Raw genomic sequence first — 57671 nt, forward strand, 5'->3', positions numbered from 1 at the left:
GTCAGTACATCCTCACCGTGAAGTGCAACCAGCCCAGCCTGCGCACATGGAAACACCGTCCTGGAAAGACTTTCCGTCTCCGTCGACCTCGCATGATTACGGTTATCGACGCCGTGGTACCCGTATTCCGAAAACCACCGAAGTCCATGTCGGCATCGGATTCCCCTGGCGCAGAAAAAATGCCGCGCATCAGCCGCACCGTGACGTCGCGGTACTGCGGCAGAGATAGCAGACCCGCGAAACCGTCACCAGCCCGACCATCGCCAGCGCTACACCCCAACAGGTCACCGCATAGGCGCGGACCCGATCGATCGAGAACACGATCCACCGATCCGCGGATTCGCCTACGACGAAGACCGCAGCCGAATCCGCAGCGACAGCATACTCCCGGACAGGAGAAACCATTCTGCCACAATGGAATTGCATGAGTAGAACGCCCGAGCCACTGCCTACCCGTGATCAAGCCATGGTCGGGGATCGTCGTGAAAAAAATGAACAAAAAGTAACTTCGTAGACAATATCTTGCGGGATCATGTCTACTGTTCTCCGCCGGAAAAGTGTTGAAGAAACAACTCCGATTACGAAAGCGAAACATTACCGCACGGGCCGCCTCCCGTAGCTTTCTTCGGCCGAGACACCGGAAAACGACCGACGCAGTCGTGGCGGACTTCGTGCGCGTCGCGAGCACCTACCGTGCACCTGAAGTATTCAAGAATTGAACAAGTATAGAAGGATCTGACCATGAAGCGTGGCATCAGCGTTGCTATCGGTATGATATCCGCGATATCCACCGTTTTCCTCACAGCGATTCCGGCGCATGCGGCCGCCCCCAAAATCACCAAGCTCGACGACGTGCTCAGAGATCAATACGGTAACTACACCTATGCAGAGTACGGTAAAGCGACGTACACCCATTCCGCTGTGGCGCTAGCGGGAAAACCCAAAATCACTTTGGGTAAACAGTGGTTCGCGGGCACGTCGACCCTACGGAACACCAGCAACCAGCCACAGACCCTGACCAGCCAAAGCTTCTCCAAGACCGTGGCCAACACGGCGACAACGTCGGTCACGAAAGGGCTAGAGATCTGGACCAAGCTATTGGCCACGCTGAATCTCGGTACGACACTGCAGTTAGGCGCCGAACTGAATACGACCTGGAGCTTCAGTGAGACGCGCAGCACCTCGACGTCCAAGTCGGCGACCTACACGGCTCCCGGACAGACCGTCACGGTTCCCCCGCACTCCACAGCCACCGTCACCGTCATGCTGCAGCAATCAGTAGCCAGCGGAAACGTCGACCTGATCACCGATATCGGCGGCTCCTTCCTCCCATGGTTCTGCACGCCACGCAACTGCGCAAACAGCGGTGACCAACCGATCTATCGGATGGTCAAATACGCGCAAGACAGCGGACAGACCCGATCCTTCACGAAGACCCCCCCACTGCGAGAAGGATTCTCGCTGAACAACGCCAATCAGACGCTGCGCTTCAAGGGACTCGGAACCTACAGCGCCACCTACGGAGCGAACTTCAAGGTCCACGTATCGATCAAACCAGACGCTCCCACCGCACCTGCACCCACGACCTTGAACCGAACCTTCAAAGCATTCTGACCTACGCGCACAAATCCACCGAGGGGCCCTCTCCTGATCGTTATCGGGAGAGGGCCCCTCGGGTCAGAAGCGCAAGCTCACCAGGAGCTCTTGTGCACACCGGGCAGCTCGCCTCGGTGTGCCATCTCGCGCAGACAGACGCGGCAGAGGCCGAACTTGCGGTACACCGCGTGCGGGCGGCCGCACCGCTGGCAGCGGGTGTAGGCGCGCACAGCGAACTTCGGCTTGGCGTTGGCCTTGTTGACCAGTGCTTTCTTTGCCATGTGCTCAGTTCTCCTTGAACGGGAAGCCGAGGTGCTTGAGCAGGGCACGGCCTTCTTCGTTATTGGTCGCGGTGGTCACCACGGTGATATCCATACCACGCGGGCGGTCGATCTTGTCCACGTCGATCTCGTGGAACATCGATTGCTCGCTCAGACCGAAGGTGTAGTTGCCATTGCCGTCGAACTGCTTCGGCGACAAGCCACGGAAGTCGCGTATACGCGGCAGGGCGATGGAGACCAGGCGGTCGAGGAACTCCCACATCCGGTCGCCGCGCAGGGTGACCTTCGCGCCGATCGGCATGCCCTCACGCAGTTTGAACTGCGCGATGGACTTGGTCGCCTTGCGGATCTGCGGCTTCTGACCGGTGATCAGGGCCAGGTCCTCGACCGCGCCGTTGATCAGCTTGGCGTCGCGAGCCGCGTCGCCGACACCCATGTTGACGACGACCTTCACCACGCCAGGGATCTGCATCACATTGGCGTAGTCGAATTCCTTGTTCAGCGCGTCCTTGATCTCTTCGCGGTAGCGCTGCTTCAGCCGGGGCTGCACGGGCGCGGAGCCTGCGGCAGTTTCGGTCGTAGTCATAATCAGATGTCCTTCCCGTTTTTCCGGGATATCCGGACCCGCTTGCCGCTTTCCTCGTCGGTCCGGTAGCCGATCCGGGTCGGCTTGCCATCGGAGTCGACGACCATCACGTTCGAGACGTGGATGGGGGCTTCCTGGGTCACGATGCCGCCCGAGGAGGCGCCGCGCTGGTTAGCGGAGTTCGCGACGTGCTTCTTGATCCGGTTCACGCCCTCGACGAGGACTCGGTTCTCCTTGGGGTAGGCCTGGATGACCTTGCCCTTGGCGCCCTTGTCCTTGCCCGAGACCACGAGCACGGTGTCACCCTTGTGCACCTTCATGTCAGAGCACCTCCGGGGCCAACGAGACGATCTTCATGAACCGCTTGTCGCGCAGCTCGCGGCCGACCGGGCCGAAGATGCGGGTGCCGCGCGGATCGTTGTCGGGCTTGATGAGCACGGCCGCGTTCTCGTCGAAGCGGATGTAGGAACCATCCGGCCTACGGCGCTCCTTGGTGGTGCGCACGACAACGGCCTTTACCACGTCACCCCGCTTGACGTTGCCGCCGGGGATGGCGTCCTTCACGGTGGCGACGATGACGTCGCCGATACCGGCATAGCGACGCGACGAACCGCCGAGAACGCGGATGCAGAGAATCTCCTTCGCACCCGTGTTGTCGGCGACACGCAGTCGCGACTCCTGCTGAATCACTTCAGCGTCCTCCTTGACCTGGACGTTTAGCACGCCGGATTACCGACCCGACGGGCATGGTCGGTTGCCCTCCGGACGCGCGCCTGCCGGCGTTCTCCTCGGTTCGAGCATGTAACACGGAACCGACCGCTGGGGGTTCGCCGCCGGATCGCGGACACGGCTCCCGCGGGCAACCGGTCCAGTGTAGGGGAATCCGCAGGTCGTTCCCAAATCGGACGGGCGGTCGGAAAGCGGGCGTGGCCGTCTGGAAGCACACTGGGCCGACGCCGGTAGCCTCATGCTCGACAAGGCCGCCTCCAGCACGTGTGCGGCGACTCCGTGACAGGGAGAGGACTCTCGCGTGACATCAACCGGTCGCCCAGCCCAGCTGGACCGTCGTGCCTTCTTGATCGCGCTCGGGGCGGTCCCGACCGCTGCCGCACTGGTCGCTTGTTCGGATAGCTCCCAGCCGGTGAGCAGGACGCTCACCGGCGTCGATATGAGCGGTGCGGACGAGGCGATCCGGCCGCAGGACGATCTGTACCGGCACGTCAACGGAAAGTGGCTGCGGGAGTATCAGTTGCCACCGGACAAGGCCGCCTTCAGCTCGTTCAGCGAGGCCTCCGAACGCACTCAACAACAGTTGCGCGAGATCATCGAAAGCATTCGTGATCCCAAGCCCGGTTCAGAGGCACAGCAGATCAGGGATCTGTACGACGCCAGAGTCGACTGGGATGAGATCGAACGGCTCGGGATGACGCCGCTAGCGGGACTGTTCGCCGAGATCGATGCCGCCGGGGACAAACCGAAGCTGGCCGAAGTGATGGGCGCGCTGCCGATCAGCGGCCTGATCGGGCTCCGTATCAGCATCGATCGAAAAAACTCCGACGCCTACATTCCCTCAATCAGGCAGTCCGGGCTCGGCCTCCCTGAGCAGTACTACCGGAAACCGGAACACGCCGAGGTGCTCGCGCAATACCGGGTTTTCCTCGAACGCATCGCCGCGGGAGCCGGGTTCCCCGATCCAGCCGGGATGGCGCAGCGCGTGTTCGACCTGGAAAAACGGATCGCGGCCGGACACTGGGACGAAGTGCGCAATCGCGACACCGACGCGACATACAACCGGTACAGCTGGGCCGAGATGACCGCGCTGGCACCGAAATTCGATTGGGATCGGTGGCTTTCCGGAATAACCGACCGCCCACGCGAACTGTTCGAGACAGTGGTGGTCAACCAACCGCCCTACCTCACCACAGCCGGTCGGCTGTGGACCGAAGTGGACCTCGACACCTGGCGCGACTATCTCAGATTGTCCTTACTGCGACATTTCGCACGTTACTTACCGAGGGCGATCAACGATGCGAACTTCGATTTCATTGGCAGGATTCTCAACGGGCAGACCGAGCGTCCGGCGCGGTGGAAGTACGGGGTCGGGATCGTCAACGAAAACCTCGGCGAACAGCTTGGGAAGATTTATGTGGCCGAGCACTTTCCGCCGGAGGCCAAAGATCGAGCCAAGGAGATGCTCACCGAGGTCGTCGCGGCCTATCGGGAGAACTTCGCCGACTCGACCTGGATGTCGCCGAAGACGCGTGCCGCTTCTATCGCGAAACTCGAGAAGATCGACGCCAAGATCGGCTATCCGGACAAGTGGGTCGATTACTCCACCCTGCGGATCACCAAGGGCAAGCTGATCGAATCTCTGCTCGCTATCTATGATTTCGAGTCCGAACGCGCATTGGCGCGGCTCGGCACACCGGTGGACAAGTCCGAGTGGAGCATGTCGCCGCAGACGGTGAATGCCTACTATTCGCCGACCACCAACCAGATCGTCTTTCCGGCCGCCTACCTCCAACCTCCGTTTTTCGACAAGGACGCGCTGCCTGCCGTCAATTTCGGCGCGGTCGGATCGACTATGGGACATGAGATCGGCCACGGTTTCGATGACCAAGGCTCCAAATACGACGGCGACGGCAACCTCCGTGACTGGTGGACTCCGGAAGATCGGGCCGCGTTCGAGGCCAAAGCCGAGGAGCTGATCAACCAGTACAATGTGCTGGTTCCCGAAGGCTTGAAGCCGGACCAGCACGTCAACGGGAAACTCACTGTCGGAGAGAATCTCGCCGACCTGCGCGGGCTGCAGATCACGCTCGCGGCCTTCCGCATGTCCGAAAAGCAGCGCGGCATCGACAACCCCGACTATCGCACCGTGTTCCTGTCCTGGGCGCGTATCTGGCGCTCGAAGCAGACCAAGGAGCGCACCATCCGCTTACTCGCCGAGGATACGCACTCCCCCGCCGAATTCCGCAGCAACCAGGTAGTACGCAACCTGGACGAATTCTATGTGGCCTTCGGCGTACAGAAAGGCGACAAACTCTTCATGCCCGCCGAACAACGCGTTACGTTCTGATTGCCGAGCGCAGTGAAATGGCGGCTCGGCCGAGTGCCGCTGCCGCCATTTCACTGCGCTCGTTCGATCGCATACCGAATGGGTGCGGTGAAATGGTGCGGATGGTGGTAGACGTCGGCGGCAGTAGCGTAGTAGATGGTCCAGCCTTCGGTGCTCAGCCAGTTGTGTCGCGGATTGTCACGCATGGCGGCATCCTGTCCGGAGTGCCATGCGATGCTGTCGTATTCCAGGCCGATCCGCCACCGCCGCCATCCGAGATCGATACGGCGCAGTCCGTCTCGAGTCCATACTTCGAGTTGCGGCTCTGGCGGCGGCAGGCCTGCATCGATGCAACGCAGTCTGGCGCGCGACTCCATAGGCGACTCGGCCCTGTCGTCTGCCAGCGCGATCAGCTCGGCGGCTCGGCGCCGATCGCGGCGGCGGGTGTGCTTGTCGATTTCGTCAACGAGGGCCGTAAGCGAGACCCCGCTTCGTAGCGCAGAGTCCAAGGTTGCCAGCGCATCCATGCGGGGCAGCGTGCGGGCGAGATCCGTGGCGGTGCGGACGGCATTCGTGGCCCATGTCCCGCGAACCAGCTCCAACTCCGCCGGATCGACTCGATCGCGGTGCACAACGAGCCGGTTGGCGCGTGAGGTCTGGATACCGAGAACATCGGTCGGCCGATTCGCGAGGACCGCGAATCCGTGCAGCTCGGCAGCGGTGTTGTAAGCGGCGGCCAGTGACACCAACCCCATGGACAACCGTGCGGCCTCGACTCGGAGTTCGGGTGCAGGTGACGTACTCGCCTCGCGGTAAACCCCTTGGAAGACCCGCACCCACTGCCCCCGGTCGATCCGAGCGCGCAGCTCGGCTCGGGTGTACTCGCACAACACCTGCCGCGCGGTGAACACGCCGAACTGTTCATCTCGCAACTGCGCCAAACCAAGTCGCATGCACCCAGCCTGCTTCGCCACCCGCTCTCTCCCACCGCACCCACCCGCCCCCTGTGGATACTCGGCCGGGTGTGAATTTCTCGGCGAGCGTAGTGAAAAGGCGGTTCCGTCAGCCGAGCGAACCACCATTCGACTCCGGTCGCCAAGACGACCGGTAGGACGCGAAGAGTGCGGCCACTACTTAACGGAGCAAGATAGATAGGTTAGCCTTGGCTGATTAAGCTGGAACGTGGTTTGAAGAAGCCGGCTCGAGGGGTTTTCTCGCGAAGGAGTGGTGAACGATGAGGTCTGTCCAGGCGGCTCGCAGCTGGGCGCGCATCGCAGTGGCCCTGCTGGCCGGCACCGTAATGCTTGCCGTCACCGCATGTGGGTCGCCGAGTGGCGAGCAGGAATCCGTTGGCGAATCGATCACTATCAAGCACGCCAGAGGTGAGACGACCATCACCGGGGTCCCGGAAAAGATCGTCATCCTCGGCAATCAATGGCTCGACACCAGCCTCGCCCTCGGCGTGACGCCTGCCGCCTACGTCGACAATGTCGCCGTGCTGTCCAAGGGCGCACCACCATGGCAGCCCCCGATCGACGCGTCTGCCACGCCGATCAGCACCACGGGCAATCTCACCGAGCAAGTCGCCGCGCTGGAACCCGATCTGATCCTGGCCGACTCCTTCATCGCCGACCAGAAGAACTACGACGATTTCTCCAAGATTGCCCCGACTCTGCCCGGACTGACCAAGGAGATCGTCACGCCATGGCAGGACCTGGTGACCACATTAGGCCGGATCCTGCACAAGCAGGATGAGGCGAAAACGATTGTCGCAAGCGTGAACGACAAGATCACGGACATCGCCGCGGCGAATCCAGGCTTGCAAGGCAAAACATTCGCCAGCACCTGGCTGGCCGGTATGACCCAATTGATGGTGCTGACCGACCCCAACGACGGGTCGGCCAAGTTGTTCGCGCAGCTGGGGCTCGGCATCCCGCAGAACCTGCTCGATCTGCCCGCCATCCAAGGTCGTGCCGCGCTCTCCCCAGAGCGGGTGGACGAACTGACGGCCGACGTGCTGCTCGCCGGCTACTCCGGAAATATGGACGAGAAGTACCGGCAGTTACCCGGCTACGCAAAACTGCCCGCGGTCGAGAAGGACGCAGTCGTCTTTCTGACCACCCAGGAGATCACTGCCGTCAACCAGCCGACGGTGTTGTCGATCCCGTACGTCCTGGACAAGCTATCGCCCGCGCTGACAAACGCCGCGAAGTAACACCACCGCACGAGGAGTTTCCCGGTTGTCCGCCCTCACCTATCCCGACCAGACCCGCTTCGCCCTGCGCGACGGCGTCACCTGCGTCACTGTGCCGACCGGAGCGGTACTGCTCAATCCACCGCACAACCAGAAACTGACCGGCCTCGGCACCGCCCAGGTGCAGGCGCTGAAGACGCTGAACCAGGGACCGTGCACACTCGGCGAACTCGCGAATCCGTCCGGCGGCCACGAGGTCGGTGAGCTGGTCGAACAGCTGGCCGAAGAGGGGTGGCTTTCGGTCACTGTCCGCAACGGCGGACGCGACCTCTACAGCATCCGGCCATTCGGACAGCCTGCATCGCGACCGAGTACGCCGCTACCCTGGTCGGCCACGTTGTCGAAATTCGCTGTGCTGCATCGTGACGCGAACAGTTTTGTACTCGAACACCCACTGGCGTGGTGCGACCTGCGCATCCACGATCCTCGGCTGCTCGCGCTGCTCGACGGGGTCGGCGCGGCGGACGTCGACCTGCCGATCGCGGTCAAATCTCAGTTCGCCGATGATCTGCGATGGTGTGGTTTCCTGGTCGCGGATGCAGACGCCGAGGATCGGGAATTCACCACGAGCAGCTGGAGCGCACCGGATCTGTGGTTCCACCGTCGCAGCACGCTGGGAGAGCGCACCATCACCTGGGAGCATTTCGGCCCGACCAAGTGGGCGAAGGGCCGGTTCCCACAACCGAAGGCCCGCAAGGCGAACTACCCCGGCGAAGCGATCGCGCTGCCCGTCCCGGATCTGGTGGCCAAGCGGTCCGACGACCCGCCCTTGACGGCCGTGCTGGAGGACCGTGTATCGACCAGAGCCTTCGACGAAACCGCGCCCCTCACCCTCGACCAGCTGGCCGAATTGCTGTATCGCACTGCCAGAACCCGCAGCACGCGGCTGGTGGGGGAGGACGAAGAGCTGCTCTCCCGGCCCTACCCGTCCGGTGGCAGCCTGTATGAACTCGAGCTCTACCCGGTGGTGCGCTCGGTCACGGGTCTAGCACCTGGCATGTACCACTACGACTCGTTCGACCATGTGCTGCGGTTCGTCGCCGCGGCGGACACGCCAGCGGTCACTCGGCTGGTGAAGCCGACATCGGCTACGCTCGCCGCAGGCGCCGAGCCCCAAGTGCTGCTGGTCATCGCAGCTCGCGCGGGCCGGATGATGTGGACCTACGAGCAGATCGCGTATGCCGCCATCCTCAAGCAGGTCGGTGTCCTCACTCAAACGATCTACCTGGCGGCGACCGCTATGGGCCTGGGCGCTTGTGCGCAGGGTTTCGGAGACACTGCGGCGTTCGCTACCGCGGCAGGTGTCGACGAGCTGGAGGAATGCAGTGTTGGGAGCATCATCATCGGCTCCCGCGAAGCGTACTGAACTGAATGCTGTGACGTGTCCGCTGCCGGGAACCACACCGGCGGCGGATACGACAGGCTGGGTATCCCTTTCGCACTACCGATCCAGCCACGCGAGGGGAGGTAGGCACAGTCGCCAGAAATCGCCGCACAGGATCTATGACCGGTACCGTCCTACACTCGAGATGCTCATGTTCCTCCATGAGGTCATTGAGCCCGTTGGGAGAGCGTGTCTCCGGTACCATGAAGGTCAATGCCGAACATGTCGCGCCCGGCAGTCATCGGAGCTCAGTCACGGGTTCTGTTCACTGTCAGACTGACTGGATGAGTATCGGTGGTCGGCCCTTGGCACCGGCTTCGCTACGCGGCCCGGCAATGGGGGATGCGTTCGGGTCATGTTTCGACGATGTGATGAACCATGGTGCGTTGCAGGCACGCACCCTGCTGCCATGGTCCTGATTGTGGAGCGCCGCCCATCCGAATGGGGACAACGGCGCCTGTTGTGATGTCCGCCTCGCGTCAGGTCTGGGCCAAGACCTCCGCATCGGTCATCGCGGCCACTTCGCGGTAGAGCCGGGCGATTGTAGGCAGTCGGTCCGCCCCGGCGCGCTGGGCATCACGATCCCGCAGGCGCTCGGCCAGACCGGCTACGGTACGGGTGGCGAACAGGTCGGCGACCAGTGCGTGGTCGACGTGCAGCCACTCGCGCATCCGGGCGATCACGGTGGTGGCGAGCACGGAATCGCCGCCGCGGCCGAAGAAATCGTCGTGTACGCCGATCTCGTCGAGGCCGAGAACATCGGCGATGATGTCGGCCAGGACGGCTTCCACGTCATCGCGCGGGGCGGTGTCCTCGACCTCGGTCGCCTGTGGTTCGAGCAGCGCGACCACCGCGCGACGGTCCGATTTACCGTTGGCGGTCAACGGCATCTGCTCGAAGAATTCGATGCGGGTGGGAATCATATAGCTGGGCAGCAGGTTCGAGAGCGCGGCGGTAATATCGCCGATCTCGCTCGCCGCACCCGCGATGGCGGCGACCAGTTTCGGCGCACCCGCGCCGACAACCGCGGCGACGGCATGGTGGACCCCGGCCACCGTACGCAAGGCGCTCTCCACCTCGCCGAGCTCCACTCGATAGCCGCGGATCTGCACCTGATGATCGACGCGGCCGAGGAATTCGATGGTGCCGTCGGGCCAATACCTGGCCATATCGCCGGTCTTGTACCAGCGGATGCCCTCGTGTTCGACGAAACGCTGCGCGGTCCGGTCCGGATCATTGCGGTAGCCCGCGGCGACATTCGCACCGCCGACCCAGAATTCACCGGGTACCCAGTCCGGACAGTCCCGGCCCTCCGCACCGACTACACGGCACCGGACATTGCGCAGCGGAACGCCGAACGGCACCGTCGCCCAGTGCGCGGGGGGCTCGCCCACCACCTCGCAGATGGTGTTGTGGATGGCGGTCTCGGTCGCACCGCCGAGCCCGGCGAACCGACACCCCGGCACCTGAGCGGCCAGCCTGCGGGCCAGGTCGGCGCCGACCCAGTCACCGCCGAGGGTGACCGCACGCAGCGAGTAGCCCAACTGGTCACCGCCGATCTCCAGGATCATGTCCAGCATGCTCGGCACACAGTTGAGGATCGATACTCGATGCGTGCGTAGTAGTTCCACCCAGGTGGTGGCCTCGGCGCGTTGTCGAGAATCAACTGCGACGAGTGAGCCGCCCACCGAGAACATGCCGAAGATGTCGTAGACCGAGGCGTCGAATTCCAAGGCCGACAAAGCCAGCACGCGGTCGGCGCTGCCGACCGAGAACCACTCGTTCACCGCGTCGATGGTGTTCATCGCGGCGCGGTGCGGGACGTCGACTCCCTTGGGCACGCCGGTCGATCCGGACGTGAAGATCACGTAGGCGATATCGCCCGTATCCGGGAGGACCGGTACCGCCAGCGGATCAGGGTAAGCGCAGGCCGCATCGATGGACAGGCATGTCACCGCCGCGCCCAAGTCCGCGCCCGGCACCGTCAAGGCCGTGCCGATGTCACCGGTGCGCAGGATCTCGGCTCGACGGCCGAGAGGTTGATCGAATCCGATCGGCACGTAGGTCGCCCCCGCCGCGAGCACACCGAGCACGGCCATGATCTGGTCCGGTCCCTTCGGCAGCTGGACCGCGACCGCCGCGCCGGGCCGCACTCCCTCGGCGTGCAGCGCGCCCGCGATCGCCAGGGCTCGGGCTGCCAGATCTCCGTAGCTCCATTCGCCCTGCTCGGCGCCGAGACCCCAGCGCACCGCAGGCGCCTCGGGATGTGCCGTGGCATGCTCGAAGAAACCCTGATGCAGGCAGCGCCCGCTGACCGGGCCATCGGTGGCGTTGACCGCCGCCCGCACTTCGGCCTGGGCGATCGGTAACCGCACCGCCGCCTCCGCGTTCCAGCCTGCCTCGCCCTCGGCCAGCCGCTCGATGGCCGCGGTGTACTGGGCGAACATGGCGTCGACCATGCCCTCCGGGAATGCCGATTCGCGCACGTCCCAATTGAGCAGCAGGCCGCTGCGCACCTCGGTGACCTGCGCGTCCAGCAGAACCTGCGGCCCCTGCGAGATGATCCACACCGGCTCACCGAAGGACTCGGTGACCGTATCGGCGAACAGTTCGCCCAAGTTCAGCGCACTGGTGTAGACGACAGGAGCCAAGATCGGCTCACCGCGATACCTGCCCAGATCCCGCAGCACCTCGAGTCCGGTGTAAGCACTGTGCGCACCACTGTCGTGCATACTACGTTGCAGCGCACGGGCCCGATCGGCAACCGACATGTTCTCGGTGACATCGACCTCGAGCATGATCGAGGAAGTGAAATCACCGATCACGCGATCGATATCGGAATGCACCGGTTCCCGGTGGAACAGTGGCACATTCAGCAGGAACCGGCTCTGCGCCGACCATCCGCCGATAGTCTCGGCGAACACTGCCGCCAGCGCCATGGCCGGCGTAAGGCCGCGCTTGTGCGCGGCGGCGAGCAGTCGCTGCTTGGCCCGCGGCGCCAGCCAATGGTCGTAGCGCACGGTGCGCTGCCCACCCGTGCGGGCACCGACCGGGATAGTGGGGAGTTCCGGCGCACCAGGTAGTTCGGGCAGTCGCTGTTGCCACCACTGCCGGTCCCGCTCACGGAAGGCGCTGTCGACGCGGCATTCGGTGCGATAGCGCCGATAACTGTAGCCGGGTGCGGGCAGCGACGCACCACGGTATAACTCAGCCAGTTCGGAAACCAGCACCCGGTAGCTCATAGCATCGCCCGCGAGCATGTCGACATCCAGGTGCAGTCGGGTGCTGTCCGCGTCGCGCAGGGTCAGAGTGATGTCGATGACCTGACCGTCTTCGATGGCCAAGACCTGATGGGTCTTGCGCTCACGCAACTCGACCAAGGCGGCCTCGACCGCTTCCGGCGTCTGTCCACGCAGATCGACCACGTTGAAGACCGGCAGCCCCGGCGTGAGCATGGTCTGCTGAGTGCCCTCCGGCAGAAACCTGGTGCGCAGCATTGGATGCGCCGCGACCAGATCGGTCGCTGCCCGCTCCAGCCGTACCGGATCGATGCGGCCACCGTCGAATTCGACGTAGAGATGAGCGGCGACACCGCCGAGCTCCTGCTCGGCCGATCGGCCGATCCAGTAGGCATGCTGCATGGTAGCCAGCGGGAAGGGTTCCTGCTCGTCATCGGCAGGGACGGCGGCAGCTGCTGCGGTGGGCACTGGATCGTTATCGGTGCTCGCCGCACTCCGGTCGAGTAGGTCGTACCAGGCTGCCAGGGTCGGCGTGGCCGCGAGCTGGGCGAAGTTGATATCGGCTCCGCGCTTGCGCCATCGACCGGCCAGCTTCATGGTCCGAATCGAATCCAGCCCCAACTGAATGAGGTCGTCATGATCGGCGATATCGCTCTCGGCTACACCGAGTTGTCCCGCTACCGCCGCCTTGATCTCCTCCTTGTCGATCCCGGCCGAGTCTTCCCGCTGTGGTGCCGACTCCACTTCGCTGTCACTCCTTGCTCTTCTTCGCTGTCGGCTCTTCCGTGCCTATCGCCGCATCCGGTGCTGCGCGCCTGCTCCGCAGCAGCCCAGCTCATTTAATTAGGTTTACCTAACTCAGGCAAATCGATAACATGTCCGATCAGCGTTGCGCCGCCCAGGAATCCTGTAGCGCGGCCAGTGCGTCCGCACCCAGACCCGAGACCGACATGGGCTCATGGCGATGGCGGTCCTCGGCGGAAATCTCCGACACCGTGCCGGTAGATGAGCCTGCGCGGAGTTCATCGACCGCCGTGGCGAGTTCGGCAATGGTGAAGTACTCGAATACCAGCCGCGGCGTCAGCGGCAACCCCGCCTCACCCGCACGGGCCGCCCACTGGATCGCGATGACGCTGTCGCCGCCGAGGCCGAAGAAGCCGTCTTCGCGACCGATGTCGGTGAGCTCGAGCAGCTCTTCGAGCAGGGCGATCAGGGTGCGCTCGGTATCGGTCCGCGGGGCCTCGCTCTCACCGCCCTCGGCCCGGATGGGCGCGGCGGTCGGATGCACTTGGGCGGGTGCGGTAGTCCGATGTACTACCGTCCTGGCCGTATCCCACTCGGCTGGAAGCAGATCCAACTCCCCGAGCGCCGTATCCGGCTGCTGGGCGAACGCCTCGAAAACCCGGACGAGCACATCGGCGAAGAGCTCGCCGGTCGCGGTCTCATACAGATCGGGATCGATCACGATACGCGCGATCAGCTCCCCTGTGGTGTCCACGGTGTAGTCGAAGTGGAAATCCATGAACGAGACGTCGTAGAACGAGGCGATGCCCTGCATCATGGTCGCGCCATCGGAATCGAACGCGACCGGCGTCGCGCGGTGCCGCATATGCATCATCACCTGGAACAACGGATTGCGCGACAGCGAACGCGGCGGATTGATGGTCTCGACGAGGCGCTCGAACGGCACGCCTTGGCGGCTGATCGCGTCCAGCGACGAGTCCCGTACCCGATCCAGCACAATCCTCGGCGTCGGATCACCCGAGACGTCATTGCGCAACACCACCACATTGGCGAACAGGCCGATCAGATCATCGGTCGTCCGCTCGGTGCGATTGGCCACGGCCGCGCCGATCGCCACATCATCACCGGCGCCGAGTGCGCTCAGCACCACCGCGCTGACAGCCTGGCACAGCATGAACTCGGTGGCGCCCACCGCCTCCGCATGGGTGCGCGCACGCGCCCAGATCACAGCGGGCACAATCCTGGCGGTGCTGACGCCGTCGCGACCCAGCACCGACGGGCGAGGTCGGTCGTGGCCGACCGCGATTTCGTCCGGCAACCCAGCCAGCGCCGCGCGCCAGTAATCCAGCTGCGCCTGACCGAACGCACTGACCTCGCGGCCAGGACCTCGGTCGAAGATCTCGCGCTGCCACATCGCGAAATCCGCGAACTGGATAGCTAATTCGGGCCACTCCGGCGCAGTGCCACGCAGCCGAGCCCGGTAAGCGGTGGTCAGATCGTCGACGAAGATCTGACAGGAACGGCGGTCGGCGATGATGTGGTGCAGCAGAATCGACAGCACATGCGTCCTGGCATCGAGCCCCAACAAACGCAACCGCAGCAAGGGCTCGGCCCGCAAATCGAATACATAGGCCGCATCGGCCGCCAATTCCGCAGCGAGCCTGGATTCGCCCTCACCCTCGGCGAACTCCACCACCGGAACCTCGACGTGCCCAGCAGGGTGGATGAGCTGATAGGGCGTCGATTCGTGTTCGGGGAATGTGGTGCGCAGCGATTCGTGTCTGGCTACAACGTCATTGATCGCGGCGACCAGAGCGGCTCGGTCGAGCGGGCCGTCGAAACGGATCGGGTAGGTGACGTTCTCCCCCTCGATCGCGCCTTCCATCTTCCGCTGCAGCCAATAGGCGCGCTGCGAGTAGGACAGCGGAATGTACTCGGGTCGTGACCTTCGCACCAGCTCGGGTCGCGCCGAAGGTCTCGGCATGGCGCTCGAGGCGATCGGATGGCTCGCGAAACCCTCGGCAGTACCTGGCTCAGCGGCGCACTCGTCCTCGCCTGGCTCAGCGACATCCGCGCCGAGCTCGTCGAGGTCGATATCGAACTCGTCGAGGAAAGCCGCGACCAGATGAGCGGCCAGCCCAGCGACAGTGGGTTTGTCGAAGGGCACCCGCATGTCCAGCTCGATGCCGAATTCGGCGCGAATCATGGTGATCAGCCGGGCCGCGAGCAATGAATGCCCGCCGAGTTCGAAGAACGAGTCGTCGGCGCCGATCTGCTCACGACCGAACAATGTCGCGTACAGGGCGGCGACGCGGACCTCGGTCGGAGTCTGTGGCACGCGGTACTCGCGTGCCACCGTGAGTACCGGCGCGGGCAGCGCATATTTGTCGAGCTTGCCATGGGCGGTCAGTGGCACCGCATCGATCACCATGACAGCCGCCGGCACCATGTGCTCGGGCAAGGACGCACCAACGAACGCGCGTACTTGGTCGAGATCGAGTTCGACGCCCGGTTCTGGCACCACATACGCGGCCAGGATCGGGCCGAGCGACTCGTGTTCGGTCACGGTCACGACGCAGTGAGCGATATCGAGGTGATCGGTGTGGGCAGCCTCCACCTCACCAAGCTCGATCCGATGCCCGCGCACCTTGACCTGCTCATCGGCCCGACCGAGGAACTCGATCTCGCCTGCGGCATTGCGTCGCGCCAGGTCGCCGGTGCGGTAAAGCCGCCCGCCGGGCAGGAACGGGTCGGCGATGAAGCGTTCGGCGGTCAGCCCGGAACGGTTCAGGTAGCCGCGGGCCAGCTGCCTGCCGCCGAGGTAGATCTCCCCCACCACGCCGACCGGCACCAGCTGCAATGCCTCGTCCAGCAAGTAGAGATACACGTTCTGGTTCGGGACGCCGATCGGCACGATGCCGATGCCCTGCGGTCCCTCTACTGGCTGATGCGTCGAGCACACCACAGCCTCGGTGGGCCCGTAATGGTTGCGCAGCCTGGCATCGAACTGAGTCGCGAACCGGTCGGCGACCTCACCGGGCAACGCCTCACCGCCGACCGGGACATGCCGCAGGCCGCGCCACTCCGTGACCTCGGGAAGCACCAAGAAAGTGGCCAGCATCGAAGGCACCATGTGCAGCACCGAAATACCATGGCGGGTAACCAGGTCCGCGATATACGGGATGTCCCGGTAGGCGTTCGGCTTCGGCACGACCACCCGTGCGCCCGCCGTCAGCGTCACGAAGATGTCCATCAACGAGGCATCGAAACTCACCGATGCGGACTGCAGCACCCGGTCCGCAGGGGTGAGATCCCATTCTGCGGTGAAACTGATCAGATGTTCGGCGATGGCCTCATGCGGGACGCAGACACCTTTGGGCTTCCCGGTAGAGCCCGAGGTGTAGATGACATAGGCCGTATTCGACGGGCGCAGCGGTGCGGCGCGGTCGGCGTCGACCGGATCGGTATCGGGCCGGACGGCGGCCTCAGCCTCGGCGGCAGCCAGAGCGGCAGCGTCGAAGACGAGTTCGGGCCGGGCATCCAACAGCAGATACTCGATCCGGTCGGCCGGGTACGCGGGGTCGATCGGCAGATACGCCGCTCCCGCCTTCAGCACCGCGACTGCAGCGATGATGAACTCGACGGAAGTCGCCATCCGAAGCGCGACAATGCGCTCCGGACCCGCGCCACGGCCGATCAACCAGTGCGCCAGCCGGTTAGCCCGCCGGTTCAACTGGTCGAAGGTCAGCTCGATGTCATCGGAGGCCACCGCGACGTGTCCTGGCGCCTCCGCGACCCGCTGCTGCAGCAACGCGACCATAGTGGTCGCGGGTATGGCGACCAGCGAGCCGTGCGTGGCGGCCAGCATCTGCGCCCGGTCGGTGTCGCCGAAGATGTCGATCTCGCGTAAGCGCAGGCTCGGCGCTCGCAGTGCGCTGTCGAGCAGCTGCAGATAATGGTCGAGGAACTGCTCGACCAGTTGCCGATCCAACGCGTCCACCAGATACGTCGCCTCGACCCGAGCACAGGCCCGGTCGAGCACCACCATCAGTCCCAACTCTTCGGCCGCCGCCGAGCTGCCGAGCGGTAGCCGCGTGGCCTCGACGCCGTCGAGAATGAAGCCTGCGGTGTCGCTTCGCACGCTGAAGCTGAGCTGCACGAGCTGCGCCAGCGCGTCCAGGCCCGCTACGCGCCGCGGATTCACCTCGCGCACCACCCGGTCCACCCCGACTCCTTGGTGGCCGAATGCTCCGACACAGACACTGCGGGTGCGATCGAGCAACGCGGCGAAATCGTCCGCACCGTCCAGTTCCGCGCGAACCAAAACGGTATTGCCGAAATAGCCGATCAGCCGCTCGGCGCCGCCTCGGCGATCGACCACAGGAACCGAAACCAGGAAATCCGTCGCCGCGGTGTAGCGGTGCACCAGCACCTCGAAGGCCGCGAGCAGCACCATGAACGGCGAGGCCGAATGCACACGGCCGAATTCGGCCAGCCGCGTCATCAGCTCCGGCGCCAGCGGGCGCGCACACTGGTCCGCGTGCTGCGACCGACTGTGCGCCGCAAACCTGCTCGGCAGTTCGAGGCGTTCCGGTAACGGGGTCAGGGTCTCGCGCCAATAGGCCAGGTCGGCAGTGGCCTCGTCATCGCCGCCGACCTCGATATCGGCGTACTGTGCTTCGAGCGCGGACAATTCAGCGCCGCGGTAGGCGGCGTCCAGTTCGGTGAACAACACCGGCCACGAGTCGTCATCCCAGCTGATGTGGTGGACCACCAAGATCAGGACATGCTCGGTCGCACCGGTGCGCACCAGCGTCGCACGCAGCGGCGGCTCGGCGGTCAAGTCGAAGGGGCGGGCGAACTCGCGGCGGGCGAGCACCTCGATCCGCACGCTCGCACTCGCCTGCGGCAAATCGGTGAGATCGTGCTGCTGCCAGGTCAATTCAGCGTCGTCCGTGGCTATCTGATACGGCTCGCCGTCAGCACCCACCTGATAGGTGGTGCGCAGGATCTCATGCCGTGCGACCACGGTCGCGAACGCGGCACGCAACCGGTCGGTACTCAGCGCACCGGACAGCTGGTAGGCGACACAAATATTCAGCGTGGCGCCGGCGGGATCGAGCCGCTGCACGAACCACATCCGACGCTGTGCCGCCGACAGCGGGCTCGGCGCACCGCTGACGCGCGTGCGCACCGGCGAAGGCACGGTCGCTTGTACATTGTTCGCCCGCAATCGCTGCTGGAGCAATTGCTTTCTACGCTGGAGAATGTCCTCTGCCATGGCTGTCCTTCGAATCTGGTGACGGACTGGGGGTTGCGGACTCACACGGCCTGTCCGGGTGGTTCGCCGACGGCGAGCGAGACGACCGCGCGGGCCGATACCGCGACAGCGGCATGCCAGATCTCGGCCAGGCGCGCCACCTCGGCTGCGGTGAAAACAGCTTCGCTCCAGCGCAATAGAGTGATCAGCCGCGGCCCGGCAGCGGTGCCATGGACGCCTGCGATAATGTCCATGGCGTAGCGGAGCGGGAAATCAGGTTCTGGCGCGGTCGGCAGCTGCGTGAACAACCCGATATCGGCGACCGGCGACCACGGCTGATGTGTGTGGGTCAGATCGAGACGACCGAGATAGTCGAACAGCACCTGTGGCTCAGGTGCCGTGGCGAGCTCAGCATCCGCCGCGAGATAGCGCAAGACACCGTAGTCGGCGCCATTGTTCGGCACCGCCGCCAGTGTCGCGGCCACTGAGGTGAGCAAGGCCCTGGCCGCGGCCGGGTTCTGCTGCGCTGCGGCGAGGTCGACAGCATCCGAACCGACGCCCAAGCGGAGGGGGAACACTGTGGAGAACCAACCGACAGTCTGCGTGGTATCGATATCAGCACCCAGCGCCGCGTCCTCCCGGCCATGCCCTTCCATGGCGAGGTAAGCGCCCGCACCTGCGTCTTGGCCGCGTTCGCCACGCCACGTGGCCACAGTCATAGTGATCGCGGCGAGCAGGAACTCGCGCATGCCGAGCGCACCGGTGAGATTGTCGAGTACCGTCGCGGTGAGCTCGAGGGTGGCAGGCATCGAGTGCACGCGATAGGACGACCAAGTATCAATACTTGGATCGGGTCGCCGCGCGGCCAGGACCGGGTCCGGACCGGTGGTCTGGCGCAGCCAATAGTCACGCTGGTCTCTTACGTCCGCTGTATCCGCGCGAGAACGAGTTCGGTCGGCCCAGGCGCGGTAGGCGGTGTACTCGATCGGTGGCGTGAGTTCTGCGACCGGTACGCCTGCTCGTACCTGTTCCCATGTCGCAGCGAGGTCAGCGCAGATGATGTGCCAGGAGACCGGATCGACCGCGAGGTGGTGGATGTGCAGTAGTAGCAGGTCGGCAGCGTCATCGCGAGCGAACCACACCGCCCGTACCAGATCGCCTGCGAACGGGTCGATCTCATCGGCCACCGCCAAGGCGCGTGTGCCCAGCACGGCGGCGAATTCGCCATCCGCTGTGCCTTTCTCGACGTATGTCAGGATATCCGCGGCACGGACGGTACCTGGGTCGCTGATGCAGACGTCGTATCCCGCCGCGGTCTCGACGAACCGGGCGCGCAGCATAGAATGGCCGTCCAGCAACGCCTGCAGCACTATTTCCAGGCGCGAACGGTTCACGTCCGGAGGCAGTTCCAGCAGAGTGGTCAGCGCGAGTCTGCGATAGCCGCCGTACTCGTGCATCCAGGACAGGATCGGGACCTGCCCGACCGAGCCCGATTCCGCCGTGGCGACCGCCGGATCGGCGGCTGCGCCCGCATCGATCGCCGCGGCCAGTTCCCGGAGCGAGATAGCGCTGAGCACCGCCCTAGGCCCAGTTGCGACCCCCTTGCGCCGCAATGCATTGACCAGAGAAATAGCCACAATGCTGTCCAAGCCCAGCTCTAGCGGCCCGGCATCGATGCAGGGGGCGGCGGCACCGGTGAGCTCGGCGATCGTCGCGCATACCGCGCGTTCGGTGTCGGTGCTCGGTGTAGTGGTGCGCGCCGCGCTGTTCAGCGCCGCGGTGGCCATGACGTCGAGCTGTCGGGTGTCGAGCTTGCCGTTACCGGTGACGGGCAGCTCGTCGACCACGAGGAGGCGATGCGGAACCATATACGCGGGTAGCCGGTCTGACAGCGCCGCACGTAACCGAGCAGGGTCGAGCCGGGCGCCGACCGCGAACCCGGTCAACGCCGGACCGCTCGGCCCGCGCACTACGATCACCGCGGCCTCCCGCACACCGGGCAACGCGTGCAACGCGGTCTCGATCTCGCCGATCTCGATGCGGTAGCCGCGAATTTTCACCTGATCGTCGGCACGGCCCAGATAGGCCAGAGCGCCGGACGACAAGCGCCGCACTACGTCTCCGGTGCGATACATCCGCAGCCCATCGCGGAACGGGTCTGCGACGAAGCGGGCCGCGGTGCCGCCAGGCTTGTCCGCATAGCCCCTGGCCAGCTGGGCGCCCGCCAAGTACAGCTCGCCGACGACCCCATCCGGCACCGGTCGCAACCGGGAATCCAGCACGTAACCGGTCATCCCGGACGTCGGTGAACCGATGGCAGGTGTGGCCTCTGAATCGGCCACCGCCGCGACCACGGCCTCCACAGTAGTTTCGGTAGGCCCGTAGCAATTGTGCACAGCGGTGTCCGGTAAGGCACACAGTTGTCTCCACAGCGGCACGCCGATGGCCTCACCGCCGAGCGCGAGCACGGTGAGTTCGGTGCCGTGCTCGCCGACCAGACCGGCGGCGACCAACTGGCCGAACATCGAAGGCGTGGTGTCGATCATGTCGATGCTGTGCCGGGCGATCCCCGCGACCAGCCGTTGCGCGTCACGCATTTCCTCGGCGTCGAACAGGTGAATCGACTGGCCGTCGAGCAGGCCGATCATCGGTTGCCAGGACGCGTCGAAACTCAGCGACCAGGCGTGCGCGATCCGCAGCGGCCTGCCCAACCGCGCCACCGCGGGGCGGTACACTCGGGCGCGATGGTCGGCGAAATAGCTGGCCAGTGCGGCGTGGGTGCCCATGACACCCTTGGGTTCTCCGGTCGAGCCGGAGGTGAAGATCAGATACGCGCAGTGCTCGGGATGCCCCGCCCGCGCAGCGGGCAGCGGGGCGGAACCGGTCGCGATGGTGTCGAAATCCGCCACTGGCGGCAGCTCGCCGAGCTCGGTGAGTACCGGCGCCGCACCGGTGTCAACCACTATCAGGCGCGGATGTGCCTGGCGCACTATGGATGCGATGCGTGCGGTGGGCAGGGATAGGTCGATCGGCACATAAGCGGCACCGGCGGCCAGCGCGCCGAGGATCGCGACAACCGAGCGTGCGGAACGCGGCATAGCCAGGGCCACCACGTCTTCCGGTCCGATACCGCGCGCGGCGAGGTCGCCCGCCACACGCAACGCGGCATCCGACAGCGCGCGGTAGGTATAGCGCTCGTGCTCGGTGCTCAGCGCGAGCGCTTCCGGCGTGGCCGCTACCTGGCGGGCGAACAATTCCGGCACCGTCACGCCGAGCACATCCGCCGCAGGAGCGACAGGCGACCGCGGGAGTTCTCCTGGCAGCAGCACGTCCAGAGCGTCTAGGCTCGCCTCGCCGATATCCGGCAACTGGCGCAGCACACCGAGCAACCGGGTGCTGAGGTCGACCGATGACAGCTCGCCGAGTACCGCGTCGACGGCTTCGACCACCACGGCCAGCTCACCATCGAGCAAGAACGACACCACAGCCAACGGGTAATGGGTCAGGCTCTCCGAAGCGATCGGACGGAAGGTGGTGCCTTCGGCGGTGGTTATGGCCTGAAGCACGTCGGAGACCGGCGCGTTCTCGTAGACGAACAACGTGTCGAACAATGCCCCCCGCCCGGCGGCACGCTGAATCGCCGACAGGCTCAGGTATCCATTGTCGCGCAGCACCGCCGAGGCGCGCTGCAGTTGGGCACACGCGTGCGCCACACCGCCCGCGGCGGCCAGGTCGTCCAGCTGGATCCGCACCGGGATGGTGTTGATGAACAGCCCGATCATGGTCTCGACCCCGACCAGCTCATCGGGCCTACCGGATACAGTGGTGCCGAAGACGATATCGCGGCGATCGGTCAGGCGGCCGAGCACGATCGCCCAGGCGAACTGGACCACTGTGTTCATGGTCAGCCCGTGCATACGGGCCCAACACCGCAGTCGCTCGGTGTCTTCACCGTCGAGCGACACCTTATGGATGGTCGGTGACACCGTGTTCACCGCAGCGTCGGCACGATCGGCAAGCAGCAGCGGGTCGGCGCAGGCCAGATAGTCGGTCCAGGTGCGTAAAGTCGCTTCGGTGTCGCGTGCGGCCAGCCAGCCGATGTAGTCGCGGTAGGGCCGCGGTGCGGGCAGCGCGACAGCCGAACCACCTGCCTCGTACACCGCGAACAGCTCGCGGAAGAACACACCGAGCGACCAGCCGTCCATCAGAATGTGATGAGCGGTCACGATCATCCGGCGCGAGCTGTCGGACAGAGTGATCAGCGCGACGCGCAGCGCGGGACCTCGCGCGAGATCGAATCCGCGCCGCGCCTGCTCAGCCACAATGGACTCGAATTCCCGCTCGTCGGCGCTTCTTTCGAACCATGGCAACTCGACGGAGCTAGGCACGATCTGCACAGGCTTGGGTATATCGCGATCCCAGAACACCACCCTCAGATTGGCGTGCCGCCGTAGAATCGCCTCGATACTGCGGCGCAGCACGGCGACGTCGATCGGGCCGCTGATCTCGACCACGAACTGCATGGTGTAGAGATCATCGTCCCCGGCCAACGTGGCGAGCGAGAACAACCCCTCTTGCAACGGGCTCAGCGCGAGCACGTCCTCGATCCGCGGGGGCTCCGTCGTGTGCTGCGGCGCGGGCATGGTCTCCGACATGACGCGGCTCCTCAGCCTTCGGTCTCGGACATCAGTGACACGATCTCGTCCAGTGATGCGCCGCCGAGGATGGCGGCGACCGGCAGGTCACGATCCAGTTCGACCTTGAGCCGCGTGCGCAGATCCAACGCCTGCAACGAATCCATCCCCAGGGAGATCAGCGGAACAGAGCCGTCGATGACCGCAGCGCTGTCGACGAGCATGACGCGGCGCAATTCCCTGCGTACGTGCTCGGCGAAATCTGTCGCCGAAGCGGCGGGCATGCCGCAGGTGGTGACGACTGCCGCGTCCGGCTCAGCGCCGGTCGCGGGCACTGTGGGCGTCGCAACCGCCCGTACCGTCGCCGTGGCGGGCCCTGGCTCGGTCAGCGCGTCCAGCGCAGGAACGAACACATTTGCCAAACCAACGGTTTCGGCGATAACCCGCAACCTCACCCAATCAGCGGCCAGCACAATGCTGTTACCTGAGGTGTCGGCCAGGCCTGCCGCCACTGCGGCGGCAGCGTCCATCGGCAACAACCCGGCGCCCTCGATCTTGGCCTCGACCGTGGCGTCCGCCGCCTCTGGCAGCGCCCACAGCCCCCACTGCACCGAGGTGCAGCCGCGACCCTCGGCACGCAAATGCCAGGCCATGGCATCCAGCATCCGGTTGGTGCCCGCATACAGTGCCTGTCCCCAGCCGCCGAGCGTTGCGGCGAAGGAGGAGCACAGCAGCACAGTGGCCGCAGGCGACATCGGCAGTGCGCGCGATACCGCGCCGAACCCGAGCACTTTGGCCGCCGCGGCCTGTGCCACGGTCACGGCATCGGACTCGGCCGCGACCGAATACACATACTCGACAGCGGCGTGCACCAGCAGACCGACCGGACGGTCCGCATAGCGGGCTGCCAGACCCGCAACGGCGGCGGGATCGCTGATATCACAGGCCAGTACGGAGATCTCGGTGTCGCCGAGCGCGCGGAACCCCCGCAGCCGCTCGGTGAGCGCCGTGGTCTCGCCACTGCGATTCACCAGAGTGACACGCGTGGCACCGGCCCGGACGGCTTGGGCACAGAATTGCAGACCGACATGCCCGGTGCCGCCGAGAATCAAGACCTCGCTCAGGTCCGGCGCCACGGTCGTAGCCGGAGGCTCGGCCACGACCAACCGTTTGGCGTGCAACGTACCCGCACGCAACGCGAGTTCCGATTCGCTTGCCAGGTGCAGCGCCTCCAGCATCCGGTCGGCGAGCAGCTTCGGCTCCAGCTTCAAGTAGTCCGCGGGTAAGTCCAACCGCCGGAATGTCACGCCGATACGCTCGAGAGCGACGCACCGGAAGGCCGCGCCCGCCGCAGCGGCGGCGAGTGTGGGAATGTCGTTGTCCTGCACGGCTTCCGCGCCAAATGTCACCAACCAGCATTCGGTGACTCGCGGACCGAGCGCAGGTAGCCAGTCCTGCTCGGTGACGAACTCGGCGAACTCGGCGACCGCGGCGGCCTCGTCCGGAGCGCTGCTCGGCGGCAACAACACCACTACCGTATCGTCCTGCTCCGCAAGCGAACCGTCGAACAGCGACACTGTCGCGCCGTGTCGGCTTGCCCGCTGCCGCAGCGTCGCGACCAGCTCGGCGCACCGGCCATCGCGATCGACGAGGGACACGGTGCGCGGCGGCACCAGTGTGCGCCTGGACAGCCGGACCCAGGTCTCCGCCAGGCGGGCAGGTACCTCCTCTGGCGACTCCTCGACAGTCCGGTAGGGAGCCCACAACCGGGTGGGGTTCATCTGTGTGTGCGGGAAGTTCCGCAACGGTAAACGCACCGGCGAATCCGGAACACGCAGGCTGTCCCAGGAGTAGTTCAGGTCGCGCACGGCGACGGTCGCCAGACTTTTGGTGAAGTCCTCCAACCCCACCGCGGAACGCCGCGAGGTGCCGAGCACCTGGAAATCGCTTGAACCACAGGCGTGCTCGGACACCGACGCCAGATTCTCTTGCAGCGCGAGCTGCAGTGTGGGGTGCTCGGCGACCTCGATGAAAGTGTCGACCTCCTCGGTAGCGGCGCAAACAGCCCGATCGAAGCGAACCCGATTGCGCAGATTCCAGTACCAGTAATGCCGGTGGGTGATGTCGGGGGTGATCGGCCCGCCGAGCGTACTGCCGTAACAAGTGATCTCGGTGGGTGTGAAGGTCGGCGAGCTCATCTCGTCGCCGAGCACCGATTCCAGCTCCTCGCGCGCCTCGACCAGATAGGAGGTGTGTGCCGGATAGGCAACCCCGATTTCCTTGGCGAATACGCCGCGACCGGTAACGATAGCCACCATATCGGCGACCGTCTCCCTCTCTCCGGAAATGGCCAGGATATGCGGTGCGTTCACCACCGAAAGCTCGGCCCAACCGGAATGCCTGGCCAGCAACTCTTCGCATTCGTCACGGTCCAGGCCGAGCACAGCCATCGAATACTCGCCCGGAGTCACCAGATCGTCGACTATCCGGGACCGGTGGGTCACCGCGAGCACGGCATCGCGCCGGGTCATCACTCCTGACACCGCGCCCGCCGCCAGTTCACCTTGACTATGCCCAATGGTCGCGACCGGACGGACACCATAGACCTGCCACATAGCGGCCAGACCAACCATGTGGAACATCAACGCCGGCTGGACTTCCCAGATCCTGTCCGCGTACTCGCCGTCGGTGCCGAGCAGATAGTGCAGCGGCGCGCGGTGCCCGTAACGCTGCTGGTGAATCTCGGCGCAGGCATCGACCTCGGCGCGATATGCCGGGGAGGCCGCGTAATACAGCGCACCCATACCTGGTCGTTGGCTGCCCTGGCCGGGGAAAACGAATCCGGCGCGTCGAGGCGTAGCGTCGCAAGCCGTATCGATCACCGCCGGATGCGCGATGCCCGCGACAATCGCCTGCAGCGCATCGAGCAGTTCGATACGCCCTCCAGCCATTGCCAAGGCTCGGCGACGGCGCGCAACCCTGGTGCGAAATATCATGTCGGCCACCTCGTCCGGCCGCACCCGAGGATGACGTCGCAGATAGGCCAGGACAGCGGCAGCTTCGGCGCGCACCCCGTCCACGGTGTCGGAAGACAGCAACACCGGTACGGTGCCATCCGGTAGACGGTAATCAGGCATCTGTGTTCTCATCCTCCAGAACCGGCATAGCCAGAATGGCGTGCGCATTGGTGCCCGCGACGCCGAACGAGGAGACGGCGGCGTAGCGAATACCGTCGTGCGGCTCCCACGGTTCCAGCTCAGTGGCCAGCCGCAAGCTGGTCGCGTCCCAATCCACCGCAGGAGAAGGCTCATCCGCGTGCAAGCTCGGCGCGATATACCCGTTCGCACCACACAACAGCACCTTGATCACGCCGAGTATGCCTGCGGCCGCCTGCGCGTGTCCCACGTTGGTCTTCACCGAACCCAACCGTGGCCGGTGCCGAGTGTCCGAGCCGTAGGTCCGGCACAGCGCGGTCAGTTCCAATGGATCACCGACCGAGGTACCAGTGCCGTGTCCCTCGATCAGCCCGACCAGAGCGGGCTCGATATCCGCGGCGTCCAGTGTCTTGCGCACCAACGCTTCCTGCGCTTGCGCATTGGGCACCGCGATGGGCGCGCCCTTGCCATTGTGGTTGATCCTACAGGCGAGCAACCGAGCATAGATCCGGTGGCCGTGCGCCCTGGCTCGCGATTCACGTTCCACAACAACCGTTCCCGCACCCTCACCCCACAGCGTGCCAGTGGTGTGCGCCGAATACGCGCGCAAGTGACCATCCGCGGCCAGCGCGTGATTCTTGGCGAACTCGTAGAACGCGGCAGGCGAGCCCATGACGCATACCCCACCCGCGAGGGCCCAGTCGCATTCGCCGGAACGGATCGCGGACGCGGCGTGGTGTAGCGCCGTCAGCGACGACGCGCAGGCCGTATCCACCGCGACCGACGGCCCCACCAGGCCGAGACCATGCGAGATACGTCCGGCGACCGCGCCGAGCGCGGTGCCTACCACACGATAGCCACTGTGCGCGGTGACCGCACCAGCACGCGGCCCGTACTCACTGAACGACGCACCCATGAAGCAGCCTGCCTCGGCACCATCCAGTGCGCCCGGATTCATCCCGGCATGCTCGAGCGCCCGCCAGGCTACCCGCATCGCGACCCGTTGCTGTGGGTCCATCGCGATCGCCTCTCGCGGAGTGACACCGAAGAATCGAGGGTCGAATTCTGTCGCTCCAGTGAGGAATCCGCCCGCATCAGGGACCGAACCCCAGCCTTGGGTGCGTTCGAGAGCGAACAACTCACGCAATGGCCATTCGCGATCCCGAGGAAAAGGTCCGATCAATTCCCTGGATCGGGCCAGAGCCGACCAGAAATCATCCAGATTGTCGACGCCGCCCGGCGCTTCAACTGCCATACCAACGATGACAATGTGGTCTTCGTAGTCCTTGCTGCCCCCGTCCCCCGACATAGTTCGTGCCATGCCACACCTCACCTGCGAATCGCGAGCTATCTCGCGGAGAAGACTTCGGCCACCAGCAGTTCGGCGATCCCGTCCACGTGGTCGTTCAGATAGAAATGCCCACCGTCGAAGAGCGTGACAGTGCTGCCCTGCTCACTGTGCCGCGCCCAGTCCTGCAGGTGCCGGGCCGTGACATGCTCGTCGTCAGAGCCACCGAGCACGTGTATCCGGACACGCACTCGTACCTCCGGTGCGCAGACATATCGGTCGAACGCCGCGTAATCGGCCTTGAGCGCGGGCAGAGTCATCCGCATGATTTCCCGGCTGGCCAGTACATCGGCACCGGTCCCGTCGAGTGCGGCGAGGTGGTCGAGCAGTTCCTCGTCCTCGGTCGGATGCCGCGGCATGTCGACAACATGACAAGGCGCGACCGCGCCGGAAACGCCGAGCAGACCCACCTCGATACCCACGGCTTCGGCCTGGCGGACGAACTCGAATGCGGTCATCGCGCCCATACTGTGTCCGAAAACAGTGATCGGGGCACCACGGTGACGCCCCGATTCCAGGAAAGCATCGAGCGCGCCCGCGGCCAGCTCCGGAATCGTGGTCGCCGCCGGTTCCATCGCCCTGTCCTGACGTCCAGGGTACTGAACGATAGTGACATCGAAGTTCGTGCTGAGCGCCTTGGAGAAATTCCGATAGGCGGAGGCACCGCTACCCGCGTGCGGGAATATCAGCAACAGCGGGCTCGGGTCCGAGGTCGGCTGGTGGAATTGACGAATCCACCCAAGATTTTTCGGCATCATGGCTCCTGCGTCACGGTATCGCTGCGATGGCCGCTCGGCGCCGCTGTTTGTGGCGAGCCGAGTCATACAGTGACGTTAGCATAGCCTTACCAATATAAAACTAGGGTAGCCTTATAGCCCTGGGAGCACTGGTTCGAGGAACGGAGCGGCAGCACGATGAAGCACACCGGGACGCCGTACATCCTCGAGCGTGAACTGACCGATACCTCCGAGAATGTCCGCAGCGCACCGGCACCAGTTGTACCCGAGATCAGCGAGCCGTTCCGGATGCGGCTCGCCGACCCGAATGGCACCGACCCCGACACTCTCGCGATATGGATGGCGTTGCCCCACCTCGCCGAGACGTGGGAACAGCCATGGCCCGCCGAACGCAGACGGCGCCACTTGACCGCGCAACTGGCCGGAACATATTCGCGGCCATACCTGCTCAGCTACGATTTCGCCGCGATGGCCCGGGCAGACCTCGGCCGTCGCGACGTAGCCTACGTCGAACTGTATCGCGCGGCCAAGGACGAGTGCGGTCGGCTCTACGCGGCCGATCCACTGGATCTGGGCTTCCATATCGCGACCGCGGACCTGAATCTGATCGGCCACGGCATCATATCCGCGTGGATGCGCGAGCTGGCTACCGGGCTGTTCGCCGCTGACCCCGGCTGCAGGCGGCTTATCTGCGATCCCGATCACCGCAATACTCCGATGCGCAAGGCCCTGCGCAAGAACGGCTGGATCGACCTGGGCGAAGTCGACGTGCGACCGGATCGCCGGATCGCGCTGCACATCCTGCCACGTACCGCAACGGACCTGCCCGCGATCCGGTACGAGCCTTCGAACAACGACCGACCAACACCGAGCCACTGGCGAACCGACCAACACCGAGCCACCAAGAGCTGAGCCGCTGACACGCGAAGCGGTATCGAACCTTCAGCGAACGACCCGTTCCCCATCGCGCGGGACGTCGGGGCGGGTCTTCGCCGTCTCGCTACGCAACACACGATCAGAAAGTTCGCCCAAACAGCTGAGATTCGGAAAACCCGGTCCTTGTGCGAGTGCGGCAAGATTCGGCAGATACAACTTCGTGTCCAGGCCCGATACGGCCAGGTCATAGCCGATGGACGATTCGATCCTGGCTTGGGACAGCTGGCCGCCGACCGCGAGTTCCAGTAGGTCTGCGGCGTTCGTGTCGAATAGGTCGAGAAACCACAGCGGCTGCCCACCGGTCGCGTCGATCACCAAATCGACAACATGCACCTGATCCGGCCGTAGCTCATTGCGCAGCGTCAGCGCCACACCGTCGCTCTGCTCGGCGACCCGGACAACGCGACCCTGCAGATGATGTACCCGATTGTCGGCGAGCAGACTCTCCTGCACCTGCACCGAGAACACGCCCCGGTCGGTGCGGCGGATGACCTCTCGACGCTCCTCGATGCTCAGCGAGCCCCACTTGATCGGATCGCTGAACAACGAGTTCTCGAAGTAGCTTTCCCCACGGGTGAAGATAGTGGCCATCGGGGAAATCACCGAGATGGACAGCATGCTGTGCCGCACCAGCTCATCCAGCGCCGATCCCGCGGTCTCACCACCGCCGATAACGGCCACCCGAGAGGAGACCGGCAACGTGCGCTTGCCCGCCAGATCCCAGAACTCCGCGACACTGAGCACTTTCGGATGCTTCGCCAGCGCCTTCTCACTGCGACCAGGACCGGTGATCATCAGCGCGTCGGCATCGATCTCGGTTGGGGTGCCGTCGGCGTCCACCGCCGTCACCAGCCAGCCGTCAGCAGCCGCGGCGACCGATCGCACCGTCCCCAGGACGAGCTCTAGATCGACACGCGCCGCCACCCACTGCAGATATTTCGCCCACACATGATGCTGCGGACTCGGACGACCGCGATCGATCCACTCGGCATAGGTCCCCTGGTCGATCAGGAACGATGTCCAACTGTAGGCCACCATGGCCTCGTTGATCGCCCGGTTGTGTCCACGCGCCCAGGTGGAACGGTATGGGAAGCCCACATCCTTCTCCGGGCCGGTGCCGAGCCGATGTCTACCGTCGGTCCAGCCACCGCTCGGCAGCCAATTGGCGCCGACAGCCTGCCCTTCCACCACAATGACTCGTGGCGCAGGCAACCCCAGTCCGCGCAGCACGTGCGCTTTCGCCGCGACGGCTACTGCCTTCGGGCCCGCGCCGATCACCACAAGTGTTTCCACTGGCTCTCCCACTTCTCCCGCGTGCGCGGTTCTACCTGCGCCCACATCTTCTGCGCTCGGCCGCATGGTCACCGAACGGACTTTATGTTTGCATAGGCTTACCTTACAGTGAACGATCGTGTCACTCTCCACCATCGCAGACACACCGGAACGCGAACGATTGGAAGAACTGATGATCAGCACACGAAAAAAACTGAACGCCCTGACCTTTGCCGCAGCCGCCCTGGTCGGAACCTTTGGCAGCGTGACCACCACCGCACTCGCCGAAGCGGCTCCGCTCATCACGCCGGTGCGAGCCGAGGTTCCGAGCGCGAGCGAATTGAACACCAAGATGCGCGTCGTCTTCAATCCTGGCGCATCGCGCGCCGCGCGCGCCGCCGAACTGGAAACCGGCGCGGCGGGCCTGCCAGTATTCGATGCCGCGGCCGCTCTGATCGCTATCGCGCCGCCGAGCTGGCGCTGGTACATCACCGGCCCAGTAACCGTGAACGGCAATACCGCCTCGGCCACCCTGGTCACTGCCACCGACGGCTACGACCCGTGGACCTTCGACCTGACCTGGAAGCAGATCGACGGCACCTGGAAGTTGAGCCGCGAATCCATCTGCACCGTAGGCAACTTCGTCGGCCAGGGCTGCTGATCCGTTCCATCGCGACGACTTCGGCCCCTAACTACCACGAGGCCGAAGTCGATCGGCACCATTCACCGGGCCATACGAGACATTCAACTTTACTTAGGCTAACCTCACTCATATGGGAAGAGGTTTCAACGGTGTCATCGTGAAAGCGTGGGGCGGCCAGGACTACCGCCTCACTGTCCGGTCGACCGAACACATCACCGACAACTACATCCGGCTCACCTTTGATGCGGACGGATTGCTCGCGGACCATCCGACGCACCCCACCCAATGGATCCGCTTGTGGATTCCGGATGTCGCGACCGACAAACTGCACCACCGCGGCTACACACTGGTCGATCAGGACCCGGTCCGCGACACGTTCTCGATCGAATTCGCCCTGCACGAAGGTCCGGCCTCCCGCTGGGCGCGGCGCGCACAGGTAGGGGATGTGTTGGAGGCGTCGGTCCTCGGGTCCAGTTTCGCACTACCGGAAGCCACACCGAGCGAATACCTGGTCTTCGGCGACACCGCCTCACTCCCAGCGATCAACTCATTGCTGGAAGCTATCGGTGACGTCCCGGCCCGGATCTGGCTGGAGTGGCAGTACGAATCCGACCAGACCCTGCCGATCCGCAATAAACCACACCATCAGGTCACCTGGCTACAGCGCGTGGATGACGGACGCCTCTTACTCGAACAGTCCCAGCGCATCACTTGCCCCGCCGATGCCTACGCCTGGGTGGCCTGCGACGGTCACACCACCCGCTCGATCGTCAAAACGCTCAAACAGACGCACAACCTGCCGAAGACCGCCATCAAGTCTCAGGCTTACTGGAAGTAGCAGAGCCGACTAGGGTCGGCAGCGATGAGAAGACGGCAACAACCGCCGTTGCCGAAACGGCACGGCTTGGATCCGGCCCGACTGCGACTACCGGAGCAGGGCGACTGGGCGACCATCCGCGATCACCTGGTAGAGCGGCTGCCCCGGGTACCGGAGGCACGCATCGACGAACTACTGCGAACAGGCGGCATCGTCGATCTGCACGGGCCGATCGGCCTCGACGCACCCTACGTTCCCGGCGGCGCGGTCTGGTTCCATCGCGATCTGCCCGAGGAAACAGTGGTGCCGTTCGACATCCCCATCGTGCACCGCGACAACGATCTCCTAGTAGTGGACAAACCACACTTCATGGCCACCATCCCGCGCGGCAAGCATATCTTGCAAACCGCTCTGGTGCGCCTGCGTCGGGAACTCGACCTGCCCGACCTGATCCCGGCGCACCGGCTGGATCGTGGCACGGCGGGACTGGTCCTGTTCGTGATCAATCCGGCAAGACGAGGGGCGTACCAGACCATGTTCCACAAGCGCACGGTGCGCAAAGAGTACGAAGCGATCGCCCGGTTCGATCCCGGCCTGCTCCTGCCCCGCACCGTACGCAGTCGGATCATCAAGGAGAAGCACATACTCGCGGCCCAGGAGGTGCCCGGCGAGCCCAATGCGGAAACCGAGATCGAGCTGCTAGAGCACCGCGATGAACTCGGGCGCTATCGGCTGCGCCCGCATACCGGCCGTACGCACCAATTACGGCTGCATATGAACAGCCTCGGCATCCCGATCCTCGGTGACGATTTCTATCCCACGCTCACCGACAAATCCGTCGACGATTTCCGCAGGCCGTTGCAGCTACTGGCCACCTCGCTCGAGTTCACCGACCCGATCACCCACAAGCCACGCCGCTTCGACACCACGCGCAGACTACGGGCATGGACCGATCCCTGCGGATGGGCCGAGTGAATCGCGTGCATAGCCGGACCAGACGCCGACACGTAGACTGGCCGAAATGTCTGAGCACGACCGACCAGCAACACCTCGGCCACTCCCCCGAGTGCACGCCTACATCGATATCGCTGTCGTGATCATCGTCTTGGCGGGCACGAACCTCATCGCGCACTTCACCACGGCCTTGGCAAGCATACTGGCAGTGCCGGTCGCCGCCGTGGTGCTGCTCGCACTGATGCGCAGGCGTGGCCTCGGCTGGTCGGAGCTGGGCCTGGCGCCCCGACACTGGCGGAGCGGTTGGCGCTACACACTCGGCGCGGTGGCTCTGGTCCTTGCGATCGTCGCGATCGGCGCGGCGCTGCCCCCCACCCGCCCATTCTTTCTAGCCGATCACTACGCGACCATCTCCGGTGCGTTGATCGCCTCGATGATCGTCATCCCGTTACAGACCGCGATCCCCGAAGAACTCGCTTTCCGTGGCGTGCTGCACGGCACACTCCATCGCGCATACGGTGCCCGCGGCGTCTTCACGGCGGGCTCACTACTGTTCGGGCTCTGGCACATCGCCTCCTCGCTCGGCCTCACCGCTGGTAACCGAGGACTGGCCGGATTCCTCGGCGGCGGCATTGCCGGACAGATCGCCGGGATCCTGCTCGCCGTCGGCGCGACGGCCGCCGCGGGCATGGTGTTCACCTGGCTGCGCCACCACACCGGCAGCCTGCTCGCTCCGATCGCCCTACACTGGACGGTCAACGGCGCGGGCGCCCTGGCGGCCGCGGTCGTCTGGCACGCCACTCTGACCTGAGCGCCTAGGCCCGGAAAAGGGTGAGGGCTGGTAGTCACCGCTGTGGCCGCCACAGGTCTTTCAGGCGCCCATGGAGCCTGTCATCAGCGGCGAAACACCGAAAGGCAACCGCACCGTGCCACCCGAAACCGCACTGCCGACAACGACGGAACCGGTAGCGGCACCTGCTGTGCGAACAGTCGACTCAGCGCTCGCTCCATTCTTGTTCTTCGCCGGGTTCGGGCAGAATACGACCGCCTTCCATGACCCAACTGGCGGGGATTCCCATCAGGGTGACTTCCACGGCAGCTGGTGGCACACCGGCCACATGCGCAATCCGAGTCTGTAGTTCGCGCTCTAGCCGCGCCAGCAGAGCGGCGTCACGGTTGCCGCCTTCACGCACGCTGCCGATCATCGACAGTTCGACTCCGGAACGAAGCGGGTAGCCGTGTGGAAAAACCACATTGACGAAAGCCGGTGGTGCCTCAGTGATTGCACAATGGGTTTCGAGAACTACTTGGGCGACCGCGGTACGCAGATCGGACGACAGTTCGCGACGAGTAGCGATGTTGTAGAGGGGCATATCAGCTCGTTCGGTAGTTGACAGCAATGGACAGATAGCCATGACGAACCCGTGACCAAGCAAGACGCGCGGCGGTCCGCAACAAGAACAGCGGCCGCACGCTCGGACGGACACGTGCCAAGTTGATGCGTTGATAGCGGCCGAAGCGCGAACTGTCGCACACAGCGAGCATCAGCTGATCCGGACGCGTCCCGGTCGCCGTGGACCACGCCTCACTCATCGCGCACAAGACCCGCTCGCGCCGATCAGCGTCGAGCCCATCGTCGACCTCGACCAGCAGCCACGATGTCGATGATGGCCGTGAATCGGTGAACCCCTGGCCCGCGGGCACTTCCGCCCACACCACCAGTGGCCGACCAGCGGAACCGAGCACGTGCCGATAGGCTTCGATCAGTGCGTGTTCGATCGCCCGAAACCGAGACCGATCTATCCGACCCTGCTGGACAGTACACAATATTCGGCTCATCTCCGCTCCTCACCGGCACCGATCGCCAGAACACCCACGATGCCATCGAACCATTTTATTAGGAGCCGCCCAGCCTGTAGCCGACTGCGATCGCAACGCCACATCACCACCGCCCGTATTGACCACGAGCAGAGGTCGGTTTAGTCTCACTGCGATCACACATACGTTCGAGCATTCATGTCTCCATTACCCGACATGGCACCTGCTCCTGGGAAGGCTCGCGATGCCTGACGACGTGTCGAACAACGATGCGGTGACTGAGAACACCGAGATCGCGGCGCTGGTGCAACGAGTCGAGACCGCACGCGGCAAATTGCCTCTGCAACTCGATCCCGCGCTGTTGGAAGTCCTGTCCGAACGAGAAGTCGCCGCGGAGCGAGAACTCGCGGAATGGATTCGCGCGCAGCGTCGCATCCAACGACGTCGGGAGATCGAAGCGGAGCTGGCTGCCGAGAAACGGGACCGCAAGTCGACCGCCGCGCTACGCAAGCGGGACGAGGCAGACGCCCGCTGGCATCGTCGCGCGGTAGCGGCGCGACGGCGGGTATCCAGCACGGACGCGCGCCTGGCGCAGCTGTACCGGCGGGCCGAGTGGTCCTCGCGCGCCCTGATCGCCGTTGTCGTGCTCGGCATGGCCTGGGCCGGCGTCAACGTACAGCGCAACCTGGTGCCGAGCGGTGACATGTCCGACCCGCTGTATTGGCTGAGTTACGGTATCGAAGCGATGATCTCGATCCCGATCATCGCCATCATGGTCGTGGCGACGACCGCCGCGCGATGGGGCCGGGAGCTGCCGCGCGGCAAGGTGATCTTCTTCGAGGTGGCGCTGCTCGGCACGACCGTCGCACTCAATTCCGGACCGCATCTGGCCGCAGGTGAGTTCGGCCGCGCCGCCGAGTACGCCATCGCTCCGGTGATGGTCGGCGTCGTGATCTGGCTGCACGCCTGGGTTTCCGCGCGCTACGCGATGTTGATCGACAGTGCCCCCATGGCAAGCCTCGACTCGGAGAGCAATCCGACCGACTTCCTGGAAGAATCCACATCCGCCGCGCGACAGCCCCCGATCCATGATCCACATGACGAAGCCCGGTCTGGCGCACAATCCGAACTGTCACCCACCTCGGCCGCGGCGACTACCGATTCCGGCACTCGGGCCGACTCGGACGCTACCGCGCCACGTTCGGCGAAACGCGGAAAAGCCCGGCCCGCCGAGCGGAGAGAGCGCTCCACCGGCACAGAGAGCACACAACTCGCCCTCGACGAAGCCCCCGAACCTCCACATCCGCGACTACGCACCGAAACGACACCGCTGCGCGATGCGGACAACGCCGAGCCATCCACCGGGGCCGATGCCTCCGAGACCGATGCCTCCGGGACCGATGAAACCGAGACCGTCGACGACGAAATCATCTCGATCGCAAGGGCCATCACCGATCGACGCCTGTCGAAACTTCCTATCGAGGAGGTCAGGGAGATCCTCACTCTTGCCGACCAAGGGCGCACGCCTCGAGCCATAGCCGATGAACTCGGAATTCCTCCCCTCGCGGTCACCCGCGTCGTAGAAGCGGCGATCAAAGTCCACCGTCCCTACGCTATTACCGGCTGACCCAGCTGTTCACCAGCGCCACATCGCTTCAGTCACCACCACCGCCGCCTCCACCACTTCCATTACTGTCACTGCCGAAGCCGTAGTCAGAATTGCTGCCGCTGTCCCCCCGCGCTCCGGTCACGACGACGCTCTGGCTGTTCTTCGCACGAAGGCCCGCCTCCCAAACCGGGAAGCGGGCCTTGCTGTTGCCGTCGAGAAGGCTCTTACTTGGCCTTCTCCAGGACCTCGACCAATCGCCAGCGCTTGGTGGCCGACAGCGGACGGGTCTCCATCAGCTGGACGCGGTCGCCGATGCCCGCGATCTCGTTCTCGTCGTGCGCCTTAACCTTGGAGGTGGTGCGAATGATCTTGCCATAGAGCGGGTGCTTCACCCGGTCCTCCAGCTCGACCACGATCGTCTTGTTCATCTTGTCCGAGACGACGTAGCCGATCCGCACCTTGCGGCTGCCACGCTCCTTGTTCGCTTTCTCGCTCATGCCGCATCTCCCTTGCCAGCGGGTCCGGTGGCCAGACCGAGCTCGCGCTCACGCATGACCGTGTAGATGCGCGCGATCTCGTGACGGACAACGCGCAGGCGACGGTTGTTGTCCAGCTGACCCGTCGCCATCTGGAAGCGCAGGTTGAACAGCTCTTCCTTAGAGTCGCGCAGCTTGGCCACCAACTCCTCTTCGGTGAGCTCGCGGAGCTCTGCGGCCGGTGTTCCGGAAGCCATCAGAACTGCTCCTCCCTGGTCACGATCCTGCACTTCATCGGGAGCTTATGCATCGCGCGGCGCAGGGCCTCACGAGCGATCTCCTCATTCGGGTAGCTCATCTCGAACATCACTCGACCGGGCTTGACGTTCGCGACCCACCACTCCGGTGAACCCTTACCCGAACCCATCCGGGTCTCGGCAGGCTTCTTCGTCAACGGGCGATCCGGGTAGATATTGATCCAGATCTTGCCGCCACGGCGGATGTGCCGAGTCATCGCGATACGCGCCGACTCGATCTGCCGGTTGGTGACATACGCCGGCTCCAACGCCTGGATACCGTAATCGCCGAACGCCACCGAGGTGCCGCCCTTGGACATACCGGACCGGCTCGGGTGATGCTGTTTGCGGTGCTTCACCTTACGAGGCATCAGCATGCGTCAGCCCTCCTGTGTCTCTGCCGGGGCGTCAGCCACCGCGGTAGCAGCACGCCCGGCCTCGGTGCTGGTCGCCGTGGTGCCGGTGGAACCAGACCGACGTGGACGGCTCGGCCGCTCCCGACGCGGACGCTCGGGCGCGGCGGCAGCGGCGGTCAGCTCACGCTTGCCGCCGACGATGTCGCCCTTGTAGATCCAGACCTTCACGCCGATACGACCGAAGGTGGTCTTGGCCTCGTAGAGGCCATAGTCGATGTCGGCGCGCAGCGTGTGCAGCGGCACCCGACCTTCGCGGTAGAACTCCGAGCGAGACATCTCGGCGCCACCGAGGCGACCGGAGCATTGCACCCGGATGCCCTTGACGTTCGGCGAGCGCATGGCCGACTGAATGGCCTTGCGCATCGCGCGCCGGAATGCCACACGGTTGGACAACTGCTCGGCGACTGCTTGGGCGACCAGTTGCGCATCCGACTCGGGGTTCTTGACCTCGAGGATGTTCAGCTGCACCTGCTTGCCGGTAAGCTTCTCCAGCTCGGCACGGATGCGGTCGGCCTCGGCGCCGCGGCGGCCGATCACAATACCGGGACGCGCGGTATGGATATCCACTCGAACGCGGTCACGGGTGCGCTCGATCTCCACCTTGGAAATGCCCGCTCGCTCCATGCCTGTGGCCAGCAGCTTGCGGATCGCGACGTCTTCCTTCACGTAGTCCGCGTACTGCTTGTCCGCGTACCAACGCGACTTCCATTCGGTGGTGATACCGAGGCGGAAGCCGTGGGGGTTGATCTTCTGTCCCATTTACTTTGCCCCTCCCTTCCGGCGGTTACGAGTCGCTCCACCGGCGGTGGGGATGCTCTCGACCTCGATGGTGATGTGGCTGGTGCGCTTGCGGATGCGGAACGCACGGCCCTGGGCGCGCGGCTGGAACCGCTTCATGGTCGCGCCCTCGTCCACGTAGGCCGTCGAGATGACCAATGTGGCCGGGTTGAGGCCGAGGTTGTTCTCGGCGTTGGCCGCAGCGCTGGCGACAACCTTGGCGACCGGCTCGCTCGCGGCCTGAGGCGCGAACTTCAGCAGAGCCAGGGCATCCTCGACCCGCTTGCCGCGGATCAGGTCCACGACACGGCGTGCCTTCATCGGGGTGACGCGAACGTACTTGGCGGTCGCGCGCGCGGTCGGGTTCTGAGTCTCGGTCGTCGTCATCGCCGCTTGCTCTTCCGGTCTTCCTTGACGTGGCTCTTGAACGTCCTGGTCTGCGCGAACTCGCCGAGCTTGTGTCCGACCATGGACTCCGAGACGAACACCGGCACGTGTTTGCGGCCGTCGTGCACCGCGAACGTGTGGCCGATGAAATCGGGGATGATGGTCGAACGTCGCGACCAGGTCTTGATGACCTGCTTGGTGCCCTTCTCGTTCTGCGCGTCCACCTTCTTGAGGAGGTGATCGTCGACGAACGGGCCCTTCTTGAGGCTGCGTGGCATTACTTACCTCCTCCTTCAGCGCTTCTTGCCGGTCTTACGACGGCGGACGATGAGCTTGTCGCTCGGACGGTTGGGCTTGCGGGTGCGGCCTTCCGGCTGACCCCACGGCGAGACCGGGTGGCGGCCACCGGAGGTCTTGCCCTCACCACCACCATGCGGGTGGTCGACCGGGTTCATGACTACGCCACGGACCGTGGGGCGGCGCCCCTTCCAGCGCATGCGGCCTGCTTTGCCCCAGTTGATGTTCGACTGCTCGGCGTTGCCGACTTCGCCGACGGTGGCGCGACAGCGCACGTCGACCCGGCGGATCTCACCGGAAGGCATACGCAGCGTGGCATAGGGGCCTTCCTTACCCAGCAGCTGGATACTCATCCCGGCGGAGCGGGCCAGCTTCGCGCCGCCACCGGGACGCAACTCCACCGCGTGGATGGTGGTACCGGTCGGGATGTTACGCAGCGGCAGGTTGTTGCCCGGCTTGATATCGGCTGTCGGGCCGGATTCGATGCGAGTGCCCTGCGCTACGCCCTTGGGGGCGATGATGTAGCGCTTCTCACCGTCCACGTAATGCAGCAGCGCGATGTTGGCGGTCCGGTTCGGGTCGTACTCGATGTGCGCGACCTTGGCCGGGATGCCGTCTTTATCCAGACGACGGAAGTCGATCAGCCGGTAGGCGCGCTTGTGACCGCCACCACGATGGCGGGTGGTGATCCGGCCGTGGGTATTACGTCCACCGGATTTGGTCAGCGGACGCAGCAGCGACTTCTCCGGGGTCGACCGGGTGATCTCGGCGAAGTCCGAGACGCTCGCGCCGCGACGGCCCGGCGTCGTCGGCTTGTACTTACGGATTGCCATGAGTTCTTCTCTGCTTTCTGGGGTCCCGGGCGTTTAGACGACCGGTCCTCCGAAGATCTCGATGGGCTTGCTGTCGGCCGAGATGGTCACGAGCGCGCGCTTAGTGTCCTTACGCTTGCCGTAACCGAAGCGGGTCCGCTTGCGCTTGCCCTGACGGTTGGCGGTGTTGACGCTGGTCACCTTCACGCCGAAGATCTTCTCCACGGCGATCTTGATCTGCGTCTTGTTCGAATCCGGATGCACCAGGAAGGTGTAGGTGCCCTCCTCGATCAGTCCATAGGACTTCTCGGAGATGACCGGCGCCAGCAGAATGTCGCGCGGGTCGGCGATGGTGGTCACTTACTCTCCTCCTGTGCGGACTCGGCGGGGCCGTGCACGAACGTGTTGAGCGCCTCGACACTGAACACCACGTCGTCGCTGTTGAGCACGTCGTAGGTGTTGAGCTGGTCGGGTGCGATCGGGTGCACGTTCTGCAAGTTCGCTACGCTCTTCCATGCGGCGATGTCCGCGCGGCCGACCACGACCAGGAACTTCTTCCGGTCCGACAGCTCGGCTAGGAAGCTCTTGGCGGTCTTGGTAGACGGAGTCTGGCCGACCACCAGTTCGCTGATCACGTGGATCCGCTCGTTGCGGGCCCGGTCCGACAAGGCGCCACGCAGCGCGGCGACCTTCATCTTCTTGGGCAGGCGCTGGGCGTAGTCGCGCGGCTGCGGACCGTGCACGGTGCCGCCGCCGGTGAACTGCGGGGCGCGGGTCGAACCCTGACGGGCGCGACCGGTGCCCTTCTGCCGGTACGGCTTCTTGCCGCCGCCGGACACCTGGCCACGGGTCTTGGTCGCATGCGTACCCTGGCGGGCCGCGGCCTGCTGGGCCACCACGACCTGATGCATCAGTGCGATATTGGCGGTCACGTCGAAGATCTCCGCAGGAAGCTCGACGGTACCGTTGGTCTTACCGCCGATCTCCTTGACCGGCAGCGTGAGATTCGCGGATGCCTGCTCGGCGTCCGACTTCTTTTTCACTGCGACGCTGGTCATGCGTGCGCACCACCCTTCACGGCGCTCTTGACGATCACGACGCCGCCCTTGCGACCCGGGATCGCTCCCTTGATCAGCAGCAGACCGTTCTCGACGTCCACCTTGTGTACCGAAAGGTTCTGCGTGGTGACCCGGTCGTTACCCATCCGGCCCGACATGCGCATGCCCTTGAACACGCGACCTGGGGTGGCGCAGCCACCGATCGACCCTGGACGACGGTGCACCGCCTGCGCGCCGTGCGAAGCACCTTGACCATGGAAACCGTGGCGCTTCATGGTGCCTGCGAAGCCTTTGCCCTTGCTGGTACCGGTGACGTCGACATAGCTGCCCTCTTCGAACACGTCGGCGTTGAGCTCCTGACCGACCTCGAAGCCGGACGCGTCCGCGACCCGGATCTCCATGATGTGACGGCGCGGGGTGACACCGGCCTTGGCGAACTGACCGGAGTCCGGCTTGTTCACCTTGCGCGGGTCGATGGCACCGAATGCGAGCTGGACGGCGCTGTAGCCGTCGCGCTCCGCGGTACGGATCTGGGTGACGACGTTCGGCCCGGCCTTGATAACGGTCACGGGAACGACGCGGTTGTTGTCGTCGAAGACCTGGGTCATACCGAGCTTGGTGCCCAGGATGCCTGCGGCAGGCCTGTTCTTGTTGTCAGTCATTTCTCGAGTCCCCGTCACTGAATGTTGACGTCGACGCTGGCCGGCAGGTCGATGCGCATGAGCGCGTCCACCGTCTTCGGCGTCGGGTCGAGGATGTCGATAAGGCGCTTGTGCGTGCGCATCTCGAAGTGTTCGCGCGAGTCCTTGTACTTGTGCGGCGAACGGATGACGCAGTACACGTTCTTCTCGGTCGGCAACGGCACCGGGCCGACGACGCGCGCCCCGGTGCGGGTCACCGTCTCCACGATCTTGCGCGCCGATGCGTCGATCGCCTCGTGGTCGTAGGCCTTGAGCCTGATGCGGATCTTTTGTCCCGCCACGCTAAGTGTCCTTTTCTCCGCTTTCCTTCGTGGTCCGCCGGGTCGACTACCCAACCCGCTGGACCACCCTCATTTGCACAGCCCGAACACACGAAGACGCCTCAGCCCGAGCGGGTCGAGCCCAGAGGAGTTGGTCTGCGTAACCACGCAGGGCCCTCGCTCGGCCTGGATCCGACACAGTCGAGACCACGACCGGGCATGCCCGGTCCTCGCCGCTGTTCATCTGTCATGGTTCTCCGGTACACGCGGTCGGGCGTGTCGCACAGCCGCTCATTCCTCGGCCACGGATCGCACAGCGCCTCGGGCCGGGGACATCGTCCCGGACGTACCCGCGCCGGAAACCCGGCGAGGTACACGATGGGGGTACTACTCGCCTCGCTCGGCCACCTATTTCCCGTGGAACCTATAGGAGCAGATGCGGCCCGGTGCAAGGCAACCCGAACAGTATGCCCGACACCTCTCGACACTTCAAATCGCCTGCGCCTCCTCGGTGCGGCGCGGGCTCGACCCCGTGATGATCACGTCCGCGCCATGGACAGAGCGAGTGCGCAGTCCAGTTTCGCCGCAGTCCTGGCGGTCTCCATGACAGGACGGTGCGGGCCGATCGAATACGCCACGGACTTACACTCGAATAGAACTTACTCTTGAGTAAGGTGTGGGCATGACGAACGAGACAACGACTTATCGCGGCTGGAGAAAACTGCCGGACAATCGGCTGGGCCATACCCTGTTCTCCCTCGCGGTGGTCGCTCGGCTGCCATACGCGGCCACCGTGCTACCAACCGTGACCCGGCTGGAGCCGGGGCTGTGCGAGGTAACCTCGCCGAAATGGTTCGGCGTGCACAATCATCTGGGCACCTTTCATGCCATCGCGACATGCAACCTGGCCGAAGTCGCGATGGGCATGCTGAGCGAGGCGACAGTGCCGACGACGCACCGCTGGATTCCGAAGGGGATGACCGTGCAGTACCTGGCCAAAGCCGAGACCGGTCTACGCGCCATCGCGAAGCTGCCCGAAGTACCCGATTTCGTGACCATCACCGAGGGCCGCGACATGGTGGTGCCGGTGTCGATCTACGACAAGCGCGGTTCGGAGGTCGTGCACGCCGATATCACCATCTGGGTCACCCCTCGATGACCATGGCATCCGTCCAGACCGCAGAAGACCCAGACCATAGAAGACCCAGACCATAGAAGACTCGGCGTGGGGAGCGATCGGTATATTGGGCGCCATGGCAGCGGAACGCGGAGACGGAGTGAGACGTCGAAGCAGGACTCCGAGCGCCGTGCCTGCACTACGCTCGATAGCGCGCGGCCGGATTTCTGCCGACACACGGAATCGATATAGCCGCGCTCGCCTCCGCGAACTGGACCGAATGCCCCCATGAGTGCCGGCGCGGTGCGGGAAGCCGATGTGTGCGTGGTCGGGCTCGGTCCCGCCGGACGGGCACTCGCCCACCGCGCACTACGGGCTGGGCTTTCGGTGACCGCGATCGATCCCCGGCCCGACCGACTGTGGCCGCCTACCTTCGCCTGCTGGGTGGACGAGTTACCGGATTGGCTACCCGTCGACGCCATCGCGACCACGATCTCGATGCCCACGGTATGGACGACCAGCGAGCACCGCATCGACCGGCCCTACTGCGTATTGTCCAAACCAGGTCTGCACACGGCGCTCCCGCTCGACGGCGCCACTGTTGTGACAGGCAGAGCCACCCAGGTCGGTGCGCATGAGGTGGAACTCGCGAACGGCGCGGTCCACACCGCGGCAACGGTATTCGACACGCGTGGCCTGCCGCCCCTCGGACGCCGCCGGGCGGTGAGCGCGCACGGCATCTTCGTCGACGCGGAGAAAGCCGCGCCGATGGTTACCGAGGGCGAATGCTTATTGCTGGATTGGCGGCCGGACAACGGCGCGGGCCCGGATGAACCGCCGTCGTTCCTCTACGCGGTGCCGATCGGCGACGGCACAGTGATCTTCGAAGAGACTTGTCTCGGGCTGCGCGGCGGCATGCCGCAGCGCGAGCTACGCAAGCGCACACTCAACCGTCTCGCCACACACGGTATCCGGCTCACCGGAGGCGAACCCAGCGAGGCAGCGCACTATCCACTCGACCAGCCACCGCCACGGAAAAGCCGGGCGCGGGCGATCCCGTTCGGCGCGCGCGGTGGCATGGTGCACCCGTGCACCGGCTACAGCGTCGCCGACGCACTGGCGTTGGCCGACACCGCGGTCACCGCACTGCGACAAGGCCGTGACCCGATCGCAGAACTGTGGCCGCTACGCGCGCGGCTGGTGTACTGGATGCGGATGCGCGGGCTCTATGGTATGGGCAGACTCACCACCGAGCAGTTCATCGCCATGTTCGACGTGTTCTTCAACGGCACTCCGCGCGGCCAGCGCGCGCTGTGGTCCGCCCGCGACGACTACACCACCCTGGGCGCCGTGCTGGTCGATACCGTCCACCACACCTGGCCGTTTCGCTCGCGATACGACCTGGTCGGCTGGACCAATCGCAACCGCTGGCTGGACTACGATTTCGAACGGGCGCCGAGCTCCGCGTCGCACCCGTAGACCCGCATAGCGGAGCATGCGGCCGACAGCCCCTCAGCGAGATCGACGCTTCGCAATACCTTTTCACCTTCTGAAAGTCCGGCACCTGAAAGATCCCGACACCTGAAAGATCACTGTCACGCGCCCGTTTCCGCGGCCCGGCGATAGCCGCGGATTGCCGGGTAAGCAAAGACGACTACGATTCCCAGGCTCCACACCAGGGTTTTCAGCATCGGCTCAGCGACAGGGCCACCGTAGGACAATCCGCGTATGGCATCGATGGCGCAGCTCATCGGCTGGTTCTCGATTGTTGCCCGTAGCCACGACGGGTATGCGGAAGCAGGGACGAAACCGGTGTTGAAGAACATGAGCAAGGTATTGATCACGCCGATGACGTTCACAAGCATGACACCCTCGGTAATGGTGGCCAGTGCCGTGACGAGTACAGCGAAAGCAAGCCCGAACAGGACCGGAATGCCGATCAACGCGATGGCGGCGACCAGCCCCTGCTGGAATCGGAAGCCGAGCAATACCCCGACACCGATCACACAGAGAGTCGTGATCAGCACTCGCACCGCCTCGGCCAGCAAGCGACCAGTGAGTCCCGCCGCCCGATGAATGGGCATAGTCCAGAATCGGCCGAGCAAACCAGCCGCCTTCTCGACCTTGAATCCCAGCGCGCTCACCACGGCACCGGACATCGCCGCTACCAGTGTCAGTAACGCTACCTGCCCATAGATGCTCGGCTGCCCGGTGTAGGCCGTAATCGAATTTCCCAGCACGATGCGGAACATCAGCAGAGTGAGCGCTGGATACACCAACGTCTGGATGGTCGTCGCCGGATCTCGTAACCACACCAGCAGCAGCCGTTTGCATTGGAGCAAGCTGTGCGTCGACCAGTTGCGAAAGGTCGCCTCTCGGCGCATCGCCACCTCTGGCAGCGCCGAGGGTCCGATCCGCTCCACAGCGCCTGCCGAAGGTGCCGTGGTCGCTTCCACAGAACTCATGACCGCCTCACGCTCGCCCAGATCGCCAATGGGATGAATACCGCGGCCAGCCCGATCAGCCACACCAGAGGTACCCACAGCACCTGCCAAGTCACCCCGTCGGCCGCCATATCGCGCAGGGCGAAGGAGAACTGGGAGATAGGTTGATTACGTACGAACGGCCGAATCCACTCCGGAAAACTTCGTTCAGGCACGAATCCACAGGAGAGCATGCCGAAGATCAGCGTCGGTAAGGTCAGCGCCTGACTCAACGATTCCGGGCTCTTGGTGATATTGCCCAGTGCGTCCGCGCCGATCCCGAGCAATGTGCCGACGGCGAGGGAAAAGGCGCAGAAAAGCACGGCTTGGCCGACGCCTGCCTCGAACCGGAATCCGATGAGATGTCCGAAGAGTACGGCCGCGGTGAGCGAGGTGACCGACCGCACCAAACCGGCGCAGATGCGCGCGCTGAATGGCACCAGCATGCCGATCGGCATGGTCTGCAGCCGAGTACTCAACCCGGTCAATGCCTCGAACGCGGCCAGTTGGGCATTGGACATCATCGTGAAGGCCATGGTCTGCAGCACGATGATAGGCATGACGTACTGGGCGTAGTCGATGCCTTGGAAGTTCATTACGTAGCGCAGCGGCAGGTAGAAACCGAGGGTGAACACCAGTGGGGTGACCATCGCGACGATCAGTTCGCCCTTGGTCGCCATGGTGTGGACGATCCGGCCGGTCAGCGCCCGCCACTGCGCGAGTGATGACAGTCGTGCCACGGGCAGTTCGGCGAACAACATCACCGGACTTGCCGATGCACTCTCCTTGGCAGTGGTAGCAGTCACGCGTGGCCACCCGAGTGACCGGTGAGAGACATGAACACGTCGTCCAGCGATGGACGGCGCAGCGCTATATCGGCCAAGTCGACGCCCGCGCTGTCCAGTCTGCGCAGCGCTTCGGTCAGCGTCGCAGCGCCTTCCGGTGCTGGAATGGACAACCGGTCGCCGCCATTGAGGTCGGCCAGCACTGCGGGGGGTACCAGATCGCCGAGTGCGAACGCGGCGGTGCGCAACCTGGTCGGATCCAACGGGACCACCTCGCAGTAACTACCGCCTGTCTTCTCCTTGAGTTCGTCTGCGGTACCCTCCGCGATCACCGTGCCCCTATCGATCACGATGATGTTGTCACTGAGCACATCGGCCTCCTCCAGATACTGCGTGGTCAGCAGTACCGTGATGCCTTGATCTTTCAGCGCGCCCACCAGATCCCAGACTCCCTGGCGGCTGCGTGGGTCCAGGCCGGTGGTCGGCTCATCCAAGAACACCACTTCCGGTCGCACCACCAGACCGCAAGCGATATCGACACGACGGCGCATACCGCCCGAATAGTGCCGCACCGCGCGACGACCCGCACTCGTCAGATCGAATTCCCCGAGCAATGCGTCGGCCCGCCTACGGGCCGCAGACTTGCCCAAGCCCATCAATCTGCCGAACAACTCCAGGTTCTCCCTGCCGGACAAATTCTCGTCCAGCGCGGCGTACTGCCCGGTCATCATGATCGATCGGCGCACGCCCGCCGGGTTCTTCCGTACGTCGTGCCCGGCGACTACGGCAGTGCCGGAGTCCGGGCGCAACAGCGTGGAGAGGACTTTCACCGTGGTCGTCTTACCTGCGCCGTTGGGGCCGAGGATACCGAGGACACGGGCACGTTCGGCGACGAAGCTGACGCCGCGCAGCGCATGCACCTCGCCGAATGACTTACGGACGTCCGTTACCCGGACCGCAGGCTCACCCGCATGCGAATCTGCTTGATCGGAAATCGGCATCAACTCTCCACTATCGGCCGGTGCGGCGACGATATCGCCCGAGCGCATGCTCGCACTCGGATAAGTGATCCGCCGCGCTCGGCGTGATGTTACCGGCTCAGTCGGCTGGGCTCGGCCCCCAGGAAACAGAGCCTCCACCCAGTCGCTGTGTCCTTACTCACACGCACCGCTCCTGATTCGGTGTATGAAAGGTAGCCGCTGGTGAGGAGAACCGAGCTGGCTCGGCCGCCTGCGGCCGAGCCTTGTCGGCCCGCTGTGGCAGGCCATAGTCTGCTATGCGGGGAACATGTTCACTCGTCCGCGACTGCGTACCGTCGGCCGGTTCGCATACCGGTTCCGACACTGCGAGAGGTGATCATGGTCGAGTCCACGCAGCCACCGCTGGTAACTCATCGGGGAGAAACAGTCCAGGAATACGGGCTGGTGTCCCACGACCCACGCACTGGCGAAGTTGTCGGCAGGTACGCCGTAATGAGCGCAGATGAGCTGGATCAGGCCGTGTGCATCGCCCGCTCCGCCGGAAAGTGGTGGGCGCAAATGGGTTTCAATACCCGAAAGCGTTGGTTGCTCGACTGGAAACGTGATGTCGTGCGCCGCTCCGGTGAATTGGTCACCCTGCTATGCGAAGAGACCGGAAAACCTCGGGCGGACGCAGCGATCGAAGTGATGCTTGCGGTGGAAAACTTGCATTGGGCCGCACGCAATGCGGCGCGCGCGCTGGACCGGCGGCGTCTCGGCGCCACCTGGCTCACCCGCAATCAACGCACCACGGTCGGCTATCTTCCGCTCGGCGTAGTCGGGGTCCTCGGTCCATGGAACAACCCGGTATCCACTCCGATGGGTTCGATCGTCTATGCGATGGCAGCGGGCAACGCTGTGGTGTTCAAGCCACATGAGCTGACCACCGGTGTCGGGATGTGGCTGGCCGACAGCTGGTCTCGGCTCGCGCCGAATCAACCGGTACTGCAAGCGGTCACCGGCGATACCGAAACCGCTATCGCGCTATGTCGCGCACGGGTCGACAAGATCGCCTGTGCGGGGCCGGAGGCGGATACTCGCGAGGCAGTGGCGGCCTGCGCACAGACCATGACACCGATTGTTGTCGAGCGCAGCGGCAAGGGCAGCATGGTCGTACACGTGGACGCAAAACTAACAGACGCCGCCGAGGCCGCAGTATTCGGAGCGATGGCCGACGCCGGACAGCTCCCCACCGGGATTCAGCGTGCCTATGTCGCCCAGTCGGTCTACGAGCGCTTTCTGGAATTGGTGGTGGAGCACGCCCACACACTACGACCAGGGGCCGATCGGAAGGCATCCTATGGTCCGATGATCAGACAGTCGCAGGTCGATGTGGTGCGCAAGCAGGTACGGGACGCGGTGGCCCGCGGCGGCCGCGCGGTGCTCGGTGGGTTGGACTCGATCCGCGATCCCTACATCGAGCCGATCGTACTGACCGAGGTGCCGGAAGAGAGCATTGCGATCACCGGCGAAGGCATCGGCCCGGTACTGGTCGTGAACAAGGTGGTGAGTATGGACGAGGCCGCCGAGCGGATCAACGCGATCGGCACCGATGTCGCGGTAGCGGTGTTCACCCGGGATGTCCGAGAGATCGAAGCGTTCGCCGAACGCCTACGGGTCGGGATGGTGACCATCAACTCCTCCACCGCCCATATGAGCACCCCCGCGCTGCCGTTCGGTGGGGTGGGCGAGTATGAGCAGGGGCACCGGAATGGTGAGCAGGGATTGCGTGAATTCAGCAGGACCCTGGCCATCACGCGCAAGAAATATCGGACGCCGGTGAATCTGTCCACCTTCGACCGCCGCCCGCGGCACCTACGCTTGGCTGGTCGGATCTTCCGTATCCGGCACAGGGTGCGTCTGTGAGCGGGCCTGCTCAGCCGAGCAGCACCGCGTTCATCAGTGCGGTAACCCGAGCCTGTTGCTCGGGCCTGGGATCGAACCGGATCGACCTGCCAACGTCGATCACTTGGCCGATGGCCGCATGCACCCGGAAACGTGCCTCCACCGGATCTCCGTCGAGCAGATTGGCCCACTCCAACACGTTCTGCCGCTGCAGGGCGCGCAGCTTGTACTGCTCGGCGTGCGGCAAGTTGCTGAACTCCGCATAGTAGACCGGCATGATCTCCGGCATGGCGAAACTCAGCTTGACATAGCGACCGGCTAAGCGCCGGGCCGCGTCTTCCCGGCTGATAGCCTCGGTCAGTGCCTCGGTGATCGCGATGGCCAGCCGGTCACTGGTGCGATAAAAGGCCGCGGCGAGCAGATCGGCCTTGCTGGAAAAGTACCGATACACGCTGGATGCGTTGATGCCGACTGCGGCGCCGATCTCCTCGATACTCGCCTCGTGGTATCCCTGTCTGCCGAAGATCCTGATTGCTTCGGTGAGTAACTGTTCCCGCTTCGAAGTCACCGGGACGCCGCGCACAGATGGCCCATCGTCCGGCTCGGTGGGCGCGGCGGGCAACTCGGTGCGCACGATGGTCCAGGCCATTTCGTGCAGCAATGGAAGCAGTCTGGTGCTCGATAACGCAGTGCGGTGCGCCGTGATGCTGGCGATCGCGCTGAGCACGCCCGTGGCCAACATCGCCACATCAGCTGGTGGCGCATCGGGCCGCAGCAGCACGATAGGCGCGGCGATGGCGCTGTTGATGTCGTCATAGATCTTCTTGATCCAGGCCCGGTCGACACGTTCGAGATAACGCCGTTCCCAGCGGTAGAGCCCAGCCTCCCGACGAATCTCGATAGTGTGCTCACAGACCGCGCGGAGCATCGTGTTCAGGCGCTGCTCGGGAGCCAGCCTGGCATCGTCGGCGCTCTCTGTGACGGCGAGCAGATGCCGCGCGCCTTCCTCGGCCACCGCGACCAAGAGCGCGTATTTGTTGGTGAAGTGCCGATACAGCGCGGGCCCAGAGATCCCGACCTCTGCGGCGATCTCATCTACACCGACCGGATAGTACCCACGCTCACTGAACGCTCGTGCGGCCGCCCGCATGATCTGGGCTTTGCGATCCTTCGGACGGCGCCGCACCGACGGCGCCCCCTCCGCACTCGCTCTGCTTTCCGGGCTGGACCGCGTGGTAGCGAGATCGACCTCGCTACGATCTGCGGCCATGTATCTCTCCATTCTTGGGCAACACCGGTTGACCGTGCTCGATAATGGAACTTAAGTTAACTACAATTCGCATAGTTGATGATTATTCATACTCCTTCGCCCACTGAATCGCGACACAGGGGGCGAATACGAGCGATACCGATTCCACAATTCCCAGCAACTACAACAGGGACCACCGTGGGGGTTACCGCGGTCCAGGATGACAAAGCGCTCCGGATCTCGGTTACCGAACCGACCAGTAAGCGACTATGTTGATCTGCTATGACTTACCTGGTTACCGGGGCAACTGGGTTCATCGGTCGGTTCCTCATCCCCGAGCTGCTGAAACGCGAGGGTGACATTCATGTACTGGTACGGCCAGGCCACATCTCGGCCGATCGGTTCGCCTGCTGTGCGCAGGAATGGGCGGGCGGCGACCGCGTCCGTCCGGTCCGTGGCGATCTCTGCTCCCCTGGGCTTGGCATCGACCCAGCCTGGCTAGCCCAGCACCGTGGCACCATCGACCATATCTTCCATCTGGCTGTCGGCTACGACCTGCTCGATCGCGGCGGCGGAACCAGACACCTGGTGGAGGTCGCCCAGGAATTGAACGCCGATCTACTGCATCACGTCTCCACCGCGGAGATCGCCGGATCCAGCCAGGGACTGTTCACCGAGGACATGTTCGACCGTGGTCAGGCACTGGCCACACCCATACAGCGGGCCAAATTCGAGGCCGAACGGATCGTACGGGACTCCAGCCTACGCTGGCGCATCTACCGACCATCGATCGTGATCGGCCATTCCGGGACCGGCGAAATCGATCGAATCGATGGCCCGTACTACTTCTTCCGCCTGTTGCGCATGGGCGCGCAATTGCCAAGGTTACTCCCAGTGCTGGTCCCCGAACTCGGCGAGACCAATATGGTCCCGGTCGATTTCGTCGCTCATGCTCTGGATCACATCGCTCATTGTTCCGCTACGGATAAGACCACTTACCATCTGGTCGACCCACGCAGACAGAGCGCGGTCGAGGCGTTGAATCTGTTCGCCGACGAGGCAGGAGCGCCGCATCTGGTTGAGATCATGCCCAAACGCACCCTTGACATGATGCTGCGCATCCCCGGTGCGAACTGGCTGCTGTCCCGGGTCGGCGTCCCCTTGGATGTCCTGGAGCACAGTGAATTCAGTTGCTGGTTCGACTGCCGCCACACTGATGCGGCACTAGCGGGCACCGATATCAAGGTCCCTCCGCTGGAGGCCTACGCACCCCGGATCTGGAAATACTGGATCGAGAACTGGCTCTGATCCATCTTGCCGCCGGGCGCTGGTCGCCCGGCGGCAAGATGGATCAGAGCGAGATCGATGCCTCAGAGGCCGAGCCCCTTCGCCAGCACCGGCCATGACCGCTCGAACTCGTCGCGCCAGTAGCCCCACGAGTGGGTACCCGAATCGCGGAAGTGGAAGGTGGCCGGGATACCCAGCTCCTTCAGCCTCCTCTGCATATTGTGCGTGCAGTAGTTGGTACCCGCCTCGATCGCACCGCCGATAATGATCTGATTGGCCAGACCGTAAGGGCCGGGGATGGCATAAGGATTGTTGAGCGTGTCGTACTGGCCGGGCAGTCCGTTGCCTGAGGAGAGATAGAGGTCGAGTCCACGCAAGCCCTCGGCGTTCACGTACGGATCGTTGGCGATCCAATCCGGCGAGCCCTCAGGGCCCCACATATTGTCGGTGTTGCCGCCACCCCAGGTCTCCACAGTCAGCTTCACGAATTCGGCGCCGACCGGGTCACTGGTCTGCGCACAACCGCTGTACGCCGCGGAGGCCTTGTACAGCCCCGGCTTGGCGATCGGCAGCGCGAGCACTGTGGTACCCGAAGTGGACAAGCCCGCGATAGCGTTCACCCCATTAGCTCCCAGCGCGCCATCGACCAGCGGGGGCAGCTCTTCGGTGAAGAAGGTCTTCCATTTATTGCGACCGAGCACCGGATCGTCCTTGATCCAGTCGGTGTAATAGCTCCACTTACCACCAATGGGCTGAATCACATTGACGTTCTTGTCCGACAGGAATTGCAGCACATCGGTCCGCGCTTGCCATGAGGCTTGGTCCTCACCACCGCCCGCACCGTTGAGCAGGTACAGCGTGGGGCGCGGTACGGACGCGTCGGCCGGGCGCTGGACGTCGATGATGATGTTCTGGTCCATCGCCGACGAGTACACATGCAATCGAAGGCTGCGCGAATCCTTGTACTCAGCCTTGGTGATACGCGAACCATCCGGAGCGATCGGATCCGCCAGCAGAGTCTTGGAATCCATGATCGGGTCAGCGGTCGCGGTAGACGCGCCGAGGCCGGTCATTCCCGCGAGTACCGCAGTTGCCGCGATCACCGCGACTGCACGAACACCGCCGCGCCTGGTCTGTCGACGTATCAATTTCGCACCTTCGCTTCGTCTAGAGATCGCTGTGTACTCCCCAATACGGCGGGTGGAGGCTGGATATCACGCCTGACCATACGGCCTACGCTGCCGGGACGGCAGAGCTACCGTTGCCGCGCCGTTGCCCTATCATGCCCGAAAGGCTCGTTCCGCTCATGACCGACCCGCGTCCGGTGTCGTCTGCCTGCCTGCCTGATCGAGCAACTCGCACAACCGTGGGCCTATGCTGGTCAACGCTTCCGGCGAGGTCATCTGGTCGTGTGTGGCGTCGATGGGATAGTCGTCGACGCGACCGGTGACATATGGTCGCCAGTTGGCTGCCGCTGTGTCGTGGCCGACCGCGCTGAAGTAGTCCACCCGACCGTGGAATACCTCGGGCCGGTGCTCGGCGATCAGTTCGGCGGAGCGCACCGCGCTACGGTAGATGCGGCGTACCCGTTCCGGAGTCAGTACCGCCATATCCGGTGGAATCGTTGCGTGCAGCGCGGCGAGCGCCTCCGGACTCAGGTCGTGAATATCACCGTCGCCGGGCAACAGGGCGTCTGCGCCGATGCCGAGTTCAGCCAATGCCTCACGGATCGCCGCGCGGAAATCCGTGATGTCGATGTCCGGGTGGCTGTCGAGCATGGCCAGCAGCTCGATCTGCGCACCGTCGGCTTGCAGCTCGGTCGCCACCGCGTGCGCAAGCACGCCACCGAGGGACCAACCGAGCAATCGATAAGGCCCGTGCGGCTGCACCGCGCGGATCTCGACCACATACCGGTGCGCCATCTCGGCCAGCGAAGCCGGCAGGTAGTCCTCCTCGGACAGTGCGGGCGACTGCAAACCGAAGATCGGCGTGTTCGCAGGCGCATAACGGACCAAACCCGCATAGCACCAGGACAGTCCATACATAGGATGCAAACAGAACAGCGGTTCGGCCGCAGTCGTGTCATGCGGCACCCGCGTCCGGATCGACAGCAGCACCCCCAACGCGGCATTCGACTCCTGGTCGTAATCGTGCTCTTCGGCCAGCATCGCGAGAATGCGAGCTGTCAACGCCGCAGGGGTCGAGTCGGTGAAAAACCACTGCACCCGCACCTCAGCGCCGGTCAGTACACGCAACCTGCTGACCGCGCGCGTCGCAACCAGCGAGTTACCGCCCAAGGCGAAGAAGTCGTCGTCCATGCCGATTCGGTACTCGACACCGAGGTCGAGCACCTCCCCGAATACTTCGAGTACAGTCCGCTCCAGCGATGTACTCGGCGCGCGGTACGGGCCCGCCGCGAGCAGCGGTGCGGGCAATGCCTTGCGATCGAGTTTGCCATTGGCATTCAATGGCAGTCGTTCGAGCACAACTACCGCCGCTGGCACCATATAGGACGGCAGCGCGCTGCGCGCATGCGATAGCAGAGCGGACTCGTCGATATCCGTATCCGCTACAGCGACCACGTAGGCGATCAACTGGTCCCCAGCAGCACCACGGTGCAGCGATACCGCGGCGTGCCGCACCTTGGGGTGCCCGCCGAGTACCGACTCGATCTCGCCGAGTTCGACGCGCTGACCACGTAGCTTGACCTGAAAATCACTACGACCCATGTAATCCAGCACTCCGTCGCGCCAGCGCACGACGTCTCCGGTGCGATACAACCGGGTGCCGCCTGTGTAGGCGACAAAACGCTCGGCGGTGAGTGCTGGGGCGCCGAGATAGCCCCGGGCCACCTGCACACCCGCGACATACAACTCGCCTGCCATGCCCGGCGGCACCGGACACAGATGCCGATCGAGCACATACACGCGGGTATTGGCCACCGGCGTACCGATCGGGATCGACACCGCGGCAGTGTCACGCACCGTCAAGTTGGTAACAACGGTGGCTTCTGCGGGTCCGTACCAGTTGGCCAAGACGGCCTCCGGCACGGTAGCGGCGAAAGCAGCGGCAATCTCTCCGGGCAACGCCTCGCCTGCGGCGAACACCCGCCGCAACGATGGATATCCTGCGTTCGGGTTGACCACAGGGTCCAGGAAGGCTTCCAGCATCGAAGGCACGAAATGCGCTGTGGTGATGTTATTTTCGACAATAGTTCGCGCCAGGTAGGCCGGATCCCGGTGGCCGTCGGGCGCCGCGATCACAATCGATGCTCCGGTCTGCAAAGGCCAGAACAGTTCCCAGGCGGAGATATCGAAGGTGATCGACGTCTTGTGCAGCACCGCATCGCCGCCATCATGCGGATACATCGACTGCGCCCAGCGGAACTGGTTGATCATCTGTCGATGGCTGATCAATACGCCCTTCGGTCGCCCGGTGGAGCCCGAAGTATAGATGACGTAGGCGACAGCGTCCGGGTGGGCGTAGTCCTGCGGTCGAGGCCCCTGCTCCGAGGACAGGTGCAGCGTGTCGACCGCGACCACCGGAACGTCGGTCGCGGTATCGAACGCGTCAACAGTGGTGGTCAGCACACAGCTGGGCGCGGCGCTGTCCAGCACATACTCGCTGCGTTCGGCCGGATGGTCCGGATCGATCGGAACATAGCCACCACCGGCCCGCAGCACCGCGTAGATCGCGACCACCAACTCTATGCCGCGCCGCATGGCCACGGCGACCAATGTCTCCGGTCCGACGCCTCGGCGGATCAGCTCGACAGCCAACGCTCCCACCCGTGCGTCGAATTGGGCGTAGCTGAGGACGGTGTCACCGAAACGAACGGCGGGCGCATCCGGCGTCCGGGCCACCTGCGCGTCGAACAATGACAACAATGTCGCGTCGTCGAGCAATTCCGGTGTGTCCGTGGCATTGCCTGCGACCAGTTCCGCGCGCTCATCGTCGAGCAGCGCGTCGATCTCGCCGACCTGCGCCTGCGAGGTGGTCACGAAACGACCGATCAGCATCGCGAGCCGCTGGGCGATCGCCTGTGCCTCCGGTTCGTCGAACAGGTCACGCAGGTACTTCACCGAAACACGCAGGCTGCTGTCCAACATCACCATTACGGTGAGCGGATAGTGGGTGCCATTGATCCCTTCCAGGCCGATGATGTCCATCCCATCAATCGCGCTTGCCTTCGCCAGACCCGCGCGGTCCACTGGGAACGATTCGAACACCACGAGCGAATCGAACAATCCTTCCACCCCGATCGCATCCTGGATATCGCTCAAGCCCAGGTAATGGTGGTTCAACAGTACGGCCTGTTCCGTCTGCAAACGACGGAGCAATTCGCCGAGGGTGATGCGTGCGTCGAGCCGTACCCGCACTGGGATCGCATTGATGAACAGCCCGACCATCGCCTCGACACCATCCAGATGCGGTGGCCGCCCGGACACGGTAGCGCCGAAGACTACGTCGTCTCGGTCGATGCTGCGGCCGATCAGCAACCCCCAGGCGGCCTGAACCACGGTGTTCGCCGTGACACCCAGCTCCGCTGCGAAGCGGGTCAACGCGGCGGTTGCCTCCTGGGACAACTCGAAACCGACCTCGCCGAGACCCGTGGAGATCTCGCGGCTTGGATCGACCGGCACGATCGGCGTCGGCTCAGTGATACCGGACAGTGCGGTGCGCCACGCCGTACGCGCCACCTCCGTGTCCTGCGCCACCAGCCAGGTCAGGTAGTCGCGGTAGGACGGCACCTTGGGCAGCCGACGCGAGTTACCGCCGAGCACATACAGCGTCAACAGATCCTTCAGCAACAGTGGCATCGACCAACCATCGATCAGGATGTGGTGGGTGGTCACCATGAGGTGATACCTGGTTGCGGCGGAGCGGATCAGCGCGAACCGCAGCAGCGGAGCAGTCCGCATGTCGAAGTTCTCGGCCAGGTCGGCCGCCTTGATCCGCGCCATTTCGGCAACCGCATCCTGCCCGAGCTCGCGCAGATCGATCAGCCGCCATGGCACATCCAACGAGTCCAGCACGATCTGGACCGGATTGCCTTCGGCATCGGAAGCGAAAGCTACCCGCAGATTGTCGTACCGATCCAGCACAGCCTGCGCGGCGGTGTGCATCCGGTCCGCGTCCACCACGCCGCCGAGCTCGAGCACGAACTGGGTGATGTAGGCGTCGAACGAGGATTCGGCGAGGAGGGCATGGAACAGCATGCCCGACTGCAGTGGCGTGACCGGCCAGACATCCGACAATTCCGGGTAGGCGTGGTCGAACCGGTCGATATCGGGCTGCTTCAGCCGCACCAACGGGAAGTCCGAGGGCGTGAATCCACCTGCTTCCGGACGCAAGCCATGCTCGGCGAGACCACCGAGCGCGCGAATCCAATGCTCAGCAAAGGTTTTCGTTTCCGCACTGCGGAAAGCCGCTGTGGCGAAATCGAACCGGGCCAGCAAGCCGTCGTCGGTGGCATCGACAGTCAGAACGAGCAGCAGGTCCTCGGCTGGAAGGTCGGTGTGCACCCGAGCCGGGCGTAGATCCCGGTAGCGTAGCGCAAACCGGCCGTACTCGCACTCACGCAGTTCGGCGGCGGTGCCGGCGTTGAGATAGCGCAGCAAACCGTAGCCGATACCGTGTCCTGGCACTGCCCGGCGCAACTCCTTGATCTGCTTGATCGCCACACCTGCCGCAGGGCCGCCGAGCAGCGCGTCATCGATATCGATCCCGGTCAACTGCAAGGGAAGCGGGTACTCGGTAATGAATCCGCCTACCACGCTCTCCGCGTCGACATGAGTTGCCGCACGACCGTCGGCTGCGAGCCGGACAACCGATCCGATCGCACGCGGCACCGTCGCATCCTCGGCGGTCCGCAGAGCCAATGCCAGCGCGGTGAGCAGGATGTCGTCCACACCGGCGTGGTAAGCCTCAGCCACTGCCGCAACAGCAGCTGTTCCCTCCGCCGTAATCGTGAGCGAAACCCTGCTGCGTGCAGACAGATCTCGACCTTCGGCCCCTGCGCTGTCTACGACGGCGTCCAGAGTCCTTCGCCACCACGCCATTTCATCGACCGTAGCGGGA

At 64.4% G+C, this 57671-nt stretch carries 47 protein-coding genes (1 of these 47 running past the window's edge); 15 read left to right on the forward strand and 32 right to left on the reverse strand.

The features are described 5' to 3' along the window. Positions 1-189: 189 nt before the first annotated feature. Positions 190-405, reverse strand: coding sequence for a hypothetical protein (locus ACX4ZE_RS17435; RefSeq protein ID WP_480274511.1), 216 nt, complete (start codon positions 403-405; stop codon positions 190-192). Between the two features lie 336 nt (positions 406-741). Between ACX4ZE_RS17435 and ACX4ZE_RS17440 the strand changes: the two genes are divergently transcribed. After that, positions 742-1614: an ETX/MTX2 family pore-forming toxin gene (locus ACX4ZE_RS17440; RefSeq protein WP_480274512.1), complete on the forward strand. Its 873-nt coding sequence runs from the start codon at positions 742-744 to the stop codon at positions 1612-1614. Between the two features lie 77 nt (positions 1615-1691). Here ACX4ZE_RS17440 and ACX4ZE_RS17445 read toward each other — a convergent pair whose 3' ends face one another. The 4 genes from ACX4ZE_RS17445 to rplN are packed head-to-tail and all read right to left on the reverse strand — an operon-like array spanning position 1692 to position 3153. Beyond that, positions 1692-1877 carry a type Z 30S ribosomal protein S14 gene (locus ACX4ZE_RS17445; RefSeq protein ID WP_014981705.1) on the reverse strand — a complete coding sequence of 62 codons (186 nt, stop codon included), beginning with the start codon at positions 1875-1877 and terminating at the stop codon, positions 1692-1694. Between the two features lie 4 nt (positions 1878-1881). Continuing rightward, positions 1882-2463, reverse strand: coding sequence for a 50S ribosomal protein L5 (rplE, locus tag ACX4ZE_RS17450; protein WP_480274513.1), 582 nt, complete (start codon positions 2461-2463; stop codon positions 1882-1884). Positions 2464-2465: 2 nt separating this feature from the next. Further along, on the reverse strand, positions 2466-2783 hold the full coding sequence (gene rplX, locus ACX4ZE_RS17455) for a 50S ribosomal protein L24 (protein WP_480274514.1): 318 nt from the start codon (positions 2781-2783) through the stop codon (positions 2466-2468). Position 2784: 1 nt separating this feature from the next. Continuing rightward, positions 2785-3153, reverse strand: a complete 369-nt coding sequence (gene rplN, locus ACX4ZE_RS17460; protein WP_480274551.1) for a 50S ribosomal protein L14 — start codon at positions 3151-3153, stop codon at positions 2785-2787. 340 nt (positions 3154-3493) lie between these two features. Here rplN and ACX4ZE_RS17465 point away from each other — a divergent pair, with 340 nt between their 5' ends. Further along, on the forward strand, positions 3494-5542 hold the full coding sequence (locus ACX4ZE_RS17465; RefSeq protein WP_480274515.1) for a M13 family metallopeptidase: 2049 nt from the start codon (positions 3494-3496) through the stop codon (positions 5540-5542). 50 nt (positions 5543-5592) lie between these two features. Here the strand turns inward: ACX4ZE_RS17465 and ACX4ZE_RS17470 are convergent, their stop codons facing one another. Then, positions 5593-6474, reverse strand: coding sequence for a type IV toxin-antitoxin system AbiEi family antitoxin domain-containing protein (locus ACX4ZE_RS17470; protein ID WP_480274516.1), 882 nt, complete (start codon positions 6472-6474; stop codon positions 5593-5595). 281 nt (positions 6475-6755) lie between these two features. Here ACX4ZE_RS17470 and ACX4ZE_RS17475 point away from each other — a divergent pair, with 281 nt between their 5' ends. The 3 genes from ACX4ZE_RS17475 to ACX4ZE_RS17485 all read left to right on the forward strand — a co-directional run bounded on the left by ACX4ZE_RS17475 (position 6756) and on the right by ACX4ZE_RS17485 (position 9578). Further along, positions 6756-7736 (forward strand): ABC transporter substrate-binding protein, encoded by a 981-nt coding sequence (locus ACX4ZE_RS17475; protein ID WP_480274517.1) that lies wholly within the window; start codon positions 6756-6758, stop codon positions 7734-7736. A gap of 25 nt (positions 7737-7761) precedes the next feature. Next, positions 7762-9141, forward strand: a complete 1380-nt coding sequence (locus tag ACX4ZE_RS17480; RefSeq protein ID WP_480274518.1) for a SagB family peptide dehydrogenase — start codon at positions 7762-7764, stop codon at positions 9139-9141. 302 nt (positions 9142-9443) lie between these two features. After that, positions 9444-9578 carry a hypothetical protein gene (locus tag ACX4ZE_RS17485; protein ID WP_480274519.1) on the forward strand — a complete coding sequence of 45 codons (135 nt, stop codon included), beginning with the start codon at positions 9444-9446 and terminating at the stop codon, positions 9576-9578. Between the two features lie 60 nt (positions 9579-9638). On the opposite strand, the gene ACX4ZE_RS17490 is transcribed toward ACX4ZE_RS17485, so the two are convergent. From ACX4ZE_RS17490 to ACX4ZE_RS17515, 6 genes are all read right to left on the reverse strand, one after another. Then, positions 9639-13142 (reverse strand): non-ribosomal peptide synthetase, encoded by a 3504-nt coding sequence (locus ACX4ZE_RS17490; protein WP_480274520.1) that lies wholly within the window; start codon positions 13140-13142, stop codon positions 9639-9641. A 139-nt stretch (positions 13143-13281) separates the two neighbouring features. After that, positions 13282-18423, reverse strand: coding sequence for an amino acid adenylation domain-containing protein (locus tag ACX4ZE_RS17495; protein WP_480274521.1), 5142 nt, complete (start codon positions 18421-18423; stop codon positions 13282-13284). Positions 18424-18464: 41 nt separating this feature from the next. Then, positions 18465-23057 (reverse strand): amino acid adenylation domain-containing protein, encoded by a 4593-nt coding sequence (locus tag ACX4ZE_RS17500; protein WP_480274522.1) that lies wholly within the window; start codon positions 23055-23057, stop codon positions 18465-18467. Between the two features lie 11 nt (positions 23058-23068). After that, on the reverse strand, positions 23069-26173 hold the full coding sequence (gene nbtC / locus ACX4ZE_RS17505) for a nocobactin polyketide synthase NbtC (RefSeq protein ID WP_480274523.1): 3105 nt from the start codon (positions 26171-26173) through the stop codon (positions 23069-23071). After that, the gene (locus tag ACX4ZE_RS17510; protein WP_480274524.1) at positions 26166-27512 is read right to left on the reverse strand and encodes a beta-ketoacyl [acyl carrier protein] synthase domain-containing protein; all 1347 of its coding nucleotides are present in this window, start codon (positions 27510-27512) and stop codon (positions 26166-26168) included. Before ACX4ZE_RS17510 ends, nbtC begins: the two co-directional genes overlap by 8 nt. A 26-nt stretch (positions 27513-27538) precedes the next feature. Beyond that, complete coding sequence (locus tag ACX4ZE_RS17515; protein ID WP_480274552.1) at positions 27539-28294, reverse strand: thioesterase II family protein; 756 nt, start codon at positions 28292-28294, stop codon at positions 27539-27541. A gap of 159 nt (positions 28295-28453) precedes the next feature. Between ACX4ZE_RS17515 and ACX4ZE_RS17520 the strand changes: the two genes are divergently transcribed. Then, on the forward strand, positions 28454-29188 hold the full coding sequence (locus tag ACX4ZE_RS17520; RefSeq protein WP_480274525.1) for a GNAT family N-acetyltransferase: 735 nt from the start codon (positions 28454-28456) through the stop codon (positions 29186-29188). A gap of 30 nt (positions 29189-29218) precedes the next feature. Here ACX4ZE_RS17520 and ACX4ZE_RS17525 read toward each other — a convergent pair whose 3' ends face one another. After that, the gene (locus ACX4ZE_RS17525) at positions 29219-30505 is read right to left on the reverse strand and encodes a SidA/IucD/PvdA family monooxygenase (protein WP_480274553.1); all 1287 of its coding nucleotides are present in this window, start codon (positions 30503-30505) and stop codon (positions 29219-29221) included. A gap of 118 nt (positions 30506-30623) precedes the next feature. Between ACX4ZE_RS17525 and ACX4ZE_RS17530 the strand changes: the two genes are divergently transcribed. The 4 genes from ACX4ZE_RS17530 to ACX4ZE_RS17545 all read left to right on the forward strand — a co-directional run bounded on the left by ACX4ZE_RS17530 (position 30624) and on the right by ACX4ZE_RS17545 (position 33709). Further along, entirely contained in the window at positions 30624-31145 is a 522-nt protein-coding gene (locus ACX4ZE_RS17530; RefSeq protein WP_480274526.1) for an MTB12 C-terminal domain-containing protein, read from the forward strand. 112 nt (positions 31146-31257) lie between these two features. Then, entirely contained in the window at positions 31258-31965 is a 708-nt protein-coding gene (locus tag ACX4ZE_RS17535; RefSeq protein ID WP_480274527.1) for a siderophore-interacting protein, read from the forward strand. A gap of 24 nt (positions 31966-31989) precedes the next feature. After that, positions 31990-32919 (forward strand): RluA family pseudouridine synthase, encoded by a 930-nt coding sequence (locus ACX4ZE_RS17540; RefSeq protein WP_480274528.1) that lies wholly within the window; start codon positions 31990-31992, stop codon positions 32917-32919. Positions 32920-32965: 46 nt separating this feature from the next. Then, positions 32966-33709, forward strand: coding sequence for a CPBP family intramembrane glutamic endopeptidase (locus ACX4ZE_RS17545; RefSeq protein ID WP_480274529.1), 744 nt, complete (start codon positions 32966-32968; stop codon positions 33707-33709). A gap of 184 nt (positions 33710-33893) precedes the next feature. Here the strand turns inward: ACX4ZE_RS17545 and ACX4ZE_RS17550 are convergent, their stop codons facing one another. Together ACX4ZE_RS17550 and ACX4ZE_RS17555 are read right to left on the reverse strand one after the other, a co-directional pair. Continuing rightward, positions 33894-34271, reverse strand: coding sequence for a 4-oxalocrotonate tautomerase (locus tag ACX4ZE_RS17550; protein WP_480274530.1), 378 nt, complete (start codon positions 34269-34271; stop codon positions 33894-33896). A gap of 1 nt (position 34272) precedes the next feature. Further along, positions 34273-34737 (reverse strand): hypothetical protein, encoded by a 465-nt coding sequence (locus ACX4ZE_RS17555; RefSeq protein ID WP_480274531.1) that lies wholly within the window; start codon positions 34735-34737, stop codon positions 34273-34275. 223 nt (positions 34738-34960) lie between these two features. On the opposite strand from ACX4ZE_RS17555, the gene ACX4ZE_RS17560 reads away from it, so the two are divergent. Next, a complete protein-coding gene (locus tag ACX4ZE_RS17560; protein WP_480274532.1) occupies positions 34961-36343 on the forward strand; it encodes a hypothetical protein in 1383 nt (460 codons plus the stop codon). Positions 36344-36549: 206 nt separating this feature from the next. On the opposite strand, the gene rpsQ is transcribed toward ACX4ZE_RS17560, so the two are convergent. Genes rpsQ through rpsJ form a run of 11 tightly spaced genes read right to left on the reverse strand, consistent with a single transcriptional unit; the run spans position 36550 to position 41826 of the window. Further along, on the reverse strand, positions 36550-36822 hold the full coding sequence (rpsQ, locus tag ACX4ZE_RS17565; protein WP_480274533.1) for a 30S ribosomal protein S17: 273 nt from the start codon (positions 36820-36822) through the stop codon (positions 36550-36552). After that, a complete protein-coding gene (gene rpmC / locus ACX4ZE_RS17570) occupies positions 36819-37058 on the reverse strand; it encodes a 50S ribosomal protein L29 (RefSeq protein WP_480274534.1) in 240 nt (79 codons plus the stop codon). The genes rpsQ and rpmC overlap by 4 nt, the downstream gene beginning before the upstream one ends. Next, positions 37058-37474: a 50S ribosomal protein L16 gene (gene rplP / locus ACX4ZE_RS17575; protein WP_480274535.1), complete on the reverse strand. Its 417-nt coding sequence runs from the start codon at positions 37472-37474 to the stop codon at positions 37058-37060. Before rplP ends, rpmC begins: the two co-directional genes overlap by 1 nt. Before the next feature lie 3 nt (positions 37475-37477). After that, on the reverse strand, positions 37478-38272 hold the full coding sequence (rpsC, locus tag ACX4ZE_RS17580; protein WP_480274536.1) for a 30S ribosomal protein S3: 795 nt from the start codon (positions 38270-38272) through the stop codon (positions 37478-37480). Beyond that, a complete protein-coding gene (rplV, locus tag ACX4ZE_RS17585) occupies positions 38273-38677 on the reverse strand; it encodes a 50S ribosomal protein L22 (RefSeq protein ID WP_480274537.1) in 405 nt (134 codons plus the stop codon). Then, on the reverse strand, positions 38674-38955 hold the full coding sequence (rpsS, locus tag ACX4ZE_RS17590; RefSeq protein ID WP_480274538.1) for a 30S ribosomal protein S19: 282 nt from the start codon (positions 38953-38955) through the stop codon (positions 38674-38676). Before rpsS ends, rplV begins: the two co-directional genes overlap by 4 nt. A 15-nt stretch (positions 38956-38970) precedes the next feature. After that, positions 38971-39807 carry a 50S ribosomal protein L2 gene (rplB, locus tag ACX4ZE_RS17595; RefSeq protein WP_480274539.1) on the reverse strand — a complete coding sequence of 279 codons (837 nt, stop codon included), beginning with the start codon at positions 39805-39807 and terminating at the stop codon, positions 38971-38973. A gap of 33 nt (positions 39808-39840) precedes the next feature. Then, positions 39841-40146 (reverse strand): 50S ribosomal protein L23, encoded by a 306-nt coding sequence (gene rplW / locus ACX4ZE_RS17600; protein WP_480274540.1) that lies wholly within the window; start codon positions 40144-40146, stop codon positions 39841-39843. Next, complete coding sequence (gene rplD, locus ACX4ZE_RS17605; RefSeq protein WP_480274541.1) at positions 40143-40844, reverse strand: 50S ribosomal protein L4; 702 nt, start codon at positions 40842-40844, stop codon at positions 40143-40145. The genes rplW and rplD overlap by 4 nt, the downstream gene beginning before the upstream one ends. Continuing rightward, a complete protein-coding gene (gene rplC, locus ACX4ZE_RS17610; protein ID WP_480274542.1) occupies positions 40841-41506 on the reverse strand; it encodes a 50S ribosomal protein L3 in 666 nt (221 codons plus the stop codon). Before rplC ends, rplD begins: the two co-directional genes overlap by 4 nt. 14 nt (positions 41507-41520) lie before the next feature. Continuing rightward, the gene (gene rpsJ / locus ACX4ZE_RS17615) at positions 41521-41826 is read right to left on the reverse strand and encodes a 30S ribosomal protein S10 (RefSeq protein ID WP_003938093.1); all 306 of its coding nucleotides are present in this window, start codon (positions 41824-41826) and stop codon (positions 41521-41523) included. A 661-nt stretch (positions 41827-42487) separates the two neighbouring features. On the opposite strand from rpsJ, the gene ACX4ZE_RS17620 reads away from it, so the two are divergent. Beyond that, positions 42488-42964 (forward strand): hotdog fold domain-containing protein, encoded by a 477-nt coding sequence (locus tag ACX4ZE_RS17620; protein WP_480274543.1) that lies wholly within the window; start codon positions 42488-42490, stop codon positions 42962-42964. Positions 42965-43210: 246 nt separating this feature from the next. After that, complete coding sequence (locus ACX4ZE_RS17625) at positions 43211-44401, forward strand: lycopene cyclase family protein (protein WP_480274544.1); 1191 nt, start codon at positions 43211-43213, stop codon at positions 44399-44401. 116 nt (positions 44402-44517) lie between these two features. Here ACX4ZE_RS17625 and ACX4ZE_RS17630 read toward each other — a convergent pair whose 3' ends face one another. The 3 genes from ACX4ZE_RS17630 to ACX4ZE_RS17640 are packed head-to-tail and all read right to left on the reverse strand — an operon-like array spanning position 44518 to position 47191. Then, a complete protein-coding gene (locus ACX4ZE_RS17630) occupies positions 44518-45387 on the reverse strand; it encodes an ABC transporter permease (RefSeq protein ID WP_480274545.1) in 870 nt (289 codons plus the stop codon). Next, positions 45384-46166 carry an ABC transporter permease gene (locus ACX4ZE_RS17635; RefSeq protein ID WP_480274554.1) on the reverse strand — a complete coding sequence of 261 codons (783 nt, stop codon included), beginning with the start codon at positions 46164-46166 and terminating at the stop codon, positions 45384-45386. The genes ACX4ZE_RS17630 and ACX4ZE_RS17635 overlap by 4 nt, the downstream gene beginning before the upstream one ends. 41 nt (positions 46167-46207) lie before the next feature. Continuing rightward, positions 46208-47191 carry an ATP-binding cassette domain-containing protein gene (locus ACX4ZE_RS17640; protein ID WP_480274546.1) on the reverse strand — a complete coding sequence of 328 codons (984 nt, stop codon included), beginning with the start codon at positions 47189-47191 and terminating at the stop codon, positions 46208-46210. Between the two features lie 357 nt (positions 47192-47548). On the opposite strand from ACX4ZE_RS17640, the gene ACX4ZE_RS17645 reads away from it, so the two are divergent. Next, positions 47549-49075 (forward strand): aldehyde dehydrogenase family protein, encoded by a 1527-nt coding sequence (locus ACX4ZE_RS17645; RefSeq protein WP_480274547.1) that lies wholly within the window; start codon positions 47549-47551, stop codon positions 49073-49075. Between the two features lie 10 nt (positions 49076-49085). Here ACX4ZE_RS17645 and ACX4ZE_RS17650 read toward each other — a convergent pair whose 3' ends face one another. Continuing rightward, positions 49086-50324 carry a TetR/AcrR family transcriptional regulator gene (locus tag ACX4ZE_RS17650; RefSeq protein WP_480274548.1) on the reverse strand — a complete coding sequence of 413 codons (1239 nt, stop codon included), beginning with the start codon at positions 50322-50324 and terminating at the stop codon, positions 49086-49088. A gap of 261 nt (positions 50325-50585) precedes the next feature. Between ACX4ZE_RS17650 and ACX4ZE_RS17655 the strand changes: the two genes are divergently transcribed. Continuing rightward, the gene (locus ACX4ZE_RS17655; protein ID WP_480274549.1) at positions 50586-51611 is read left to right on the forward strand and encodes an SDR family oxidoreductase; all 1026 of its coding nucleotides are present in this window, start codon (positions 50586-50588) and stop codon (positions 51609-51611) included. Between the two features lie 62 nt (positions 51612-51673). On the opposite strand, the gene ACX4ZE_RS17660 is transcribed toward ACX4ZE_RS17655, so the two are convergent. Further along, positions 51674-52663 carry an alpha/beta hydrolase gene (locus ACX4ZE_RS17660; RefSeq protein ID WP_480274555.1) on the reverse strand — a complete coding sequence of 330 codons (990 nt, stop codon included), beginning with the start codon at positions 52661-52663 and terminating at the stop codon, positions 51674-51676. A 231-nt stretch (positions 52664-52894) separates the two neighbouring features. Further along, positions 52895-57671, reverse strand: part of the annotated coding region (locus ACX4ZE_RS17665; protein WP_480274550.1) for an amino acid adenylation domain-containing protein (this coding region is incomplete at its 5' end). 798 nt of the annotated region lie beyond the right edge of the window; 4777 of its 5575 annotated nt are in view.

This window comes from Nocardia sp. TBRC8007 (assembly GCF_056629435.1).

What these genes read in the sequence shown, in the direction of transcription:
- ACX4ZE_RS17435 (WP_480274511.1), bottom strand. Translation starts at nt 405, where the DNA reads ATGGTTTCTCCTGTCCGGGAGTATGCTGTCGCTGCGGATTCGGCTGCG.
- ACX4ZE_RS17440 (WP_480274512.1), top strand. Translation starts at nt 742, where the DNA reads ATGAAGCGTGGCATCAGCGTTGCTATCGGTATGATATCCGCGATATCC.
- ACX4ZE_RS17445 (WP_014981705.1), bottom strand. Translation starts at nt 1,877, where the DNA reads ATGGCAAAGAAAGCACTGGTCAACAAGGCCAACGCCAAGCCGAAGTTC.
- rplE (WP_480274513.1), bottom strand. Translation starts at nt 2,463, where the DNA reads ATGACTACGACCGAAACTGCCGCAGGCTCCGCGCCCGTGCAGCCCCGG.
- rplX (WP_480274514.1), bottom strand. Translation starts at nt 2,783, where the DNA reads ATGAAGGTGCACAAGGGTGACACCGTGCTCGTGGTCTCGGGCAAGGAC.
- ACX4ZE_RS17470 (WP_480274516.1), bottom strand. Translation starts at nt 6,474, where the DNA reads ATGCGACTTGGTTTGGCGCAGTTGCGAGATGAACAGTTCGGCGTGTTC.
- ACX4ZE_RS17475 (WP_480274517.1), top strand. Translation starts at nt 6,756, where the DNA reads ATGAGGTCTGTCCAGGCGGCTCGCAGCTGGGCGCGCATCGCAGTGGCC.
- ACX4ZE_RS17485 (WP_480274519.1), top strand. Translation starts at nt 9,444, where the DNA reads ATGAGTATCGGTGGTCGGCCCTTGGCACCGGCTTCGCTACGCGGCCCG.
- ACX4ZE_RS17495 (WP_480274521.1), bottom strand. Translation starts at nt 18,423, where the DNA reads ATGGCAGAGGACATTCTCCAGCGTAGAAAGCAATTGCTCCAGCAGCGA.
- ACX4ZE_RS17500 (WP_480274522.1), bottom strand. Translation starts at nt 23,057, where the DNA reads ATGTCGGAGACCATGCCCGCGCCGCAGCACACGACGGAGCCCCCGCGG.
- nbtC (WP_480274523.1), bottom strand. Translation starts at nt 26,173, where the DNA reads ATGCCTGATTACCGTCTACCGGATGGCACCGTACCGGTGTTGCTGTCT.
- ACX4ZE_RS17510 (WP_480274524.1), bottom strand. Translation starts at nt 27,512, where the DNA reads ATGGCACGAACTATGTCGGGGGACGGGGGCAGCAAGGACTACGAAGAC.
- ACX4ZE_RS17515 (WP_480274552.1), bottom strand. Translation starts at nt 28,294, where the DNA reads ATGCCGAAAAATCTTGGGTGGATTCGTCAATTCCACCAGCCGACCTCG.
- ACX4ZE_RS17520 (WP_480274525.1), top strand. Translation starts at nt 28,454, where the DNA reads ATGAAGCACACCGGGACGCCGTACATCCTCGAGCGTGAACTGACCGAT.
- ACX4ZE_RS17535 (WP_480274527.1), top strand. Translation starts at nt 31,258, where the DNA reads ATGGGAAGAGGTTTCAACGGTGTCATCGTGAAAGCGTGGGGCGGCCAG.
- ACX4ZE_RS17540 (WP_480274528.1), top strand. Translation starts at nt 31,990, where the DNA reads ATGAGAAGACGGCAACAACCGCCGTTGCCGAAACGGCACGGCTTGGAT.
- ACX4ZE_RS17545 (WP_480274529.1), top strand. Translation starts at nt 32,966, where the DNA reads ATGTCTGAGCACGACCGACCAGCAACACCTCGGCCACTCCCCCGAGTG.
- ACX4ZE_RS17550 (WP_480274530.1), bottom strand. Translation starts at nt 34,271, where the DNA reads ATGCCCCTCTACAACATCGCTACTCGTCGCGAACTGTCGTCCGATCTG.
- ACX4ZE_RS17555 (WP_480274531.1), bottom strand. Translation starts at nt 34,737, where the DNA reads ATGAGCCGAATATTGTGTACTGTCCAGCAGGGTCGGATAGATCGGTCT.
- ACX4ZE_RS17560 (WP_480274532.1), top strand. Translation starts at nt 34,961, where the DNA reads ATGCCTGACGACGTGTCGAACAACGATGCGGTGACTGAGAACACCGAG.
- rpsQ (WP_480274533.1), bottom strand. Translation starts at nt 36,822, where the DNA reads ATGAGCGAGAAAGCGAACAAGGAGCGTGGCAGCCGCAAGGTGCGGATC.
- rpmC (WP_480274534.1), bottom strand. Translation starts at nt 37,058, where the DNA reads ATGGCTTCCGGAACACCGGCCGCAGAGCTCCGCGAGCTCACCGAAGAG.
- rplP (WP_480274535.1), bottom strand. Translation starts at nt 37,474, where the DNA reads ATGCTGATGCCTCGTAAGGTGAAGCACCGCAAACAGCATCACCCGAGC.
- rpsC (WP_480274536.1), bottom strand. Translation starts at nt 38,272, where the DNA reads ATGGGACAGAAGATCAACCCCCACGGCTTCCGCCTCGGTATCACCACC.
- rplV (WP_480274537.1), bottom strand. Translation starts at nt 38,677, where the DNA reads ATGACGACGACCGAGACTCAGAACCCGACCGCGCGCGCGACCGCCAAG.
- rpsS (WP_480274538.1), bottom strand. Translation starts at nt 38,955, where the DNA reads ATGCCACGCAGCCTCAAGAAGGGCCCGTTCGTCGACGATCACCTCCTC.
- rplB (WP_480274539.1), bottom strand. Translation starts at nt 39,807, where the DNA reads ATGGCAATCCGTAAGTACAAGCCGACGACGCCGGGCCGTCGCGGCGCG.
- rplD (WP_480274541.1), bottom strand. Translation starts at nt 40,844, where the DNA reads ATGACCAGCGTCGCAGTGAAAAAGAAGTCGGACGCCGAGCAGGCATCC.
- rplC (WP_480274542.1), bottom strand. Translation starts at nt 41,506, where the DNA reads ATGACTGACAACAAGAACAGGCCTGCCGCAGGCATCCTGGGCACCAAG.
- ACX4ZE_RS17620 (WP_480274543.1), top strand. Translation starts at nt 42,488, where the DNA reads ATGACGAACGAGACAACGACTTATCGCGGCTGGAGAAAACTGCCGGAC.
- ACX4ZE_RS17625 (WP_480274544.1), top strand. Translation starts at nt 43,211, where the DNA reads ATGAGTGCCGGCGCGGTGCGGGAAGCCGATGTGTGCGTGGTCGGGCTC.
- ACX4ZE_RS17630 (WP_480274545.1), bottom strand. Translation starts at nt 45,387, where the DNA reads ATGAGTTCTGTGGAAGCGACCACGGCACCTTCGGCAGGCGCTGTGGAG.
- ACX4ZE_RS17635 (WP_480274554.1), bottom strand. Translation starts at nt 46,166, where the DNA reads ATGTTGTTCGCCGAACTGCCCGTGGCACGACTGTCATCACTCGCGCAG.
- ACX4ZE_RS17640 (WP_480274546.1), bottom strand. Translation starts at nt 47,191, where the DNA reads ATGCCGATTTCCGATCAAGCAGATTCGCATGCGGGTGAGCCTGCGGTC.
- ACX4ZE_RS17645 (WP_480274547.1), top strand. Translation starts at nt 47,549, where the DNA reads ATGGTCGAGTCCACGCAGCCACCGCTGGTAACTCATCGGGGAGAAACA.
- ACX4ZE_RS17650 (WP_480274548.1), bottom strand. Translation starts at nt 50,324, where the DNA reads ATGGCCGCAGATCGTAGCGAGGTCGATCTCGCTACCACGCGGTCCAGC.
- ACX4ZE_RS17655 (WP_480274549.1), top strand. Translation starts at nt 50,586, where the DNA reads ATGACTTACCTGGTTACCGGGGCAACTGGGTTCATCGGTCGGTTCCTC.
- ACX4ZE_RS17660 (WP_480274555.1), bottom strand. Translation starts at nt 52,663, where the DNA reads ATGACCGGCCTCGGCGCGTCTACCGCGACCGCTGACCCGATCATGGAT.